Origin of the sequence: Tumebacillus avium, assembly GCF_002162355.1 — a bacterium.
Classification (GTDB): domain Bacteria; phylum Bacillota; class Bacilli; order Tumebacillales; family Tumebacillaceae; genus Tumebacillus_A; species Tumebacillus_A avium.
Map to the genome: position 1 here is coordinate 1,231,983 of NZ_CP021434.1, position 57,671 is coordinate 1,289,653.

General features: G+C 56.2%; 49 protein-coding genes and 5 pseudogenes (2 of these 54 cut by a window edge). 23 read left to right on the forward strand and 31 right to left on the reverse strand.

What is annotated here, in order from left to right:
* From CBW65_RS05625 to CBW65_RS05655, 7 genes are all read right to left on the reverse strand, one after another.
* Positions 1-41: the 5' end (the start) of a MutS-related protein gene (locus CBW65_RS05625; RefSeq protein WP_087456010.1), read on the reverse strand. The gene continues 1,678 nt to the left of window position 1, outside the view; the window shows 41 of its 1,719 coding nt (coding positions 1-41); it begins with the start codon at positions 39-41; its stop codon lies beyond the left edge, outside the window.
* Between the two features lie 6 nt (positions 42-47).
* Positions 48-1,076 carry a lysine 5,6-aminomutase reactivase subunit KamB gene (gene kamB / locus CBW65_RS05630; protein ID WP_087456011.1) on the reverse strand — a complete coding sequence of 343 codons (1,029 nt, stop codon included), beginning with the start codon at positions 1,074-1,076 and terminating at the stop codon, positions 48-50.
* A 4-nt stretch (positions 1,077-1,080) separates the two neighbouring features.
* A complete protein-coding gene (gene kamA, locus CBW65_RS05635; RefSeq protein ID WP_087456012.1) occupies positions 1,081-2,421 on the reverse strand; it encodes a lysine 2,3-aminomutase in 1,341 nt (446 codons plus the stop codon).
* A gap of 16 nt (positions 2,422-2,437) precedes the next feature.
* Positions 2,438-3,478: an L-erythro-3,5-diaminohexanoate dehydrogenase gene (gene kdd / locus CBW65_RS05640; protein WP_087456013.1), complete on the reverse strand. Its 1,041-nt coding sequence runs from the start codon at positions 3,476-3,478 to the stop codon at positions 2,438-2,440.
* Between the two features lie 162 nt (positions 3,479-3,640).
* Complete coding sequence (locus CBW65_RS05645; RefSeq protein ID WP_232463448.1) at positions 3,641-5,065, reverse strand: sigma-54 interaction domain-containing protein; 1,425 nt, start codon at positions 5,063-5,065, stop codon at positions 3,641-3,643.
* Between the two features lie 97 nt (positions 5,066-5,162).
* Positions 5,163-5,615, reverse strand: a complete 453-nt coding sequence (locus CBW65_RS05650) for a GNAT family N-acetyltransferase (RefSeq protein WP_087456014.1) — start codon at positions 5,613-5,615, stop codon at positions 5,163-5,165.
* Positions 5,616-5,661: 46 nt separating this feature from the next.
* Entirely contained in the window at positions 5,662-5,892 is a 231-nt protein-coding gene (locus CBW65_RS05655; RefSeq protein ID WP_157721795.1) for a small, acid-soluble spore protein, alpha/beta type, read from the reverse strand.
* A gap of 420 nt (positions 5,893-6,312) precedes the next feature.
* On the opposite strand from CBW65_RS05655, the gene CBW65_RS05660 reads away from it, so the two are divergent.
* From CBW65_RS05660 to CBW65_RS05685, 6 genes are all read left to right on the forward strand, one after another.
* A complete protein-coding gene (locus CBW65_RS05660; RefSeq protein WP_087456016.1) occupies positions 6,313-7,851 on the forward strand; it encodes a M4 family metallopeptidase in 1,539 nt (512 codons plus the stop codon).
* Between the two features lie 184 nt (positions 7,852-8,035).
* The gene (locus CBW65_RS05665) at positions 8,036-9,571 is read left to right on the forward strand and encodes a M4 family metallopeptidase (protein WP_087456017.1); all 1,536 of its coding nucleotides are present in this window, start codon (positions 8,036-8,038) and stop codon (positions 9,569-9,571) included.
* 27 nt (positions 9,572-9,598) lie between these two features.
* The gene (locus tag CBW65_RS05670; RefSeq protein ID WP_087456018.1) at positions 9,599-11,191 is read left to right on the forward strand and encodes a M4 family metallopeptidase; all 1,593 of its coding nucleotides are present in this window, start codon (positions 9,599-9,601) and stop codon (positions 11,189-11,191) included.
* Positions 11,192-11,388: 197 nt separating this feature from the next.
* Positions 11,389-12,927 (forward strand): M4 family metallopeptidase, encoded by a 1,539-nt coding sequence (locus CBW65_RS05675; RefSeq protein ID WP_087456019.1) that lies wholly within the window; start codon positions 11,389-11,391, stop codon positions 12,925-12,927.
* A 146-nt stretch (positions 12,928-13,073) separates the two neighbouring features.
* Entirely contained in the window at positions 13,074-14,603 is a 1,530-nt protein-coding gene (locus CBW65_RS05680; protein WP_087456020.1) for a M4 family metallopeptidase, read from the forward strand.
* An 86-nt stretch (positions 14,604-14,689) separates the two neighbouring features.
* Positions 14,690-16,249, forward strand: coding sequence for a M4 family metallopeptidase (locus CBW65_RS05685; protein WP_087456021.1), 1,560 nt, complete (start codon positions 14,690-14,692; stop codon positions 16,247-16,249).
* A gap of 174 nt (positions 16,250-16,423) precedes the next feature.
* On the opposite strand, the gene CBW65_RS05690 is transcribed toward CBW65_RS05685, so the two are convergent.
* Positions 16,424-17,116, reverse strand: a complete 693-nt coding sequence (locus CBW65_RS05690) for a hypothetical protein (RefSeq protein WP_087456022.1) — start codon at positions 17,114-17,116, stop codon at positions 16,424-16,426.
* 400 nt (positions 17,117-17,516) lie between these two features.
* On the opposite strand from CBW65_RS05690, the gene CBW65_RS05695 reads away from it, so the two are divergent.
* The 8 genes from CBW65_RS05695 (at position 17,517) to CBW65_RS05725 (ending at position 29,852) form a co-directional block, all read left to right on the forward strand.
* Positions 17,517-24,689, forward strand: a complete 7,173-nt coding sequence (locus CBW65_RS05695; RefSeq protein ID WP_198299760.1) for a polymorphic toxin-type HINT domain-containing protein — start codon at positions 17,517-17,519, stop codon at positions 24,687-24,689.
* A gap of 4 nt (positions 24,690-24,693) precedes the next feature.
* Positions 24,694-25,215 carry a hypothetical protein gene (locus CBW65_RS05700; RefSeq protein WP_087456024.1) on the forward strand — a complete coding sequence of 174 codons (522 nt, stop codon included), beginning with the start codon at positions 24,694-24,696 and terminating at the stop codon, positions 25,213-25,215.
* 234 nt (positions 25,216-25,449) lie between these two features.
* Complete coding sequence (locus CBW65_RS05705) at positions 25,450-25,767, forward strand: RHS repeat-associated core domain-containing protein (protein ID WP_157721796.1); 318 nt, start codon at positions 25,450-25,452, stop codon at positions 25,765-25,767.
* Positions 25,768-26,005: 238 nt separating this feature from the next.
* On the forward strand, positions 26,006-27,190 hold the full coding sequence (locus CBW65_RS05710; RefSeq protein ID WP_087456026.1) for a helix-turn-helix transcriptional regulator: 1,185 nt from the start codon (positions 26,006-26,008) through the stop codon (positions 27,188-27,190).
* Positions 27,190-27,315 (forward strand): hypothetical protein, encoded by a 126-nt coding sequence (locus tag CBW65_RS25035; RefSeq protein ID WP_269768006.1) that lies wholly within the window; start codon positions 27,190-27,192, stop codon positions 27,313-27,315. The genes CBW65_RS05710 and CBW65_RS25035 overlap by 1 nt, the downstream gene beginning before the upstream one ends.
* 192 nt (positions 27,316-27,507) lie before the next feature.
* Entirely contained in the window at positions 27,508-28,170 is a 663-nt protein-coding gene (locus CBW65_RS05715) for a hypothetical protein (RefSeq protein WP_087456027.1), read from the forward strand.
* 180 nt (positions 28,171-28,350) lie between these two features.
* Entirely contained in the window at positions 28,351-29,403 is a 1,053-nt protein-coding gene (locus CBW65_RS05720) for an ATP-binding protein (RefSeq protein WP_087456028.1), read from the forward strand.
* A complete protein-coding gene (locus CBW65_RS05725; RefSeq protein ID WP_087456029.1) occupies positions 29,403-29,852 on the forward strand; it encodes a hypothetical protein in 450 nt (149 codons plus the stop codon). The genes CBW65_RS05720 and CBW65_RS05725 overlap by 1 nt, the downstream gene beginning before the upstream one ends.
* Before the next feature lie 102 nt (positions 29,853-29,954).
* Here CBW65_RS05725 and CBW65_RS05730 read toward each other — a convergent pair whose 3' ends face one another.
* The 6 genes from CBW65_RS05730 to speE all read right to left on the reverse strand — a co-directional run bounded on the left by CBW65_RS05730 (position 29,955) and on the right by speE (position 34,232).
* Entirely contained in the window at positions 29,955-30,215 is a 261-nt protein-coding gene (locus tag CBW65_RS05730; RefSeq protein ID WP_087456030.1) for a metal-sensitive transcriptional regulator, read from the reverse strand.
* Between the two features lie 164 nt (positions 30,216-30,379).
* A complete protein-coding gene (locus CBW65_RS24745; protein WP_232463512.1) occupies positions 30,380-31,726 on the reverse strand; it encodes a redoxin domain-containing protein in 1,347 nt (448 codons plus the stop codon).
* A gap of 88 nt (positions 31,727-31,814) precedes the next feature.
* The gene (locus CBW65_RS05745; RefSeq protein WP_408646529.1) at positions 31,815-31,976 is read right to left on the reverse strand and encodes a XapX domain-containing protein; all 162 of its coding nucleotides are present in this window, start codon (positions 31,974-31,976) and stop codon (positions 31,815-31,817) included.
* A 34-nt stretch (positions 31,977-32,010) separates the two neighbouring features.
* Positions 32,011-32,439, reverse strand: coding sequence for a YwiB family protein (locus tag CBW65_RS05750; RefSeq protein WP_157721797.1), 429 nt, complete (start codon positions 32,437-32,439; stop codon positions 32,011-32,013).
* Positions 32,440-32,508: 69 nt separating this feature from the next.
* The gene (gene speB, locus CBW65_RS05755; RefSeq protein ID WP_087459133.1) at positions 32,509-33,387 is read right to left on the reverse strand and encodes an agmatinase; all 879 of its coding nucleotides are present in this window, start codon (positions 33,385-33,387) and stop codon (positions 32,509-32,511) included.
* A 14-nt stretch (positions 33,388-33,401) separates the two neighbouring features.
* Positions 33,402-34,232 carry a polyamine aminopropyltransferase gene (gene speE / locus CBW65_RS05760; RefSeq protein ID WP_087456032.1) on the reverse strand — a complete coding sequence of 277 codons (831 nt, stop codon included), beginning with the start codon at positions 34,230-34,232 and terminating at the stop codon, positions 33,402-33,404.
* A gap of 169 nt (positions 34,233-34,401) precedes the next feature.
* On the opposite strand from speE, the gene CBW65_RS05765 reads away from it, so the two are divergent.
* Together CBW65_RS05765 and CBW65_RS05770 are read left to right on the forward strand one after the other, a co-directional pair.
* Positions 34,402-36,510, forward strand: a complete 2,109-nt coding sequence (locus tag CBW65_RS05765) for a transglycosylase domain-containing protein (protein WP_087456033.1) — start codon at positions 34,402-34,404, stop codon at positions 36,508-36,510.
* A 122-nt stretch (positions 36,511-36,632) separates the two neighbouring features.
* Positions 36,633-37,820 (forward strand): pyridoxal phosphate-dependent aminotransferase, encoded by a 1,188-nt coding sequence (locus CBW65_RS05770; protein WP_087456034.1) that lies wholly within the window; start codon positions 36,633-36,635, stop codon positions 37,818-37,820.
* A gap of 38 nt (positions 37,821-37,858) precedes the next feature.
* Here the strand turns inward: CBW65_RS05770 and CBW65_RS05775 are convergent, their stop codons facing one another.
* Positions 37,859-38,104, reverse strand: coding sequence for a hypothetical protein (locus CBW65_RS05775; RefSeq protein WP_087456035.1), 246 nt, complete (start codon positions 38,102-38,104; stop codon positions 37,859-37,861).
* 125 nt (positions 38,105-38,229) lie between these two features.
* Here CBW65_RS05775 and CBW65_RS05780 point away from each other — a divergent pair, with 125 nt between their 5' ends.
* Entirely contained in the window at positions 38,230-38,817 is a 588-nt protein-coding gene (locus CBW65_RS05780; RefSeq protein WP_087456036.1) for a hypothetical protein, read from the forward strand.
* Positions 38,818-38,883: 66 nt separating this feature from the next.
* Here CBW65_RS05780 and CBW65_RS05785 read toward each other — a convergent pair whose 3' ends face one another.
* Both CBW65_RS05785 and CBW65_RS05790 read right to left on the reverse strand, forming a co-directional pair.
* A complete protein-coding gene (locus tag CBW65_RS05785; RefSeq protein ID WP_157721798.1) occupies positions 38,884-39,282 on the reverse strand; it encodes a hypothetical protein in 399 nt (132 codons plus the stop codon).
* 96 nt (positions 39,283-39,378) lie between these two features.
* Entirely contained in the window at positions 39,379-41,403 is a 2,025-nt protein-coding gene (locus CBW65_RS05790; RefSeq protein ID WP_087456038.1) for a methyl-accepting chemotaxis protein, read from the reverse strand.
* 141 nt (positions 41,404-41,544) lie between these two features.
* On the opposite strand from CBW65_RS05790, the gene CBW65_RS05795 reads away from it, so the two are divergent.
* The gene (locus CBW65_RS05795) at positions 41,545-41,751 is read left to right on the forward strand and encodes a hypothetical protein (RefSeq protein WP_087456039.1); all 207 of its coding nucleotides are present in this window, start codon (positions 41,545-41,547) and stop codon (positions 41,749-41,751) included.
* Positions 41,752-41,786: 35 nt separating this feature from the next.
* Here the strand turns inward: CBW65_RS05795 and CBW65_RS05800 are convergent, their stop codons facing one another.
* From CBW65_RS05800 to CBW65_RS05855, 11 genes and pseudogenes are all read right to left on the reverse strand, one after another.
* Positions 41,787-43,181, reverse strand: coding sequence for a GerAB/ArcD/ProY family transporter (locus tag CBW65_RS05800; RefSeq protein ID WP_087456040.1), 1,395 nt, complete (start codon positions 43,179-43,181; stop codon positions 41,787-41,789).
* A gap of 15 nt (positions 43,182-43,196) precedes the next feature.
* The gene (locus CBW65_RS05805) at positions 43,197-43,454 is read right to left on the reverse strand and encodes a hypothetical protein (RefSeq protein ID WP_087456041.1); all 258 of its coding nucleotides are present in this window, start codon (positions 43,452-43,454) and stop codon (positions 43,197-43,199) included.
* Between the two features lie 4 nt (positions 43,455-43,458).
* On the reverse strand, positions 43,459-44,628 hold the full coding sequence (locus CBW65_RS05810; RefSeq protein WP_087456042.1) for a Ger(x)C family spore germination protein: 1,170 nt from the start codon (positions 44,626-44,628) through the stop codon (positions 43,459-43,461).
* Positions 44,625-46,187, reverse strand: a pseudogene (locus CBW65_RS05815) (spore germination protein); the annotation flags it as partial. The gene CBW65_RS05810 and the pseudogene CBW65_RS05815, both read right to left, overlap by 4 nt.
* A gap of 29 nt (positions 46,188-46,216) precedes the next feature.
* A pseudogene (locus tag CBW65_RS25325) lies at positions 46,217-46,489 on the reverse strand (pentapeptide repeat-containing protein); the annotation flags it as partial.
* 281 nt (positions 46,490-46,770) lie between these two features.
* Complete coding sequence (locus tag CBW65_RS05830) at positions 46,771-47,148, reverse strand: DUF423 domain-containing protein (protein ID WP_087459134.1); 378 nt, start codon at positions 47,146-47,148, stop codon at positions 46,771-46,773.
* Between the two features lie 29 nt (positions 47,149-47,177).
* Positions 47,178-47,525, reverse strand: a complete 348-nt coding sequence (locus CBW65_RS05835; protein WP_087456046.1) for a toprim domain-containing protein — start codon at positions 47,523-47,525, stop codon at positions 47,178-47,180.
* A 6-nt stretch (positions 47,526-47,531) separates the two neighbouring features.
* Positions 47,532-48,377 carry a sulfurtransferase gene (locus CBW65_RS05840; RefSeq protein ID WP_087459135.1) on the reverse strand — a complete coding sequence of 282 codons (846 nt, stop codon included), beginning with the start codon at positions 48,375-48,377 and terminating at the stop codon, positions 47,532-47,534.
* Positions 48,378-48,479: 102 nt separating this feature from the next.
* Entirely contained in the window at positions 48,480-49,322 is an 843-nt protein-coding gene (locus CBW65_RS05845) for a ComEA family DNA-binding protein (RefSeq protein ID WP_087456047.1), read from the reverse strand.
* A 122-nt stretch (positions 49,323-49,444) separates the two neighbouring features.
* Entirely contained in the window at positions 49,445-51,190 is a 1,746-nt protein-coding gene (locus tag CBW65_RS05850; RefSeq protein ID WP_087456048.1) for an ABC transporter ATP-binding protein, read from the reverse strand.
* Complete coding sequence (locus tag CBW65_RS05855) at positions 51,147-52,946, reverse strand: ABC transporter transmembrane domain-containing protein (RefSeq protein ID WP_087456049.1); 1,800 nt, start codon at positions 52,944-52,946, stop codon at positions 51,147-51,149. The genes CBW65_RS05850 and CBW65_RS05855 overlap by 44 nt, the downstream gene beginning before the upstream one ends.
* A 412-nt stretch (positions 52,947-53,358) precedes the next feature.
* Between CBW65_RS05855 and CBW65_RS05860 the strand changes: the two genes are divergently transcribed.
* Positions 53,359-53,976, forward strand: a complete 618-nt coding sequence (locus CBW65_RS05860; protein WP_087456050.1) for a GNAT family N-acetyltransferase — start codon at positions 53,359-53,361, stop codon at positions 53,974-53,976.
* A 16-nt stretch (positions 53,977-53,992) separates the two neighbouring features.
* Positions 53,993-54,868, forward strand: coding sequence for a carbon-nitrogen hydrolase family protein (locus tag CBW65_RS05865; protein WP_157721800.1), 876 nt, complete (start codon positions 53,993-53,995; stop codon positions 54,866-54,868).
* Between the two features lie 24 nt (positions 54,869-54,892).
* On the opposite strand, the gene CBW65_RS24540 is transcribed toward CBW65_RS05865, so the two are convergent.
* The 3 genes and pseudogenes from CBW65_RS24540 to CBW65_RS24545 all read right to left on the reverse strand — a co-directional run.
* Positions 54,893-55,171 carry an aldo/keto reductase gene (locus tag CBW65_RS24540; protein WP_198299864.1) on the reverse strand — a complete coding sequence of 93 codons (279 nt, stop codon included), beginning with the start codon at positions 55,169-55,171 and terminating at the stop codon, positions 54,893-54,895.
* Positions 55,162-55,416, reverse strand: coding sequence for an aldo/keto reductase (locus CBW65_RS24755; protein WP_232463513.1), 255 nt, complete (start codon positions 55,414-55,416; stop codon positions 55,162-55,164). The genes CBW65_RS24540 and CBW65_RS24755 overlap by 10 nt, the downstream gene beginning before the upstream one ends.
* A gap of 51 nt (positions 55,417-55,467) precedes the next feature.
* Positions 55,468-55,935 (reverse strand): annotated as a pseudogene (locus CBW65_RS24545) (MFS transporter); the annotation flags it as partial.
* Positions 55,936-56,042: 107 nt separating this feature from the next.
* Here CBW65_RS24545 and CBW65_RS05875 point away from each other — a divergent pair.
* The 3 genes and pseudogenes from CBW65_RS05875 to CBW65_RS05885 form a co-directional block, all read left to right on the forward strand.
* Positions 56,043-56,291, forward strand: a pseudogene (locus CBW65_RS05875) (winged helix-turn-helix transcriptional regulator); the annotation flags it as partial.
* A gap of 115 nt (positions 56,292-56,406) precedes the next feature.
* Positions 56,407-56,967 (forward strand): annotated as a pseudogene (locus tag CBW65_RS05880) (DsbA family oxidoreductase); the annotation flags it as partial.
* Positions 56,964-57,671, forward strand: partial view of an MFS transporter gene (locus CBW65_RS05885; RefSeq protein WP_232463449.1) — the 5' portion only. 477 nt of this gene lie beyond the right edge of the window; the window shows 708 of its 1,185 coding nt (coding positions 1-708); the start codon lies at positions 56,964-56,966; its stop codon lies beyond the right edge, outside the window. The pseudogene CBW65_RS05880 and the gene CBW65_RS05885, both read left to right, overlap by 4 nt.

Sequence of the window (57,671 nt, forward strand, 5' to 3'; positions counted from 1 at the left end):
GTCGTGTCATCCCAAAATGCCATTCCTGCCTGCGAGGTCACCTTGACTCACTCCTTCACATCAAAAACGGCAACATCGCCTGCCACCGCTCGCACTGCTTCTACCAATTCACGCCCCGGCAGCCGATACCCTTCCACCGAGTACGGATTGACCGCCACGCCGAGCACATTCACCGCCCGGCGCACGACGATCCGATGCCCGCGCCGCAAAAACTTCCGCCACACCGCGCTGCTCACAAAAAAGTGCGTCGCATCTGACAACACCAGCGCAAACCCGCGCGGCATCCCTTCCAGCATCTGCACCAGCCGGTCGGTCACCGCGCCGGTCACCGCCAGCGCCTTGACTTCTTCCTGCCCTGGCCAATGCGGGTCATTCTGCGGGTTCGCCGTAAACGAAGAAGTCTGCTGCAGCACCACAGGTTCCAGCCGTTCACCGCGAAGCACGCCCGCAGCCAACGCCCCTTTTGCCTCGGCAGCGTCATACAGCCCGGCCAGCTCCGCATCCGCTTGCGGCAGCCCAAACCGTTGCAGGAAAAACAGGCTCTTCTGCGCCACATCCCCCACCGTCTTCGCCACCACAGCGCCGGTCGCCAGCACCACGCCGTCTGTCAACAGCGGATGGGCGGCCATCATCCGGTCGAATGCGCCATCGACCAGACACAGCTCCGCCCCCAGCCGTTCCATCCGCGTCAAAACTTGGCTCACCTGCTCCTGATAGCGGACGCCGGCCAGCACCACCGTGCCCGGTTCCTGCACTTCCGCCACATACACAGCGCCAAGCGTCGAAGCAATCCCGGTCGACTCCACGATGCGCAGCGATGCCGTGCCAACATTCAGCACATCGCCCGCAGACGCCACGAGGGCGCCCGCCGGGACTCGCACCTCTGGCTTGGGCACCCCCATGATCGCATCGTTTCGCTCTCCGTCTACGCCGATCGAGAGCAGGCCAAGCTTCCGCCCGAGAGCGGAAGCCTGCCCGATCAGTTCATTCAAAACGGTGGTCTTGCCGGCGTGCTTGGCGATGCCGACCAGCGCGAGGCGGCGGACATTGCCCAAGTCCACGTTTTCCAAGCTCATCGAACTAGTCTGCCATCGGCAGGTCGATCTTGGTGTCCGGCTGTTCGATCTGCTCTTTCGGACGGCGGCGCTTCAGCGTCTTCGGCTCCAGAGAGAGCTGCTTGTCGTTCAAGAGACGCGCCAGCCCGATCTCATTGTCGGTGCTGTGGTCATGCTTGCAGGTCGGCGGGCACCCTTGGTCGTGGTAGGTCGGCTCGTGGTACACCGAGATCACGCCTTCGAAGTTGCGCAGGATCACTTTGCCGTGGCCTTGCGAAAGGACGTAGTTCGGCATGACCGGGATCTTGCCGCCGCCGCCCGGCGCGTCGACGACAAACGTCGGCACCGCATAGCCTGAAGTGTGGCCGCGCAACTGTTCCATGATCTCCAAACCTTTGGAGACGGTGGTGCGGAAATGCTGGATGCCTTCCGACAGGTCGCACTGGTAGATGTAGTACGGACGCACGCGGTTGTAAACGAGCTGGTGCATCAGGTCTTTCATCACGTGTGCGCAGTCGTTGACGCCGCGCATCAGCACAGTCTGGTTGCCCAGCGGAATGCCTGCATCGGCGATCTTGTGGCAAGCTGCTTTTGCTTCTTCGGTCAGCTCATCCGGATGGTTGAAGTGCGTGTTGATCCAGATCGGGTGGTATTTCTTCAGCATATTCACCAGGTTGTCGGTGATGCGCTGCGGGAAGACGACCGGCGCGCGGGTGCCGATGCGGATGATTTCCACATGCGGGATCTTGCGCAGGTTGGAGATGACGTACTCGAGAATCTTGTCGTTGACGAGCAGACCGTCGCCGCCGGAGAGCAGCACGTCGCGGATCTGCGGGGTGCGGGCGATATAGTCGATCGCCGCATCGAGCTGCTGGCGCGGCACCGATTGCCCGACCTGGCCGGAGAAGCGGCGGCGCGTGCAGTGGCGGCAGTACATCGAGCACTGGTTGGTGATCAGGAACAGGACGCGATCCGGGTAGCGATGGGTCAGGCCCGGCGCCGGCGCATCTTCATCTTCGTGCAGCGGGTCGGCCATGTCCCACGGGGAGCGCTGCATTTCATCAGACATCGGCACCGCCTGCAGGCGCACCGGGCAGAGCGGATCGTCCGGGTCCATCATCATCGCGTAGTACGGCGTGATGCGCAGCGGGATCGACATTTTCACGTTCAGGATGCCGACGCGCTCCTCCTCGATCAGGTTGACGACGCCTTCCAGCGTCTCCAGATCGTTGATCGTGTGGGTCAGTTGCCACATCCAGTCATCCCATTGCTCGTTGGTGACGTCTTTCCAGATCTCCACGTCACGGAAGTGACGTTTTTGCTTGCCGTACAGGTGGCGTTCCAAGCGTTCTTGTTGTTGTTCCATATTGAAAATCCTCCTCTTAGAGTCCGTATTTGGTTTCAAACAGCCCGCGAAGCTCTGCCGACTCGCGCACCAGTTGCAGCGAGAGGTCGGCATGCCCTTTCGTATAGCCGTTGCCGATGATCATGTTCACATCTTTGCCGACACCTTCTGCGCCAAGCGCCGCTGCCGTAAAGGAGGTCGCCATCGAGAAAAAGTAGACCGTGCCATCATCCTTCGTGGAGAGGATCGAAGTCATCTCCGTGCCCGGGATGTTCACGCAGTTGACCGTGAAATCGGCAAATTTCCCTGCGGTCGCCTTCTCGACCGCCTCCAGGACTTCCACCGGCTTGGTGCAGTCGAGGTTGAGCACCACGTCCGCCCAGCCGAGCTTGCGCAGCATCTCGCAGCCAGCCTCGCCGTATTCGACGGCGATGATCTTGCCCGTCGGGCCGGCCGACTTGCGGGCTTGGTACAGCACCATCGTGCCGCTTTTGCCGCCTGCGCCAAGCACGACGACCGTGTCGCCCGTTTTGACCAGCTTGGCGGTTTGCGCCGGAGCGCCGCAGACGTCGAGCACGGCGAGCGCGACCCGGTCGGGGAGGTCGGACGGGAGTTTCGCATACAGGCCCGATTCAAACAGAATCGCCTGGCCAGCGATGCCAACCTGCCCGGTTTTGATATCCAAGTCGGTGATCTTGTTGATCGTGAGCGGGGTGAGGGACAGCGAGACGAGGGTCGCGATGCGGTCGCTTTCCTGCAGGTCGATCTGCCCTTGCAGGCGCTCGCCGATCTGGCGCACAGTGCCGATCAGCATCCCGCCGGAGCCGGTCACCGGATTGTGATGTTTGCCGCGCTCCTGCACGATGCGCTGCATGTGCTCGCCAACTTTGACGGGGTCGCCCCCCTCCGCTTCTTTGATCTGTACAAAAGAAGCAGAGTCGATGTTCAGCGTCTCCACATCGATCAAAATCTCGTTATCATACAGCTCCATGCTGTTGTCGATCTTCCATGCCGGCTGCGGCATCGTGCCAATGGGATCCAATACGCGGTGCAAACCGTAGCGATGTCCCGGTCTCATGGTGCTACCCCTCCTTACAAACATTCCTGGTTCTGTTGTTGCTCACTAGGTAATGCAAGAACTGTGCCAACTTTTAAAAAATCAGTCTCGCGCCCCATTGCACAAAGGTTCTGCCAATTTTCGCAATCACTGACAAAAGAAAAAGTGCCGAAAATTCGGCACTCATGATTTCTTATCCACTTTGGTGAGCCGGTATTGCAACGTCTGCCGCGGCACTTTCAGCAGTTTGGCCGCCTGCTGGATATTCCCGCCGGTCTCGCGCATCGCCTGCTCGATCAAGGCGCTCTCGACCTGATCGAGCACCTCACGCAGCGGCCTGACGCCGTGTGGAAGCGAGATGCCGCCTTCCGCCTTTCCTGCAAAATTCCCTTCGCGGATATGCCACGGCACCTGCTCCATCCGCAGGTACGGCCCGTCGGCGAGGTTCATCGCCCCTTCCACGGCGTGCTCCAGCTCGCGCACGTTGCCCGGCCACTCATAGGAATGGAAGCGGTCAAACACTTCCGGCGTCACGTCGATCACCTGCAGCCCGAACTTGCGGTTAAACTTCTCAATAAAATGCCGCACCAAAAGCCGGATATCATTCGGACGCTCCGACAGCCGGGGCAGATGCAAAGATACGACATTCAGGCGGTAATACAAGTCGGAGCGCAGATGCCCCTGCTCGATCGCCAGAATCGGGTTCTGGTTGGTCGCCGCCAGCACCCGCACATCAACCTCGATCACTTTCGTATCGCCGACCCGGCGCACGATGCCTTCCTGCAGCACGCGCAGCAGCTTCGCCTGCAGCTCCAGCGGCATCGAGTTGATCTCATCGAGGAACAGCGTCCCGCCGTCGGCCAGCTCAAACAGCCCCGGCCGGTTCTCCGCGCCTGTAAACGATCCTTTCACCGTCCCAAACAGCAGGCCTTCGAGCAGTGACGCCGGCAGCGCCGCACAGTTTTGCGCGATAAACGGCTTGCTCCGCCTTGGCGACGCATTGTGGATCGACTGCACAAACAGCTCTTTCCCCGTCCCCGTCTCGCCAAACACCAGCACTGGCGAAGACGTCGTCGCCGCCCGCGCCCCCAGCTCCTTGAGCAGCAGCATCGATTTGTCCTGCGTCAAGATCTGCTCAAACGTCCACCGCGCCTCGATCGGGCTTTTCTTCTTTCCGAGGGCCTTTTTTTCCACGCCGACCACCTGCGCCTGCAGGTCGATCAGCTTCTCGTTCAGCTCCTTCAGCCGCGTGAGATCCTTCGCCACCTCCAGCGCCCCGACCAGCTTGCCGCCGGAGACGATCGGCAGCGTCGTGTTCACCGTGTGCACTTTGTTCCCTCGGTAGTTCGTATACATCTGCGGCAGATCGGGAATCCGCTCGCCCGTCTCGATCACTTTGAGCAGCGTTGACGTTCCGTTGTCGAGCGACGGAAACACCTCTAAGATGTGCTTCCCGATCACTTCCTGCGGGTCCAGCCCGTCCAGCCTGGCCACCGCATCATTGTAGTAGATCGTGATGCCATCCCGGTCGACAGCGTGAATCCCTTCATCGATCGACGCCAGAATCGCCCGCAGCATCTCGACCATTTCCCGCGCCTCGCGCTCCATCCCCGCGCTCCTCCTTCCCTTGCCCGCACCACCGCCGAAAATCCAGCACAAAACACGCCGAATTTCCGGCATCTTGGCCGAAAAAAAGTTCCGCCAGTTACAGCGGACGCTTAAAAATGATGAGATCGCGGCACGGAATGCCGTTTTCTACAATCGTATCTTCATAAGTTCTTGTAAAGTAATCAAACTCAATCCCCGACATCCGAAAACCAAGCTTCTGATAAAAAGCCAAGTTGCCGATGCTCGAATTGCCGGTGCGCACGACCACTTCCCGGTATTCCCGTTCCTTCAGGTTGCGCAGCACCGCTTGCACCAGTTGTTTGCCAAAGCCTTGGCCCTGGTAGCCTTCGCGAACCGCCATGTTTTTGATCTCGACACCGCCCGGTTCAATCTCCAGCAGGTGCAGCACGCCGATCGTCTCTTCTTCTTCGGAGCGCCATGCGTACAGCTCTCCCTCCGGCAGGTAGCTGCGCACCATCGCTTCGGACGGGTCGGCTAACAACAGCAGCGGCAAATAAGCATCACGATTTCTTTCAATGAGATGAAGCATGGGGTCCCCTCCATTCCTACACACATTCCCTACGCAACAGAATACCTTATTTCCTCTTTTTACGCACATTCTTTTGTTTCGTTCGCCGCTCCAACAGGACGGGCAAACGCTTTTTTAACTGTGAACCGATCTTCCCAAGCTCTTTGGAAGCGTAATTCCCCCAATACCCGTCGAGCGGAATCTGCATGCCATATTCGCGGGCCAATTCCATTTTCATGCCCTCGACCATCTGCCGCACTTCTGGATCGTCCACATCCCATTGTTTATTTTTAGGCACCCTGCACTTACCCCGTTTCCGTTTTCATTTATCTATTAACTTCTTCCCAGCAGGAAATTTCTTTAAACTCCCGTTAAGGTCGCTTACAAAAATCGAATCATGTCGAAAAGGATGAAAGATATACGCACGCCACGGTTTCTATTTTTGCCGAGAAACGCCGAAAACAGACCGATCCCCCCAAAACATTTCTTGTCGAAAAAAATCACACCTTGCGAGCAGCCAAAAGAGGGAGAAAGTCTGACCTGTGTGGATTTTTATCAAAAAGGCGCTATTTATCCAAATAAATCATTAAAATTATAGTATAAATTGGTTAAAACATTTTCTTAAATAAATATTGACATCCCCTTTGCATTTACTATAAGATTATGACACGGGCGACAGAATAGTCCGAATATAAACACATAATGGAGGTCACTAAAAATGAACAAAAAGCTGGTGGCAACACTCGTATTGTCTTCTGTAGCAGCATCCGTGTTTGCAGTAAACGCAGGCGCAGCTTCGGACAAGCAAGTTCTGAAAGACGACAAAGGCGCAGTCCACAACGTTGTGGGCAAACTGGGCAAAGTAACAGGCGCAACCGTTGAAGAGCGCGCATTCAACGCTCTCGACAAAGTAAAAGGCGACCTGGGCTTCACCAACGCGAAAGACAACTTCAAGTTCAAGAAGTCCCATAAAGATGAAAACGGCACCACCCACACCAAGCTGGCGCAAACCATCAACGGCATTCCGGTGTACGCTTCCGAAGTGATCGTTCACGAAGCGAATGGTGATGTTGTCGGCGTAACCGGCGGCTTCCAAACCCTGTCTGCTGATGCAACCGCAGCTTCCGTCTCCGATGCAGCAGCTGTCAAAGCAGCAGTAGCAGAAACCGGCTACACCGGCGACCTGTCCCGCCCGTCCAAAGCTGAACTGATGTTCCTCCCGCAAGGCGACAAAGCAGCTCTGGCTTACAAAGTCAACGTCAACTACATCGCTGAAGCTCCGGGCAACTGGACCGTCTTCGTAAGCGCAGTAGACGGCTCGATCCTCGAAGCGACCAACCATGTGCATGCTGGCACCGGTACCGGCGTTCTGGGCGACGTCAAAACCATCCAAACGACCCTGACTTCCGGCCAATACTACCTGGAAGACCGTTCCAAGTACATGTACACCCAAAAAGGCTCCACCATCAAAACTTACACCTTCAACGGCGGCACTTCTTCCCAGTACTACATGACCGACGCTGACAACAACTACAACGCGTCCAACCAGCGTGCAGGCGTTGACGCTCACTACTACGCGGGCAAAGTGTACGACTACTACTACAGCTCCCTCGGCCGCAACTCCTACGACGGCGCTGGCAAGACGATCATCTCCGGCGTCAACTACAGCTCCCGTTACAACAACGCATTCTGGGAAGGCACGCAAATGGTATACGGAGATGGCGACGGCTCCACCTTCATCGCTCTGTCCGGCGCTTACGACGTAGTTGCACACGAACTGACCCACGCTGTAACCGAATACGAATCCGGCCTGATCTACCAAAACCAATCCGGCGCACTGAACGAGTCCTGGTCGGATGCAATGGCATCGGTAATGGATTCCGGCGACTGGCTGATCGGTGAAGACGTGTACACTCCGGGCGTTTCCGGCGACGCACTGCGCTCCATGTCCAACCCGGCTGCTTACGGCCAACCGGCGCACATGAACAGCTACGTTAACACCTCCAGCGACAACGGCGGCGTTCACACCAACTCCGGTATCCCGAACAAAGCGTTCTACAACTTCGCAACTGCTATCGGTTCCCGCACCATCGCAGGTAAGATCTGGTACACTGCGAACCGTGACTACATGACTTCCAGCACCAACTTCGCTGGCGCTCGCGCAGCAACCCTGCAAGCAACTGCAGCTCTGTACGGCTCCACTTCTTCCTACTACACCGCTCTGAAAACCGCTTGGAGCAACGTAGGCGTAAACTAATACGCAACCTTCAAAAACCCCTGACAAACGTCGGGGGTTTTTTACATATTGTAAAAGTTGTCGAATAGTATTTAACGTAGAACTTGTAAAATTCATTGACGCCATCTTTCAAAGTCGATACACTACAACCAAGAACTTTTACAAAGTTCTAAATATTCTTATATTAGAGAGGGGTCATTCAACAATGAACAAAAAGCTGATCGCAACTATGGTGATGACATCGATGCTGGCGTCCGCATTTGCCATGTCCTCGGCAGGTGCAGCCAATGACAAGCAAGTCTTGAAAGATGAGCAAGGCCAGGTCCACAACGTTGTCGGCAAGCTCGGCAAAGTTGAAGGCGCTACCCCGGAAGCGCGCGCTCTGAACGCGCTCGACAAAGCAAAAGACGTGTATGGCTTTGACAAAGCTCAAGGCAAGTTCAAAGCAAAACAATCCCATAAAGACGAAAACGGCACCACCCACACCAAGCTCGACCGCGTCATCGGCGACATCCCGGTCTTTGCTTCCGAGGTGATCGTCCACGAAGCGGACGGCGATGTGCAAGGCATCACCGGTTCCTACCAAGACCTGACGCCGAAAACATCCAAAGCATCCGTTAAAGAAAAAGATGCGATCGAAAAAGCGATCGCGCACACCGGCTACACCGGCGAGCTGTCCGAAGCGGCAAAATCGGAGCTGGTCTATGTCGCACAAGGCAGCGATGCGGTGCTGACCTACAAAGTCAGCGTCAACTACCTTGGCAAAGCGCCTGGCCGCTGGTCGGTGTTTGTTGATGCGGCAACCGGCGAGATCATCAACTCGATCAACCAGATCGAGCATGTAGCAGGCACCGGCACCGGCGTCCTCGGCGACACCAAAACGATTCAGACCACGCTGAAGTCTGGCACCTACTACCTCGAAGACCGCAGCAAATCGGCGATGACCGGTCTGATCCAGACCAAGACGTACAAAAACGGCTGGTTCTTCACCTACAACATGACCGATGCCGACAACGTCTGGACCGCGTCCAACCAGCGCGCCGGCGTTGACGCCCACTACTATGCGGGCTTCGTGTACGACTACTACTACAACATGCTCGGCCGCAACTCGTATGACGGCACCGGCAAAACCCTGCTCTCCTACGTCAACTATGACTCCGGCTACAACAACGCCTACTGGAACGGTTCCTCGATGACCTACGGGGACGGCGACGGCGTGAACTTCCGCGCCTTCTCCGGCGCGCTCGACGTCATCGCGCACGAACTGACCCACGGCGTGACCGAATACACCTCCGGCCTCGTCTACCAAAACCAGTCCGGCGCGCTCAACGAATCCTGGTCGGATGCGCTCGGCTCTGTCATCGAAGGCCGCAACTGGCTGATGGGTGAAGACATCGTCCTGCCGGGCTTCGGCGCAGCAGCATTCCGCTCCATGTCCGATCCGGGCGCATACGGCGATCCGGCGCACATGAGCCAATACGTCAACACCTCTTCTGACAACGGCGGCGTGCACACCAACTCCGGCATCCCGAACAAAGCGTTCTACAACTTCGCGACGGCGATCGGCTCCCGTGACATCGCGGGCAAGATCTGGTACACCGCGTCCCGCGACTACATGACGTCGAACACCAACTTCTCCGGCGCGCGCGCTGCGACCCTGCAAGCGACGGCGGCGCTGTACGGCACAGGCTCCTCCTACTACTCCGCGCTGCAAAACGCGTGGACTGCTGTCGGCATCTAATTTTCTCAACCAAAGGAGGATTTCCAAATGAATAAAAAACTCACGGCCACTCTGGTCATGACTTCGCTGCTCGCTTCCGTTTTCACCCTGCAAGCGGGTGCAGCGAACGACAAGCAAGTGCTGAAAGACGAAAAAGGCTCCGTCCACACCGTGACCGGCTCGCTTGGCAAAGTTGGCGGCGGCTCGGCAGAAGCCCGCGCGTTTGCGGCGCTCGACAAAGTCAAAGCTGACTTCGGCTTCGACAGCGCTGCTGCCAATTTTAAAATCAAGAAATCGCACAAAGACGAAAACGGCACCGCGCACACCAAACTCGACCGCGTCATCGACGGCATCCCCGTCTTCGGCGAACAGCTGATCGTGCATGAACTGGACGGCGACGTGCAGGGCGTGACCGGCACGTTTGAAAAATTGAGCAAAGGCGCATCGAAAGCATCCGTGAAGGAAAAAGACGCGGTGCAAGGCGCGATCGCACACACCGGCTTCACCGGCGAACTGTCCGAAGCTCCGACGACCACGCTCGTCTACTACCCGCAAAACGGCAAAGCGGTGCTGTCCTACCAGGTGGACGTCCGCTACAACGCGCCGGACGCGGCCGGCAACTGGCAGATCTTCATCGACGCCGTATCGGGTAACGTCGTTGACGCGATCAACAAGATCGACTTCGCCAAGCCGGGCGGCGGCGGTGGCGGCGGTGGTGGCGGTACAGGTGCGACCGGCACCGGCACGGGCGTCAACGGCGACCGCAAATCGATCAACACCTCGCTGGTGAACGGCTCTTACGTGCTGGAAGACACCACCAAGCACATGTTCCAAACCAACGGGTCGAAGATCGTCACCCTCGACTACCGCAACGGCACGTCGACGCAATATGCGGTCACCGATGCCGACAACGTCTTTGATGCCTCCACGCAGCGCGCAGCAGTCGACGCGCACTACTATGCAGGCGCGACGTATGACTACTACTACAACCAGCTCGGCCGCAACTCGATCAACGGCAGCGGCTCCGAGATCAAATCTGGCGTCCGCTACTACAGCGGGTACAACAACGCCTTCTGGGACGGCCGTCAAATGACCTACGGAGACGGCGACGGCGTCAACTTCAAAGCGTTCTCCGGCGCACTCGATGTCGTGGCGCACGAGTTGACCCACGGCGTGACCGACTACACCTCCGGCCTCGTCTACCGCGACCAGTCCGGCGCACTGAACGAGTCCTGGTCGGATGCGTTTGGCGCGGTGCTCGACTCCGGCGACTGGCTGCTCGGCGAAGACATCACCCTGCCTGGCTACGGCGCGAAAGCATTCCGCTCCATGTCCGACCCGAACACGTACGGCGACCCGGATCACATGAACGAGTACGTGAACACCTCCAGCGACAACGGCGGCGTGCACACCAACTCCGGCATCCCGAACAAAGCGTTCTACAACTTCGCGACCGCGATCGGCTCCCGCTCCATCGCGGGCAAGGTCTGGTACACCGCGTCCCGCGACTACATGACGTCGCGCACCAACTTCTCCGGCGCGCGCGCCGCCACCCTGCAGGCGACGGCCGCGCTCTACGGCTCCAACTCCTCCACCTACACCGCGCTGCAAAGCGCTTGGAGCGCAGTCGGCGTCAACTAAACAAATCGCAAAAGCCCCTTGCCATCACGGCAGGGGGCTCTTTCGTTAACACTCTTATTTAGTAATATATTTTTATAAAACAAAAATTTTTACTAAAAAATCTATTGACTGAATCTTCCCGCTTGCCTTATCATGTGATTAGGGTTACTGGTCACTTTGTAATCCAAAAATAAACTAGACACGGGGGTCACTTGAAAATGAACAAAAAGCTGATCGCAACTTTGGTGCTGTCTTCTGTTGCAGCATCCGTCTTCGCAGTGAACGCAGGCGCGTCCGCTGAGAAAAACGTCATGAAAGATGAAACTGGTAAAGTCCACACTGTTGCCGGCAAGCTCGGCAAAGTGTCTGGCGCTACCGCTGAAGAGCGCGCACTGAACGCACTCGACAAAGTCAAAGGCGACTATGGCTTTGGCAAAGCAAACGGCAACTTCAAGTACATGAACGCGCACAAAGACGAAAACGGCACCACCCACACCAAGCTGAACCAAACGATCAACGGCATCGAAGTCTTCGGCCTGCAAATGATCGTTCATGAAGCAAACGGCGACGTGGAAGGCGTAACTGGCGACTTCAAAGCGCTGAAGGCTGACGCTGCCACCGCTTCCATCTCCGATGCAGCAGCTGTAAAAGCAGCAGTAGCGAAGACCGGCTTCACCGGCGACCTGTCCCGCCCGTCCCAAGCGGAACTGATGTACTTCCCGCAAGGCGACAAGGCAGCTCTGGCTTACAAAGTGAACGTGAACTACATCGCTGAAGCTCCGGGCAACTGGACCGTCTTCGTAAGCGCGGTAGACGGCTCGATCCTCGAAGCGGTCAACCATGTTCATTCCGCGACCGGCGTCGGCGTACGCGGCGACACCAAGTCGATCAACACCACCTACAAAAACGGCACCTACTATATGGAAGACCGTACCAAATACATGTACTCCCAAAAAGGCTCCACCATCAACACCTACACCTTCAACAACGGCACGTCCTCGCAGTACTACATGACCGACGCAGACAACACCTGGAACGCTTCGACCCAGCGTGCTGCTGTTGACGCTCACTACTATGCGGGCAAAGTGTACGACTACTACTACAACTCGCTCGGCCGCAACTCCTATGACGGCAACGGCCACGCGATCATCTCCGGCGTTCGCTACAGCTCCCGTTACAACAACGCGTTCTGGGAAGGCACGCAAATGGTATACGGAGATGGCGACGGCTCCACCTTCATCGCTCTGTCCGGCGCGTATGATGTTGTTGCACACGAATTGACCCATGCTGTAACCGAGTACACCTCCGGCCTGGTCTACTCCTACCAGTCCGGCGCACTGAACGAATCCTGGTCGGATGCGATGGCTTCCGTCATGGATTCCAATGACTGGCTGATCGGCGAAGACGTGTACACCCCGGGCATCTCCGGCGACGCGCTGCGTTCGATGTCCAACCCGGCTGCTGAAGGCCAACCGGCACACATGAACCAATACGTGAACACCTCCAGCGACAACGGCGGCGTACACACCAACTCCGGCATCCCGAACAAAGCGTTCTACAACTTCGCGACGTCGATCGGCTCCCGTTCCATCGCGGGCAAGATCTGGTACACCGCGTCCCGCGACTACATGACCAGCTCCACCAACTTCTCCGGCGCACGCGCAGCGACGCTGTCCGCTTGTGCAGCACTGTACGGCTCCGGTTCCTCCTACTACACCTCGCTGAAAAACGCTTGGAGCGCAGTAGGCGTCTACTAATCTCACGGCCCCCTTTTATAAGGGGGCTTTTATTTGACACAAATCTGACAAAACATATTGACAGACTATTCACGGTTGTCGTATTATTAAGCCAGCAAGACGAGCAACATAAACAAATACAAACAGATCACGGGGGGTCACTAAAAATGAACAAGAAGATGATCGCAACACTGGTACTGACTTCTGTAGTCGCAACTGCTTTCACCATGAACGCAGGCGCAGCAAACGACAAGCAAGTCCTGAAAGACGAGAAAGGCGCAGTTCACAACGTTGTCGGCAAGCTCGGCAAAGTTGCAGGCGCAACCGCTGAAGAGCGCGCATTCAACGCTCTTGAGAAAGTAAAAGGCGACTTCGGCTTCGCATCCGCGAAAGACAGCTTCAAACTGAAGCAGTCCCACAAAGACGAAAGCGGCACCACCCACACCAAGCTTGATCAAACGATCGCTGGTATCCCGGTATTCGCTTCCCAAGTCATCGTTCACGAAGCTGACGGCGATGTAGCAGGCGTATCCGGCTCCTTCAAGAAGCTCAAAGCGAACACCAAGAAAGCTGCTCTCACTGAAGTTGCAGCGATCGACAAAGCTGTAGCATTCACCGGCTTCACCGGCGAACTGTCCGAAGCTGCTGCTGCTGAACTGGTATTCCTGCCGGTTGGCGACCAAGCAGTTCTGACCTACAAAGTTGGCGTTACCTACCTCAGCGACGCTCCGGGCAACTGGACGGTCTTCGTAAACGCGGTTGACGGTTCCATCGTGAACTCCTTCAACGCAGTTGAAGGCGCTACCGGCACCGGCGTTGGTACCCTGGGCGACACCAAGTCCTTCGGCACCACCCTCAGCGGCGGCACCTACTACCTGGAAGATCCGACGAAGATGACCGGTCTCATCCGCACCCGCGACATGAAGAACCGCACCTCTTCCATCTACCCGATGACCGATAGCGACAACGTTTGGAACACTTCCTACCAAGCTGCTGCAGTAGACGCTCACTACTATGCAACCTACGTGTTCGACTACTACAAAAACAACTACAACCGCATCTCCGTTGACAACAAGGGCAAAGCTCTCGAGTCCCTCGTTCACTACGGCCGCAACTATAACAACGCGTTCTGGAACGGCACCTACATGGTATATGGCGATGGCGACGGCGTAAACTTCCGCTCCTTCTCCGCTGGCCTTGACGTAATCGCACACGAACTGACCCACGGCGTGACCGAGTTCACTTCCGGCTTGGTATACCAAGATCAGTCCGGCGCTCTGAACGAGTCCTGGTCCGATGCAATGGGCGCTGCAATCGAAGGCAACAACTGGCTGATGGGCGAAGACCTCACCCTGCCGGCATACGGCTACGTCGGTTTCCGCTCCATGTCTGACCCGAACTCTTACGGCGACCCGGCTCACATGAGCCAATACGTGAACACCACTAACGACAATGGCGGCGTTCACACCAACTCCGGTATCCCGAACAAAGCATTCTACAACTTCGCAACTGCAATCGGTTCCCGTTCCATCGCGGCTAAGATCTGGTACACCGCTTCCCGCGACTACATGACGGCGAACACCAACTTCTCCGGCGCACGCGCTGCAACCCTGCAAGCTGCTGCAGCTCTGTACGGCTCCGGCTCCTCCACCTACTCTGCACTGGCTAACGCTTGGTCCGCAGTAGGCGTATACTAGAATCTCTCAAGCCCTTGCAACTTCGGTTGCAAGGGCTTTTTACTTTGTATTAAAATGTAAATATAACAGAAAGGGAGGTCATAAATTTGCAGAAAAAACTGACAACCTTAGTGATGTGCTCGGTAGCCGCATCCTTGTTTGCGGTCACCGTCAGCGGCGCGTCCGGCACGCAAACTGCCGTCCAGGACGAGCATGGCAACACGCACACCGTGCTCGGCGGGCTGGGCAAAGTCGCCGGCAAGACGGCCGAGGAGCGGGCCCTGCAGGCGCTGGAAAAAGTGAAAACCACCTATGGTTTCACCCAGGCACAAGGCAGCTTCAAACTTCACAGCACCACGCCAGACAACCTTGGCAACACGCACACCAAGTTCGACCAGTCCTTCCACGGCATTCCCGTCTACGGCGCCCAGATGATCGTCCACGAAACGAATGGCGTCGTGCAGAGCATCACCGGCGAGTACAAGCAACTCCAGCCCGATCACAGCACCGCGTCGATCACCACAGAAACGGCCATCGAAAAAGCACAGACGCACACCGGCTACCAGGGAGCGCTGAGCCGTCCGGCGACAGCAGAACTCATCTACTTCCCGCAAGGAAAAAAAGCCGTCCTCTCCTACCTCGTCAACATCGCTTACCTCGATCCAACCGGAGAAGCGGGCAATTGGAAGATTTTCATCTCGACGGCAGACGGGTCGGTCGTGCAGGCGAACAACGAGCTGCATTTCCTGACCTGTTCAGCCGGAACGCCAGCCACCGGCACCGGGGTCGGCGTGCTCGGCGACACCAAGTCTTTGAACACCACGTACCGCAACCTCACCTACTACCTTGAAGACCGCACCAAAGCGATGTACGCTGCGACCTGCGGCATGATCTCCACCTACGATTTCCGCAACAGCACCTCTACTCTGTATTACGCCACCGATACGGACAACATCTGGAACGCCAGCACGCAACGTGCGGCGGTAGACGCGCACTACTATATGGGCAAAGTGTATGACTACTACTACTCGACTTTTAACCGCAACTCCCTCGACGGCATGGGCACCGGCTACTACGGCGCGGTGCGCTATTCCTCCCGTTACAACAACGCCTTCTGGGACGGCACGCGCATGGTTTACGGCGACGGCGACGGCACCATTTTCATCGCGATGTCCGGCTCCTATGATGTCACCGCGCATGAGTTGACGCACGGCGTCTATGACGCGATGCTGAACCCGACCTATGGGATCAACAAGCAGTCTGATGCCCTGCGCGAATCGGTGTCTGACGTGTATGCCACCGTGATGGATAGCAACGACTGGCTGATCGGCGAGGATATCTACACGCCTGCGATCTCCGGGGATTACATCCGCAACCTCGCCAACCCCGACGCCGGCCACATGAGCCAATTTGATCCCAACACCCCAGACAACTACTACAACTCCGGCATCCCCAGCAAAGCGTTCTACAACTTCGCCACCTCGATCGGTTCGCGCTCCATCGCCGGGAAAGTCTGGTACTTTGCGATCAACAACTACCTGACCTCCACGCCGACCTTCTCCATGATGCGCATGGCGACGATCGAAGCGACCAAAGCGCTGTACGGCTCCAGCTCCACCTACGTCACCCACATCACGAACGCCTGGAACAACGTTGGCGTGTACTAACCCATCCCGACACCAAAAACCCCTGTCCGACTCGACAGGGGTCTTCTTTATCCACAAACACTCTCATTGATCTTCGTGAACCTCTCGCTTATCCGCAGTCCCATTTCCCTCTGCGAACCGCTCGCTTATTCGCAGTCCCATTTCCCTTTGCGAAACGCTCGCTTGTTCGCTGTCCTATTTCTCTTCGCGAAGGCCGTCTTTGGTGTAGAAGAATTTCTTCGTCACACCGCCTTCGTACTTGGCGATGAACAGATCATCCTCCATCTGGAACACGACTTCCTTCGCCCCGGTGGCTTGGTTGATGTCGGCGACTTCGAACTGGCCGCCAGGCGTTTCCTTATAGATCTTGCTCATGCCGCGCAGCCCCAGCGTCGTGACGATCTCCTTCTTGCCGTCACGATCAAGATCTGACTCCACGGCGTGCCCATTGACGCGCACAAACGGCTTCACCATATCCCCTTCCAATACGTAAAAATTGGACTGGGGCGCTTTGGCCGCATACACGCCGTCGATGCGGAGCAAGGTGCGCCCGTTAAACTCGTGCGTGTGGATAAACGCTTCCTCCGCAAACGGCAGCGTCCCGACCGCTCCGAGGTCGTAGAGCTTGCCCCCTTTTTCCCAGGCGGCATACAGATAATCATCCTGCTCATTCGGCCGCGAAAACAGCACGACCTGCCCCGCGTCCAGCTTTTGCTTGTGATAGACCTGCTTGACCTGCTCCCGGCCGATCTCCAGCACTTCCTGCCGGTTGATCAGCGCCCGGTACGACACCGGGATTACCTCTTGCCCCTTCGTCTCTGCAGCCAGCGCCACGCTGCCGCTGACCAGCAGCGCTGCGGCCAGCCCGGCCAGCCACCACTTTTTCACGGTCAACACCTCGCTTTTGGCTAGTGTGGCACAAGGCATTATTTTGGATACTCATTTTAGAAAGACCTGGTGTTACAGCGGATGGAAAAATGAGCACGAGTCGACGCTATGGCCTGTCCAAAAAATTGACGGATATAATGCCACGTACACATTCAAAAATGGAAAAAGACGTCTCAGGTGCCACTGCGCCAACAGTCGCACCTGAGTCTCCCGCCAAAAATCAACACTGTCGCGGGTGTTCGCCTGCTTGCCCTACAAAGAGCCAACTCCTGCGTGTGAATGCGAGTGTTGCTCTTTTTTAAATTTGGCTAATTTTATAGTAGGACTTTGTCACCCTATGACGAAAAAGATAGTAGGCATTATTACCTATCTATACCTAATCATGGGAGGGACAAAAGGAATGGGTAAACGACTCAAACGGCAGGCGCTATCGGTCTTTTTGATCATAACGCTTGTCGTGACATCCCTGCTCCAGGGCTTTGCCACACCGGCCAGTGCTGCGGCAACGGGTGGTGAGTGGGACCCGCTGCTCGATTGGCTGCCGGAAAACGGCCAGACTTTCGACCCGGCCGGAGAGATCATGAGCTCCGCCGTCAGCGGACAAAACCACACCACCGGCGGCACGGGCAACACGCCGATCGTCGATGTGGCAGATCCTGCGCCGGTGACGCCGCAGGAGCCAGTCAACATCGCCACCGGGGCGTTGGTGCTGACCGAATCTGATTTTTCCTATACGTCGTACGGGCCGAAGCTGGAAATCGCCCGCTCGTACACCAGTGACAAGACGGACAACGAGACGATGTTTGGCCACGGCTGGTCGATTCCGCAGGAACGCCGGCTGCAGATCTTCGCTGATTTTGCGATGGCCGACCTGCAAGCGAACGGCACGACCGAATCGTACGTCTACACGAAAAACGATCCCGACATGATCGTCGAGACATACGACGGCGATGATACGATCTGGTATCCGCTGCACCTCGGCAGCTATGCGGCACAAGACGCCTCCAACAAAAAGGAGCTGGTCCGCCGCGGGCCGACCGACTATCTGCTCCGCGAACCGCTGGGCGGCACGAACTACGCGTTCCACGGCTACTACGCCAAGTGGCGTACCGACGCGCCGAAGACGGCAGGCAAACTGCTGCGCTATGCGGACAATGTAACCGGTCTGACCATGTTCATCGACTATGATGAGCAGGGCCGGATGAAGAAACTGCAAGGCAACACCCGCCCCTATCTGGCGTTTGGCTACCAGGGCGCTTCGTCCCTCGTCTATAGCGTCACAGACCTCGGCGGATTGGTTTACTATTATGGCTATGACTCCAATGAAAACTTAACGAAAGTCACCCGTCCGGACGGCTCGAAGGTGGAATACACCTACGATGGCAGCCACCGCATCACCTCGCGTGCGGAAAACGGCGTGGCGACCTATTTCGAATACAGCGGCGGCAAAGTTTCCGCGATCAAAGATGCGAAAAAACGCACGATCTACGCTTACGCCTATGCGGGCAACCAAGTGACCCGCACCGATTTTGACGGACATCGCACCCTCTACACAATTGGCGCGAACAAGAAAATCGCGCAAAAAGTCGATCCCGACGGCACGACCACGTCCTACGCGTACAACGCGGACGGCAAAGTCACGTCGCTGACGACGCCCAAAGGCACCACGACGATGGAATACGATGCGAAAGGCAACATGACCCGCCGCGTCGAGCCGATGGGCCGCGAAACGCGCATCCAGTACCACGCGGTGTTCGACAAGCCGACCCGCGTCGAACAGCCGGGCGGCGGGGTGTGGGAATACACCTACACCGACCGCGGCGCTGTGCAGTCGGTCAAAGAGCCGAGCGGCAAAGTCACGACCAACGAAGTGTCGTGGTTCTGGCAGGTTGTCTTGTCCCGCACAGACAACGCCTCCCGCGTGTCGACATTTGACTACAACGACTATGCCGAACTGTCCGACATGACCGACCCCAAAGGGCAGGTCACCACTTTCCTGTACGACAACTCCAACCGTCTGAAGGAAGTGAACTACCCGGGCGGCAATAGCTTAACCATGGAGTATCAAGGCGGCAACCTCAAGCCTTCCGTCACCACCGGCCCGATGGGGCTGAAGACGCGGGCCGAGTATGACAAAGGCCGTCTGGTGCGTGAGTACGATGAGCAAAACAACGCTACCGAGTACGAATACAACGACTTGGGTCAACTGGCGAGAAAAATCGAACCGGGCGACCGCACCACTTCTTACACCTACACGCCGCTGGGGCAATTGGCTTCGGCCACCTATCCGGGCGGACGCACCGTCACCTACAAATGGGATGAAAACGGCCGCCTGGAAAGCAAATCCGGCACCGGCGTCATCGCCACCACTTACGAGTACGACATCTACGGCAACGTTGCCGCGCTCACCACGCCCAAAGGCACCACACGCTACGAGCGTGACGCGCTGGGCCGCGTGACCAAAGAGATCAACCCGCTGCAGCAGGAGACGAAATACGCCTACAACGCGGCAGGTCTCGTGGAGACGGTCACTGATGCCAAGAACCAAAGTGTTTCCTTCACCTATGACGCCGACGGCCAGGTGCTGACTAAGAAAGACCAGGCCGGCCGCACCGAGACCTACACCTACGACGACCTCGGCAACCCGCTGACCGTCACCGATGCCGAAGGGCGTGTGACCAGCTACAAATACAACGTCATCGGGCAGCTGGAGTCGGTCACCGATCCGCTGAACCGCACCACGACATACACGTATGATGTGACGGGGAACAAGACCTCCGAGACATTTGGCGGCTTAACCACCCGTTACGAATACGACGAAGCCGGCCGGATGAACAAGCAGATCAACCAAGCCGGCGGCGAGACCGAGTATGTCTATGACAAAAAAGGGCAGCTGCTCTCGACCAAAGACCCGCGCGGGAAGACGACGACCTACACGTACAACCCGTCCGGGCAGATTCTCACGCAAAAAGATCCGCTGGGCAACGTCTACACCTTTACCTATGACGATGCCGGGCGTCTCTCCGGCGTGGAAGATCCGAAAGGGCACAAGGTCACCTACAACTACGACCTGACCGCCCGCACTACCGAAGTGGTCAAAGACGAAAACCTGAAAGTGCGCTACCAATACGATGCAGCGGGCAATCTGGTGTCGTTTACCAACTCCCGCAATCATGTGACGCGCTATGAATACGACGCAGCCAACCGCCTGACCAAAACGCTCACGCCGGACGGCGAGATCGCGTTTGCTTACGACGCGCTTGGTCAGCTCACCTCGGAAACCGACCTCCTCAAACACACCACGCGCTACACGTATGATGCGCTGGGCCGTGTTTTGACGGTGACCGACAAAGCAAACGGCGTCACCACTTACACGTATGATCCGCAAGGCCGCTTTACCGAAGTTCGCCTGCCCAACGGCGCGACCGAACGCACTGAGTACAATGTGGTGGGTCAAGTCATGCTGCAGAAAGATGCGGGCGGCGGCGAGACAAAGTTTGAATATGACACGCTGGGCCGCCTGACCAAAAAGACCAACCCGCGCGGCCATTTTGCCGAGTACCAGTACGATGCGTTGGGCCGTTTGACCGAAGTGACCGATCCGAAAGGCTACAAGACGGCGCTGACGTATGACAAGAATGGCAACCTGCTCACCCGCAGCAACGAGTTGGAGCAGACGTGGAGCTACGTCTATGACGATGCCAACCGTCTGACCGCGGTGAAAAATCCGCTCAACCAGCAGACGACGTATGAATACGACAAAAACAGCAACCTCACCCGCATCGTCGACGTGATGAACCGCGAGACGAAGCTGGCGTATGACAAGCTGAACCGCCTCACCGCAACGACCGACACGGGCGGCTTTACCACCAGCTACGAGTACGATGGGGAAAACAACCTGCTGCGCGAGATCGACCATGACGGGGTGGCCAAAGAGTACACCTACGATGCGTCCAACCGCGAAGTGGCAGTGAAAGACCGCGAAGGCAAGGTCACCACCACCTCCTATGACGCCATGGGCAACGTGACAGGCATGGTCGATGCCAACGGCGTGGCAACGTCCTACGCGTATGACGCGCTGGGCCGCCTGACCGCCGTCACCGATGCGAAAAAAGGCGTCACCGCCTACCGCTACGACGCGATGGGCAACCAGACCGAGCAGATCGACCCGCTCGGCCAGACCACCGTCTGGACGTACGATGCGATGTCGAACGTCATGTCTGAAAAAGACGGCGAAAACGGCATCACCCGTTTTGAGTATGACAAAATGGGCAACCAGACCGCTCGCATCGACGCGCTCGGCAAACGTACCGAGTATGTGTACGATGAGCGCCAACTGCTGACCCAGATTCAAAACCAGGGCGAGACCCCGTCCGTCTTCGAATACGACGAGATCGGCCGCCTGACCCGCGCGAAAAACGGCGCGCTGGAAGAAGTTTACGCGTATGACCAGCTCAACCGCATCACCGCAGTCACCAACCCGCAACTGAGCAAAACGGTTGCCTACGAGTACGACGCAGTTGGCAACCGCACGAAGCTCACCGACCCGGAAGGCCGCGTCATCGCTTACACCTACGATTCGCGCAGCCAGATCCAGTCGATGACCGACCCGGAAGGCCTGGTCACCTCGTATACGTACGATCCGTACGGCCAAGTGACGGAGATCAAAGGCGGCGACCAGACGGTCACCTCCTACACCTACGACCACAACCGCCGTCCGACCAAGATCCACACGAAGACGACGACCGGCGTGCTGTCGACGTTTAACTACACCTACGACGGTCTCGGCAACATCCTGACCCAGACCGAAGAAGACGGCGCGGTGACCCAGTTCACCTATGACGAGCTGCACCGCGTAGTCGAAGCGCTTTACCCGATCGAAAAAATCAAAACCATCCGCAACACCTACTACACCCCGCCGCTGAGCAAGCTCTTCCCGGACGGCGCAGACGGTTCCGGCGATGTCGACACCGCAGCCCCAACCGTCCCGCAAGCAGCCAAAGGCGGCAACAACGCTGGCAACGGTGAAGTGAAAACCCCCGGCGGAGGCAACGGCAACGGTGGCGGAAACGGCAATTCCGGCGGCAAACCCGACACGACGGGCAATGGCAACAACGGCAACGGCGGCGACAAAAATCCGAACAGCAACGGCAATGGCCATGCGTACGGCAAAAACAAGCGCACCGGCACCGACATCAGCGATTACTCGCCGCAGATCCTGCAGGAGCTGGGCTATCCGGCCAACTACGTCCCGGAAGACCCGGACTTCTTCCTGAACCCGGTCGAGCGCGTCACCTACACCTACGACGCAGCGGGCAACCGCACCAGCATGACCGACGACTACGGCCTTGTCACCTACAGCTACGACAAAGCCAACCGCCTGACCGACGTCGACGGTGACAGCTACACCTACGACACCAACGGCAACCTGACCTCGAAAATGACCGCGTACGGCCAGGTCAGCTACAAGTACAACGCGGACAACCTGCTCACCGAAGTCAACTACCCGGATCAGACGTACGTCCACTACGACTACGACGCATTCGGCCGCAAAGTGTCCCGCGATGAGCAGTACTACGACCTGAACGGCCCCGGCGCCTCAATGGGCCAAGGCGGTACAGGCACGGCTGCAGGCGGAGCTGGCAACAACGGCAACGCCTACGGACATGACAAAAACCCCAACCCGGGTAACGGCAAAGGCAACGCCAACGGCCGTGGCAACGGAAATGGGAACAACGGCAACAGCAGCGGAAATGGCAGCGGCAGCACCGCAGGCAAAGGCGGTGTGATCAAAAACTACCACCTCAAGCAAGAGCTGACCAATTACCTCTACGACGGTAACAACCTGCTCAGCGAGTACAACGGTGCGACCGGGGAGACATTTGCCCAGTACTACCGTGGTGCGGATGACCAAGTCGTCTCCCGCATGATGTTTGGCTTCCAAGGCCGCAAAGAGCAAGGCTACCTCGGCAACCTGCGCGACCGCGGGCACCACCTGTTCTACCACTATGACGGCATGGGCAACGTCACCGACCTGACCGACTACCTCGGCAGCGAAGTGCTGAAGTACCGCTACGATGCGTTCGGCGGCGTGTTCACTCAATTGTGGACGCCGTACAACCAAGTCGGTCTAACCGGCAAAAGCTACGACATCAAAGCCAGCCTGATGGACTACAGCGCCCGCTGGTACAGCCCGTCTGTCGGACGTTTCACGACGCAAGACAGCTGGACAGGTCTCGGGGATCTCCCGCAGACGCTGAACCGTTATGCGTACGCCCTAAACAACCCGATCAACATCACCGACCCGAGCGGCCATGCGCCGTGCTACGAAGACGACAACGGCGACCTCCGCTGCGGCTACTCCCCCAACCCCGACGACTGGGGCAACCGCGGAGGCGGCGGTGGTGCAGGCAGCAACGACGACGGCTGGTATCCTCCAGACCCGCTCCCGCCGCCCAACCCGGACGAAGTAGAACCGCCGCCGCTCCCGCCGTGGATGAACAAAGACGGTCGTATCGCGTCTCTGCTCGAGAAGGCAGGAATATCACCACAACAGATGTCGATCATTCTCCAACTGCTATCAGCAGGTGTAGATTCGATCCCAGTCTTAGGCAACATCAAGTCTGCCATCGAAGCGATCACCGGCTACGACATCATCACAGGTGAAAAGCTCGGCTTCTGGGAACGCGCCGCCTCCGGCGTCACAGCCCTCATCCCAGGCGGAGGAGCCTTAAAGAACGCGCTCTCAGCCGGCATGAAGTCAGCCAAAGCGCTCGACAAAGCGGTGAGTCTGGAGAGGAAACTAGACGACGTCCCCATGGGCTGCGGCAACTGTTTCACCGCCGGTACCCTGATCGAGACGGAGAACGGGCAAAAGCCGATCGAAGAGATCGACGTCGGCGACAAAGTCCTATCCAAAGACGATGCCACCGGAGCGATCGCCTACAAAGAAGTCAACGGCACCTTCCAAAGAGATGCCGAAGAGATATATACTATCCAAGTAGGCACAGAAACGCTGACCACCACCGGCGAGCACCCCTTCTACGTCCACAACCACGGCTGGGTGCGCACCAAGAACCTCAAGGTCGGTGACCAGCTTGATACAGCTTCGGGCATGACAATTGAAGTCCAAGGTATCCAGGTGAAGCAGGAAACCACTCGGGTATATAACTTCAGTGTGACAGACTACCATTCGTATTTCGTGTCTGGTCTGAAGATCTGGACACATAATACAAGTGAATGTAAAATCGTTTATCCAAGCAAACCCCATACAAATAAAACTCCGGGGCATTGGGAAGCGATGGTAGACAAGGCCGAGGAGCTTGCACAAACAGGGGATTATAAAGAAATCTACTTGAACAAAGGTCTGAGCAATGTTGTTGAGTTGAACGGGAACTCGAATAGACGACCTGACGTAATGGCAGTAAGAAATAATGGGAAGGTTGATCAATACGAGGTACCGAGTAAGACTGACAACGAGGATGACTTGATCAAGAGAATGATAGATAATAAAAGAATACTCGGTGACAAAGCTGGTGGTATAGAAATACTGTATCCTAAAGTCATGAGGTGATAGTTTGAACGAAACATACAGAACATCTATAGTGTTATATGGAGAAATTGATCTAGAGGGTAATGCATGGCTATCATGGCTTGAATACTGCAAAGATTTAGCTGAAAAACTGGGGTTTCCACCAAATTATCTAGGTGTAACTGGGGAGGCCTTCAAGTCAGGTAAAATACTATCTTTAAGTAGGACGCAAAATCGGCTAAAAAAATCAATAGTGGCGAACGAAGAATTTGAGTCAGTCGCGGTGTATTCTCTGCCATCTGATTTTAACACTGCCATTTTTGATTACGATCTTTACTTTGTTAGGACTAGATTGTACGAACCCTCACATCTTATGGTTTCTATGTCTAGTGAAGTATTCGAGAAAATAGAAGTGAATGAATTGCTTTCAGAACTTAAAAAGCATATTAGTTTCGTTTCCGGAGAGATTTTTATGCTGTCTAAGGAGCAGTCTTCAGGTCTTTATGCTGCAAAAGTTAACCCCCCCGCTTCCTTTAGGTCTCTCAGAGTTATTGAGGAGTTAAGATGAGGTTAGAAGCCATAGGATGTAATCATCCTATGGCTTTTTTTTTACTAAGAGGAGAAATGGATAAAGTGCCAATTTGTCCGAAACGCATCCGGCGTGAAGTGCTCCAGTCTAACCATGGTACTTAATGAGCAAGCGCTATGTTTAATCAAAAACAGCCAAATTGATCAACATCACCGACCTGACCGACTACCTCGGCAGCGAAGTGCTGAAGTACCGCTACGATGCGTTCGCTGCGTGTTCACCCAGCTCTGGACGCCGTACAACCAAGTCGGTCTTACCGGCAAAAGCTACGACATCAAAGCAAGCCTCATGGACTACAGTGCCCGCTGGTACAGCCCCTCTGTCGGACGTTTCACGACGCAAGACAGCTGGACGGGACTTGGAGATCTCCCGCAGACGCTGAACCGTTATGCGTACGCCCTGAACAACCCGATCAACATCACCGACCCAAGCGGTCATGCGCCGTGCTACGAAGACGACAACGGCGACCTCCGCTGCGGCTACTCCTTCAACCCCGACGAAATCGAGCGGCCCCGCTCCCGCCGTGAATGAACAAAGACGGCCGAATTGCGACCCCGCTCGAGAAGGCAGGTATGTCACCGGCGGAGATAACAACCATGTTCCAACTGATTGCGATGGGCGTCGACTCCATCCCAGTCTTGGGTCACATCAAGTCGGCGGTAGAGGCGATCACCAGCATTGGCTTTAACACTCTATGTTAGAAATGAAATTGATGATATAATAATATATACATAATTAAACGAGTCCGTTACACAGGAGGAGATGGAAGATGCCTACAAATTCGGTGAGTACTGATGCAATAGACTGTCCTTATCGGATTTCGCTTGGCAGAAGGATCAAAGAAATTCTGCTAGAGCGAAAAATCACACCGAACTCTTTTTATAGCAAAGTCGGCATGGGCCGAGGCACTTTCTATGACTGTCTAGACGGGAAGCGTCGTATAGCTCCATCTGAACTAACCATCATCGCTGATAAACTCAATCTATCTTTAGCCCGAATTAAGCAAGAGGATACGATGGAGGCTGCCGCTGAATTACGTTCCTTGATAAGTAAACGTATTGCTTCAAAAAAGGCGATTCAGTTAGGACAGGCTAATCTGGACATTGCCCTAGGCATCACTGAAAAGTTTGATGCACTGAAAGATCTGGGAGGCGCCTATTTCCTTCTCCATCAGTATGATGAGGCGTTTAACCTATGGTTAAAGGCTATGCCATATGCAAAAGAAATCTATGAGAGATACGGTGATCAAGAACGGCTTTTTCAAATAACCAAAAATCTAATTCTCTCCCTAACCATTCGTAAAGATTTCCTTGAGCTGCAGCGGGTTTTAGACAGCCTATCTCCCTCTTTCGAAAGGTCTAAGCCAGAGTATGCCGGTGCATTATTTTATTCGAAAGGGATCGTAGCCTTCCATATCGGCAATCTAGAAGAGTCGAGAACTAAAATGTATGAATCGCTCGAACAATATCGACTAACGGACAATACAAAGGACATTGGTACCTCTCTTCACAATGTTGCCTACTCGGAATATAATCTCGGCAATTACTTACAATCAAAGAAACTCTTTGAGGAATCCTTACTCTATTTAGAAAGCCATCCGGAAGAAAAGTACTACAGTTATAAAGATTATGCCAAAACTCTAATCGCGTTAGGCTTACATAATGAGGCTAGTCAGATTATTAAGCAGTCTTTAGACAAAATGATCTTTGAAAATTTCGATTCCCCTGAACTAGTTGCCAAGTTCCTCTTATTGCTAGCCCATTCATCAAAAGATATTGAGCCTGCAAAATCAGTACTGACAATGAAGCAATTAGACCGCAGTCTCGTTGTGACGGCCTGCCAGATTCTGATGAATCATTACAGTGCTGAAAGTGATAGTGCGGAACTTATGAAGTATTATAAGATTATGGGGCAGTTTACACTGTCCTCATCAGCGTATTGGAGGGGATTGTAATGAAGAAGATTGCATTTGGAGCAGTAGCGATTGCATTGCTTATTTCCATTTCTTTTGCCCACGCGGAGACTGAAATAGCCGAGTTTCGGCCACCAGGCCCTTCGATTGCTTCGACGGTTGAATAGCTCCGAAAGACTCTCATATTTTGAGAGTCTTTTTTGTGCCTTGCGATATTATAAGCATTTCGAGCTACATACTAGAAATTGGTTTTTCGGAATAAAATCACTGATTCCGAGAATCCTTAATCAAGATGTATTTTTGTGCAATATAAAATTTATACTATCTTTGTTAAACCAAAAGCAAAGGAGGTCATTTCGATGATGACTCTGTTTTTCCGCAAGGTTAGTCCTTCTGCCTGTCGTTTCTTCGTTCTTGCTCTCGTCATCATCCTGATCGTTGGTTGTGGAAAAGCTAGCGAGTCTTCTCTCCCTAACGGACAGCAAGAGCAACCAGGGGCAGTCTCCGCTCCACCTTCCAATCCAACCTCCCCCACCACACCGGCCACAGCAGCGCCGACTGGCATGAAGATGGGTGCCGACGGTCAATTGTATCTGTCAAAAAACGGCCTGCAAATCCTCACAACGCCGCCTGAAAGCGGCCCTGAAGAAGTTGCTTGGCGATTTTTCAAGTTGCGCGGTGAACAGAAGTACGATGAAGCGGTCGAACTGTTAGGCGGCTACTTATATCCAAATTATAAGAACGAACCAAGTCGTAACGTTCTAATGGAAGTAACCGCCAGCAAATTCGTACGAGCAGCAGACATCACCAAGATCGCTCCTGTCGAAGGAGAGACGGACGGTGCCTTCGCGAGAAAAGTGATTTACTTAGAAATGAACTTTAAGCTGCGCGGCATTATGTCACCGGAAAGTACCGACATGCGAGACGGATTGAACCACTATGCCGTCCATCTGATCCAAGAGAAGGAAGGCGACCCTTGGAAAATCGTACTGCTCGGTGGCTGCCCTTGGCTGGAAAAATAAATAGACCTTAAAACGACGTTCTCGCCACCCCTGGCCAGAACGTCGTTTTCTTTCTATCATCCCCATTATATGAGAAGGGAAACCTACCCCGCTGTGGAATGAGGTTATATCGGTGTAAAAATGGAAACAACGATCATATACTTTGAGTAGTAGAAACCTTCGAGCGAGGAGATTGCTGCAATGAAGATCAAATACATCTACACAGATCAGGTAGGGCCCTTGTCTGACGATTGGTCTGTTGACTTGACCGATGATTGGAGTGGGGATGTCCACCGTAACATCCTATTATCCGGCCCCAATGGTTCGGGAAAGTCTACGGTATTGCGTTTAATATCCCAATTTTGGAAAATAACAGGGAGTACTATCCTTAATACCAGCAGAGAGAAAGTAATAGGAACCGGCTGGCTTAGTAAATGGAACGGATCTGCCATAATTTTTGAAAATCTGTTTCCTAGTGCGCCACCACTCGTCGGTTTCATACATGGCAGTCAGTTATTGTACGAAAAATTACAAGATCTGCATCCAGATGTAGTCTGGATGGGAGGGGTTTCAATTAAGAAAACAAACACTGGCAATGAATTGACAATCCTTAGACCGCAAGGAAATTGGTTTTCGAAATGGCGTGACGCCCAAAAAAAACTCCTTCTTGTGCCCGGTGAACCTGCTCAGACCCCTAACATGATTTACCTGAACGCAGAAGATCGTCGTTGGCGTGCTCCAAAAAAGAGAATAGGCGCTCCTATACCTGATGACTATAACAATCGCTGGTTAACCACTTTTCAGGTCTCGGATGATTGGCAGGGCTCTATTGAGTCATCTCTGGTCAATTTGAAAATCGTGAATCAAAAGAAATACGAACAGATTATTCACGATCTGAACCGTTACCTTGTTAACAAGCAGATTGATCCTGTTATTCATGAAGAGGACAATAATCGTTTAAGAGTGATCCTGTCGCGGGCAAACTCCTGGCACACCTTAGACGATTTAAGTTCCGGGGAACATCAGGTATTGATTCTTCTCTATTTGGTAAGTCGTTGGATGGAACCCGGCGGCATCGTGTTGATCGATGAGCCTGACTTGCATTTACATCCGTCGCTAATTAACGGGATGTTAGGGCAACTAGAGAACATTGTGAAAGAGCGAGACGGACAATTGATCATCACTTCCCACAACCCGGATATTTGGGAACGCTACGACACCATCGGGAAACGTGTCATGCTCGGAGGCTCATGATGTCTAAATACACAAACAAAATCCGCAGACATATTCGCGAGACTTATTTGGCAAACCGTGAGAAAAAAGTATTGCTCGTTGAGGGAGATGGTGACGTTTCATCCTATCAGAATTTATTTCGTAAGCAACTCGGGGAAACCTGGGAAGAACATTGGCATGTTGAACCTGTCTCGGGTAAAAGAAATGTGCTCGCAATTCTTGATAGTGAACCTGAATGGTTTGGAATCGTTGATAAAGATGCGTGGCAAGAAGATGAGATCGCCAATCAAGCCTCTGAAAGCGACCAGATCACACAATGGGTGCACGGAAAGCAATTCTTTACGAACCGTGTTCACACCGTTTTAACCCGCTACTTGGGCCAAACACAGGAAAAGAAACTCAAAGATCAGCTCTGGCAAACGCTGCCCATACCTGCGGATTGGGCGCCGCTTTGGGTTCATATCAATTAACAAAAAAGACGACGCTCTGCCTCCTAGGCATGAACGTCGTCTTCTTGATTTCACTTGTCCCTTCGTCTCCGCTGCCAGCGCCGCCAGAGCCTGCCTTTCCGCTTATCTGCTTTTCACCAGCAGTTCAACCGCTTCTTTAATCACCTGCTCCGGCGAGTTGCCCTTTTCCAGCTCCTCCCGGATGCACGCTTCCATATTGCCTGCGACGATCAGCCCGATCGTGCGGTCGACAGCGGAACGCACCGCCGACAGCTGTGTGACCACATCGCGGCAGTCCTTGTCCTGTTCCATCATCGACAGCACACCGCGAATCTGCCCTTCGATGCGCTTCAATCGGTTTTTCATCCCATCGGTGTATTCCATTGCCGTTCCACCCCCACATTCTGCTTCTTATGATACCCTCGTGCCTTGAAAACGTGCAACTAGAGAAACAGATTGGGCGGCGTCGACAACCAGCGCCACCTTGTCAACACCCGAAAAAACCCTGCCATCAGGTTGCATACTGATTGGCAGGGTTTTACGATCACTTATGATTTCGATTCAGCGCTGTTTACAATACGCTTCATCTCTTGCAGGAGATCGGTGTTTTTGGACATGTCCTCACGCAGGTCGATCATCTCTTGACTGACTCGTGCCTGTTTGTGCTGAACACCGGCCAGACTGTCCTGCACAGCATGCTGATTGGCCGAGATCGCGGCGATCTGCGTTTGCAGACCGGTCACCGACTCGGCTGTGCTGCGAATCCCCTCCGAGATCTGCAGCACTTCCTCTGTGGCAGTGGCCACCTTGCCGTTCACCTGGTGCACGGTCGCTTCAAACTGTTCATAGGACGAGAAACTCTGCTGGATGGTCGCTTCAATTCCCGTCAGCTGCGCCGTAATTTTATCGGACGCCTGGTCGGTGGCGTTGGCGAGATTGGTTACCTCTTGGGCTACGACCGCAAAACCTTTGCCATGTTCTCCGGCGCGGGCGGCTTCGATCGAGGCGTTTAAGGCGAGGATTTTGGTCTGTGCCGAAATGCGGGTGATCTCGGCGCTCATCTCGGAAACGACTTTGGTCATCTGGAGCAGTTCGTTCATCAAGGCAAGCGTAGACTGCACATTTTGCGAGAGCTGTTCGTTGCTTACCTGAATCTCTTGAAAACCGCCGGTCAGACTGGTCAGGCGTGCGCTGTACTGGCCGATGTGCGTTTTCGACTCCTGAATTCTGGCCGAGAAAGCGTTCAACTGTTCGGCATTGCTTCCCACCGTCTGCTTAAGCGCATCGATGCCGGTGGAATTGGATGACAGAAACTGCATGACATTGTCGGTCGCATCGCTGACATACTGCATCAACTGATCCATCGTTTCGATAAATACGGGCAGCTTGTCGGATGCCACCTGTGTTTCCGGCCGCACCGGGGCGGCCACCGTCAGTGCGCGGAACAGATCTTCCACAGCCGGACGGTCAAACTGCGACTCCCCGATATAAGAATAGCGAATGACATGCTGAGCATCCAGCAGATAGGTGCTCGGAATGGCGATCCGGAACGAGTCCCATTTGATCGGCGTAAAGACCTCATAAGCTTTGATCATCTCGCGAGTTGGATCGGAGAGCAGCGGAATGCGAATCTTTTCGCTTTCCGCAAACTGTGCCAGCGATTCCACTTTCTGCCCGGCGATGGCCAGCAATTGGACGCCGCGCTTTACAAACTCATCGTAATATTGATTCAGCTCACCGAGCTGACGACGGCAATTCGGTCAGAAGGTTCCCCGAAAAAAGATCAGCATCACGGGCTGATTCTGATAATCGGACAAGGATACATCCCGTCCGCCTGCGGAAGGAAGCGTAAACGGCACCGCTTGCTTCCCAATCGACAATCCTTTTTTTCCCATGGAAACACCTCCTGTCTGAGAGATTCTAGATCGCAAGAAGACGCTCCTGCCTCCCCAGGCAAGAGCGTCTTCTTTTTGTTGGGTTTCGTTATTTAAAAAACTGCACAATCTGGGCTCCCAGCCAGATCCCGACGATGCCGAGAATCCCCGACAGGACGGGTGGGGCAGGGAGGGGGAGGCGCATCAGCGTGAACAGCACGCCAACGACGATCCCGGTGATCAGCGAGAGAATCAAAACTTTCAGGTCCATAGACGGACACCGCCTTTCCCAATGTCAAAACTGATTAGGCCGGCACCAGCGGGGTCACGTTGACCACCAGCTCCATGCGGCTCTTCTCTCCGGCGAGTCGGAGGTTGTAGACGGCTTCGATGCGGCCGCCTTGTTCGTTTACATTCAGCACCAGCTTGGAAGTGCGGGTGACCAGCTCAAACGGGCCGTAGGGCGTGTTGTAGGAGCCGCGCTGCTCTTGGCCTTTGACCAGCACTTGGCGCATCGTCGTCTCGCCCTGGCGGATCAAGGTCATCTCCTGACCCTGCACGCGCATCGTCGTCAAGGTCGAGCCAAGCCCGGCCTCGTCGCTTTCCCGGTACGAGATGTAGATCGACTCGCCTTTTACATACAGCTTGCCTTCCGCCTCCGTTTGAAACGTCTGGCGCTCTCCGTTCTTCTGCCGCTGGCGGGACCAGACGGTGACGCGAACCGCCCCTTCCATCTTCCCATCTCTCCTTAGGTGGACAAAAGCAACTCCCGCACAGCTCGGAGTTGCTTTTCCCCTGAACATTTATTTTGTATTCGGAACCAAGCCGAGCAAGACTTCGCGGACAATCTTCGAAGCCAAAATTTGCGTCTTTTCGGACGGATCGTAGACCGGAGCGATCTCCACGAGGTCAAACGCCACGATGTTCAGACCGGCGTCGCGCATCAGGTACAAGGCTTTGAACAGCTCGCGTGCCGTGATGCCGCCCGCATCGAGCGTGCCGGTGCCCGGCGCTTCCGCCGGGTCGACGACGTCGATGTCGATCGTCAGGTAGATCGGACGGCCCTTGAGCTCGTCGATCACGCCTTGCAGCGGTTCCAGCACGTCGAACGGGTAGAAGTTGGTGTTCGCGCGGCCGTATTGGAACTCTTCACGGGTGCCGGAGCGGATGCCGAACTGGTACACATTTTGCGGACCCACCACATCGCATGCTTTGCGCAGGACGGTCGCGTGCGAGTAAGGCTCGCCTTCATAGTCTTCGCGCAGGTCAGCATGCGCGTCGAACTGCACGACGACCAGATCGTCGTACTTTTCTTTGACGGCGCGGATCGGGCCCCAGGAGACGAGATGCTCGCCGCCCAGGCCAATCGGGAACTTGCCGTCGGCGACCAGCTGCTTCACGTAATCGTACAGCTGCTCCACAGAGCGCGCCGGATTGCCAAACGCCAGCGGCACGTCGCCGCCGTCGAAGTACGCCACTTCTTCCAGATGCTTGTCCAGGTACGGGGAGTACTCTTCCAGCAGGATCGAGACTTCACGCACGCGCTGCGGCCCAAGGCGGGTGCCTGCGCGGAAGGAGACCGTCCAGTCCATCGGCATGCCGTAGATGACAGCGGTTGCTTCGTCATAGTTCTGCGTGGCGCCGATAAACTCGCGGCCGGAATATGCCGGGTCGTTTTTCATGCGATGGTTTTCCATTATTTCAACAGCTCCATCACGAACTTCGGCACGTTAAAGACCGACTTGTGCATGCCTTTGTGGTAGTACTTGGTGCCTTCCGGTTCGATCAGCTTGCTGTTTTCCACTTCCAGCGGATCGTGCTTCTTGGAACCCATGGTGAAGGACCACAGGCCGGACGGATAGGTCGGGATCGACGCGGTGTAGTAACGGGTCACCGGGAACAAGGACGAGATGTCTTTGAACACGCGGGTGATCAGGTCGGCGTTGAAGAACGGGGACTCCGTTTGCGCGACCATGATGCCGTCTTCTTTCAGCGCGTCGTAGATGCCTTCGTAGAAGCTCTTCGCGAACAGGCCGACAGCCGGACCAACCGGTTCGGTGGAGTCGACGAGGATCACGTCAAACGAGTTCTTGTTGTCGTGGATGTACTTGATGCCGTCGACCACTTGCACGTCAACGCGCGGGTCGTCGAGCTTGCCTGCGATCTCCGGCAGGTACTCGCGGGAGACTTCGATGACGCGGCCGTCGATTTCAGCCAGCACGGCCGTTTCGATCGACGGGTACTTGAGGATCTCGCGGATCGCGCCGCCGTCGCCGCCGCCGACAACCAGTGCGCGCTTCGGGTTCGGGTGCGTGTTCATCGCCAGGTGGGTGATCATTTCATGGTAGACAAATTCGTCCTTGTCGGTGGTCATGACCATGCCGTCGAGCACGAGCATTTTGCCCCACTGTTCGGTTTCGATCATTGCCAGGTCTTGAAATTCGGTCTGCTCAGTGTGCAGGGTCTTGCTGATCTTCGCGGTGATGCCATAGTTTTCGGTTTGCTTTTCGGTGTACCAGAGTTCCATATCTCCAGAACCTCCTCCATATATGTAAGAAAAACGCTCTTGCTTGTTCGCATGCATAACGCTAGGTATTATACCAAACATAATGGAAAAATAAACTGTTTTTCTGTATGTTTTTTCTTCACGAGGTTCATAATGGTCAGGTACAATCACTGAAAAGTGAGGGATTCCAATGAAATCATCCCATTTTGAACCTGGAACGGACGGGGAAACGGAACTGATTCCGGCCCGCCGTCCCCAGGAAAAACCGCAGAAAAAGCGGCTCTGGCTCTGGAGAGCCGCCTCGATCTTCCTGATGTCTACGATTGCCTTTGGCGCCTTTTTCTATCTCTATCTGCGCTATGCCGACCTGCCCCCGAACGACATCGCCAACACGTCCAAACTGGTGGCAGCTGACAATACGGTGCTCACCGATCTCGTCGACGGGGGAGAGAACCGCCTGAAAGTCTCGCTGCATGACATTCCCCGGTCGGTAGTCGACGCGACGATCTCGGTGGAAGACCAGCAGTTCTACAACCACGGCGGCTTCAACCCGGCCGGCATCGCCCGCGCCTTGTGGGTCGACATCAAATCGGGCCAGGCGCTGGAAGGCGGCTCGACGATCACGCAGCAGCTCGCCAAGAATCTCTACCTGACCCAGGACAAGACGATCCAGCGCAAACTGCAGGAAGCCTTGCACACCTTGCAGCTCGAGATGAACTACACGAAAGAGGAAATTCTCGAGCAGTACCTCAACGTCATCTACTACGGGCAAGGCGCATACGGCATCGAGATGGCCGCCCAGACCTATTTTGACAAGCCGAGCAAAGACCTCACGCTCGCCGAGGCTGCGCTGCTCGCCGGCATTCCGAAAGGTCCCAACATCTACAACCCGTTCTTCCACTTCGACGCCGCCAAAGAGCGCCAGCGCATCGTGCTGAACCTGATGGCGCAGGAAGGGAAGATCACGCAGGAAGAAGCGGATCAGGCCTTCCAAGAAGAGCTGAAGTTCGCCGCTCTGAAAACTCCAAAAGGCCGCGCGCCGTACTTCACCGACTATGTCTCCTACCAGCTCAAGCAGGTCTATGGCGTGGCGGAGGAAGACCTCTACCGGGGCGGGCTGAAGATCCAGACCACGTTAGACCCAAGCATGCAAAAAGCGGCCGAAGACGCGGTCGCCGCACACTTGAAGAACCATCCGGACGTTCAGGTCTCCCTGATCTCGATCGACCCGAACACAGGCGAGATCAAAGCGATGGTCGGCGGGCAGAACTACGCGGAGAGCTCCTACAACCGCACGCTCGCCAAACGCCAGCCCGGCTCGGCGTTTAAGCCGTTTGTCTACCTCGCCGCGCTGAACAATAACTACACGCCGTCGACCCGCATCAAGTCGGAGAAAACGACGTTCACCTACGACGACGACAAAGGCGAGCCGAAAGAGTATGAAGTGCACAACTTCAACAACATCTACGCCGAAGACTATCTGTCCTTCCGCGATGCGATCGCCCGCTCCGACAATGTGTTTGCGGTGACGACGAACATGGATGTCGGCCCGGAGCGAGTCATCACCACCGCCAAGGCGCTGGGCATCTCCTCGCCGATGAAGCCATACCCGTCGCTGGCGCTGGGCGTGTTCCCGGCCTCGCCTTTGGAGATGGTGCGCGCCTATGCACCGCTCGCCAACGGCGGGCACAAGATCGAGCCGTACGCGATTCGCTCGATCGAAGACACCTATCTGGAAGAGGTCAAAACGTTCCAGCCGCAAAAAGAGCAGGTGATCGACCCCGGCGCCGCTTTCATCCTGACCGACATGATGAAATCGGTGCTGACCGACCCGTACGGGACCGGCTACCGCATCCACGACGGGTTCAGCCGCCCGGCGGCCGGGAAGACCGGCACGACCGACACCGACGCCTGGATGATCGGATACACGCCGCAGCTGCTCACCGCCGTCTGGATCGGCTATGACAAAGACCGGCTCTTGTCGGCGACCGAGTCGCATCTGGCCGCACCGATCTGGGCCGATTTTATGAACGAAGCGCACAAGAACCTGCCGGAGAAAAATTTCGCCGCGCCGTCCAACGTGGTCGAGTCGTTTATCGACCCGACGACCGGACAGCTGGCGACCGAGAACTGCCCGGTCAAACGCCGCGAATATTACCTCGTCGGCACCGAACCGACCGACTGGTGTGAAGAGCATCCTTCGATGAACAAAAACCCGGTCGACAAGTTGGAACAAGAAGCAAAAACAGGCGGCCGCACGTTCTGGGATTGGCTCACGGGACGCGGAAAAGGCGAATAGGGTATAGGGACGAACATGACGGGTCAGGTACAACGGCCCGTCATTTGCTTGCCATGCTTGACGGTGGGCGAAAATTGCCTGTATTGTAAGAACTATCAAGGTAATGGAGGGACTGTTCAATCATGGCATGGGGACTTTCTGACCGAGTCAAAAACATCGCGCCTTCGCCGACGCTTTCGATCGACGCGAAGACCAAACAGATGATCGCCGACGGTGTTGACGTGGTCAACCTGAGCGTTGGGGAACCTGACTTCGGGACGCCGGATGTGGCTTGTTCGGCAGGCAAGGTTGCAATCGATGAACAATTTACCAAATACACGGCCGTACCGGGCATCGTGGAATTGCGCAAGAAGATCGCGGCGTTTTTGAAAGACCACGCCGGCCTCGACTACACGGCGGACGACATTCTCGTCTCGTCGGGCGCGAAGCATTCCCTGTACAACGCATTTATGGCGCTTTGCAACCCGGGCGATGAAGTGATTTTGCCCGCACCGTATTGGGTGTCCTACCCGGAGATGATCCGTCTGGCGCAAGCAGAGCCGGTGGTGATCCAAACCGATGAATCGACCGGTTTCAAGATCACGCCGGAGCAGCTCGAACGTGCTGTCACGCCGAAGACCAAGGTGCTCCTGCTCAACTCCCCGAGCAACCCGACCGGCGCTGTCTATACGAAAGCAGAGCTGCAAGCCCTGGCCGAAGTGATCAAGAAGCATCAGTTCTACGTGATCTCCGACGAGATCTATGACCAGTTGGTCTATGATGTCGAGCAGGTCTCGATCGCCTCGTTTGGCGAAGAGCTGAAACAGCGCACGCTGCTGATCAACGGCTTCTCCAAAGCGTACTCGATGACCGGCTGGCGCGTCGGGTACATGGCAGGGGAGCGGTCCCTGATCAAAGCGATGACGTCCTTCCAGAGCCATACCACGGCCAATCCTGCCTCCATTTCGCAGCGCGCAGCACTCGCGGCGCTCGACCATCGCGATGAAACGATGGTGCCTGAGTTCCGCTGGCGCCGCGACTATGTGCTGGAGCGCATCCGCAAGATGCCGCACCTGACCTGTGACACGCCAAGCGGCGCGTTTTATGTATTCCCGAACTGTTCGGCCACGTACGGCAAGAGCTACCGGGAGCATGCCATCAAGGACTCTGACGATTTTGCATCGCTCCTGCTGGAGCAGGCGAAAATCGCGCTGGTCCCCGGCTCCAGCTTCTCTGCTCCGAACAACTTCCGCATCTCCTACGCCACGTCCCGCGAGAACCTCGCGAAGGCGATGGACCGTCTGGAAGCGTTTTTGAACGAAGTGAAATAGCGCAACAAAAAACCTCCACAGCTGTGGAGGTTTTTCTTTTACTTCTCGCCGTCGTAGCAGCCTTCCGTGCCGTGGAGGTTGCCGTAAGGGTCGGAGAAGACGCCGTCGTTTTGAATTTGGATCATGCCGGCGCTGTTCAGCTCGTCGAGGACTTCGAACAGGCTCTCGCGGCGGTCTTCCGGCAGGTTTTTCACGAAGTTGTTAATCTCTTCGGGCGACGCTTTTTGGGTAAAATGCACCCCGCCGTGGCGGGCGTAACGTTCCTGGCTGTTGTTTTGTGCCACGCTCGAATCCCTCCCCAATGTCGTAGGTCAGGCTTAGTATCTCTTGCGCCCATTCTCCATATCCGCCCACACGATACGTTCAGCTTTTCCATATGTTGATAAGGAAAACGGAGGTGTCGATCACTGTGGCTGACAAATCCAAACAACACAGCGCACTGAAAAAGCGCGTACGCAAACTCGAGGCGGAACTGACTGCCTTACAAGCCGGCCATCCCTCGTATACACATAAAAAACAATTGATTGAGCGCGAAATCCAGCTCGTCAAAGCGGAACTGAAACCCCGGCGCGGCAAAAAAGGCGGACGGAGCGTCAAAGCCAGCCCGGCAGCGGCACCCGTCGGCAAAAAACCGCCTTTGCCCGGCGGCGCATCGTTTCCCAGCTTTCAACTGCCCAGCCCGAAAAGTCCGACGTTCGTCGAGGACTCGATCAAGTCGATCGGCCAGCTGCGCAATCTCTGCAAACAGTGCATGAACTATATGCAGCGCGCCGACCAGATCTTCGACGGGCTGCACGGTGTAGGCTCGCACCTGCACTCGTCCGGCGTTTTGCCCAAGCTGATGCAAGGCAACGTCAAGGAACTGACCACCGGCGAGTGGGCGGCGATCCTGATGGCCCTGCTCAACTCGCCGCTGTCCGGCGCCTTGCTTGGCGGAGGCGACGGAGGGGGCGGGGGAGAAGGGGAGCAGAAAGCGGAGGACGGGGAGGCGAAATAGCGCCGCCCCGTTTTTTTTCATCAAAAAAAGAACTGCCCGCGTGAGGCAGTTCTTTTTTGCGCATGCTTAGTCTTTCGGCTTGATAAATTTCTTCATCTCTTTGACCGTCGCATCGTCAATTTTGCCATTGCCGTATTTTTTGACAAGATCTTCGACGTTAGCGTTTGGAGTGCCGCCTTTCGTCGCGTCTTTGTAAGCTTTCATGAACTGATTGAGGCGTTCCTCGTTCACCGGAATCTTCAGCTGCTCCGCAAATTTTTTCGCCATGTTTTTGACGCTTTCCGGGTTCTGCCATTGATCCGGGGTCGTTTTCTGCACCTCGCCCAGCATGCCGAGCAGGCCGCCTTTGTTCACCGACTTGAGTTTATCCTTCAGTTGGTCACCGAGACTCGGAGTCGTCTTTTGCGGCTGATTGGCAGCAGGCTTTTGACCGTCGCTGCGAGATTTCTTCCCTTTTTTAGCCAAGTTGTTCACCCTCCGTTCTCTTGTCGAATCAATACCATAGTATGGTTCGACCCGCGAAGAGGAGACGCTTGGATGCGCCCAATTTTGCGAAAGGGTTTACAGCTTGAAGCGGGTGACGAGGCGCTGCAGCTTCTCCGACATCTCGCTCAGCGCTTCGGCCGACGCGTGGATCTCTTCCATCGACGCCGTCTGCTCCTCGACCGCCGCGTTGACTTCCTGCGACTGCGAAGAGAACTGCTCGGCGATCTCGACGACGCGATCGACGCCGGAGAGCATCTGCTGGCTGCCTGCCGCCATCTGCTCCGTTGCGGCGGAGACGTTTTGCACCTGCTGGGTGATCGACTGCACATCGTCGATGATGTGTGTGAACAGACGCCCGGCCTGCTGGAACACCTCGTGGCCGTGCTGCATGCCTTTGACGCCTTGCTCAACCTGCTCGACGACCGTCTCGGTCACCGTCTGCATCTCGTGGATGCGCAAGGTGATCTGCTGCGCAGCCGTCGTCGTCTGCTCGGCCAGCTTACGCACTTCTCCGGCCACCACCGCAAAGCCGCGTCCCGCTTCACCCGCTCGTGCCGCTTCGATCGCGGCGTTTAAAGCGAGCAGGTTGGTCTGTCCGGCGATCTGCGTGATCATCTCGACGATCTGCCCGATCTCCTGGGACTGGTCGCCAAGCGTCGCGACCGAACCGGCCGTGTTTTGCACCGCGAGGAACACATCGTTCATCGTCTGCACCGCGCTGTCCATAAAGGCCCGGCCATCCTGCGCCTGTTGGGCCGAAGTGACGGCGCGCGCCGAGACATCCTGCACGTTGCCTGTGATCACGCGCACGCCGGTCGACAGCTCGCCGATCGTTTCTGACGTCTCGGCGATGCGCTGGCTCTGTTCCTGTGAGCCGATCGTGATGCTTTCCACGGAGCGGGCGATATGCTCGCTCGCCTGTGCCGTTTGGTCGCTGCTCGCCATCAGCTCCTGGGCCGAAGCGGCGAGTTGCAGAGACGATTCGGTCACTTCGGCGAGCAGGCTGCGAATCCCGGTCAGCATCTCGTTGTAGGAATGCCCGACTTGCCCGATCTCATCGCGGGTCAGGTCGCGCCCGGCGACAAATGCGGTCAAGTCGCCTGCTTCCGCCCGCTTCATGCTGTCCTTCAGGCGCAGGAGCGGACGGGAGATCGAGACGGCGATATACACGGCGATCGCGATCGCCCCGGCCAGACAGAGCAGGCCGACCCAGAGCGTCGCCTGCTGCACTTCTGCGACCATGCCAGCCACTTCATCGCGATATAACGTGCCCATCAAGCGCCAGTTGGTCTGCTCCAGCACCTTGTAGACCACCACTTTTTCCCGGCCTTGCAATTCATAGAAAATCGTATCTGTTGGCGGTGCGCCAGGCTCATACTGCTGCTTGATCGACGGAATGTCAAACAGCGAGCTCCCGAGACGTTTTTCGTCCGGGTAGACCACCGCGTTCCCTTGCGAGTCTGCGATGATCGGATAGCCTTCTGCACCGATTTTAATTTTGCCTACGGTTGCCTGCAGATCTTGCAGCGACAGGTCAAGACCCATCACGCCCACCACTTGGCCCGACCCGTCGGTTACCGCCCGGGTCAGCGTGATCACAAGCTCTTTCTTTTGCTCCGCCGCCGTCACATACGGGTCGGTCCACCGTGCGTTCTCTTTGTTTTGCACGGCAGCATCATACCACGGACGCTTACGCGGGTCGAAATCTTTCGGCAATTCTTGCGGCGGATAGGCGTAAAACTTCCCGTCCGCCGTGCCCATGTAGGCGACCAGCGTGTCCGGATGGGTGTCGATGTAGCGCTTGAGCCCGGCGTTGATCGCCGCGAGTTCTCCCGGAGTCTTGTCGTGCTGGAAGACCGGATCGGTGCTGAGCATCGCGATCGAACCTTCCTGACTGGCCATAAACGACGTCAGCGTCCCCTGCAGCTCTTCCACCGAATGCTCGGCCGTCTGCAGGAGCTGGCGGTCGAGCAGCTCCGACATTTTGGCGTTGACTACCAGTGACAAGATCGCCAATGGCAGCAGGATCAACAGCGAAAAGTACAGGACCAGCCGCGTGCGGATCGCCAAATCTTTGAGCTTGAGTGCTCCTCTCTTCATGATGCATCCCCCTTGGATCGTTAAGAAAAGTTCTCAGGTGTATAGTTTCGCTAAGTACAAATGATAAACCTCCTTCAACACCGGCATAAAGAATGGAAAAGTTCCGCTTGGACACTCTAAGGAAACAGGGAGGTGTGGCAGATGATGAGTGGTATTTTGGCTTTTGTCGAGCGCATGAACCTGCTGCTGTGGCTCGCCGTGATCTTCTTGTTCCACCTGATCCTCTACCTGACGCTGGGCACCGATGACTGGCTGGTCGCAACGGTGATGGCGACAGGAACGTATGCGCTGGTGTTTGTGCTTCTGAAAGCGTTTGTGCGAAATAACAAAAAGAGGGGCGTTCGCTAAGAACGTCCCTTTTTTGCGTCCGTACGGCTTACGTCTCATCCCGTTTCGGCCATTTCTTTTTTCTGCTTCTTGCGTGCGGCTGCGATGTTCATTTGGCGCATCTCCAGGTAGGAACTGACAAAGCCAGTGAACAGCGCTAGCAGGTAGCCAAGCCCGGTGAGGGCGCCGACATATTTGCTGTATTGCCCCAATCCCCCGCCGATCAGCAGACTCGCCCCCATCACCGCGATGCACAGGTGTGTGGTGCGCCGCCACGTTTTCTCCGTTTTGCCTCCCGCCCAGCGCAAGAAGCGGTTGTTCTGCTTTTTTTTGCGGGGCAGTGTTTCCGATTCGTCATGCTCTTCCACTTGTACCTTCCGCTTCCGTCCGGTCAGATAAAGCGCGATGTAGACGAAAATGTGCGGGATCGTCAACAGCACGGCGCCGTAATTGGCGAAATTAAAGACTTCAGTCACGCTTTGGAAAGCAAAAGCCCAGAAGAAGAGGGCAAACCACGCATACTGCTTGTTGTATAGGCTGTAATTCCAGCGCTTGGTGAAGGTGCTGATCAGCGTCAGCGTGGCGATGAAGAGAAACGAAACTTTCAGGATGAAGATCGGCAACCAGATCGAAAACATGATCAGTTCGACCCGGTCGAGGTAATCGGTGATGTGGATCTGCTCGACGAGCGAGTAGTTCGGATACATCAACCGGGCGGACACCTCGGTGCCGAGCACGGCGATGATGAAAAACAGCACCACCGACATCAGCAGGCCGGTGCACATCACGCCGTGGCGCAGGGCAGCGTGGAGTTTTTTGCTGTGCCCGACCATGCCCATGAAAGCGCCGACGCTGAGAATGTCGCCATACCAGGCCCCGGCGATGATATTGCCGGACGTCAGCGGCCCGTATCCCATACCGAGGATCGGTTCGGTGCGCTGAAAGGAGAACTCATTGCTGAGCATCAGCGGCACCAGCAGCAGCATGAGGAAAAACAGCGGGTACATGAGATCATTGACCCGCGCCGGCACTTCCACACTGCTTTTGCTGAAGTAGATCAGCAGCAAGAGCAGCACCAGCACGATGATCTCGCCCGGCGTCCGGATCAGCAGCGTCGTGTTCATGAAGTCGCTAAACACGCCGAGGTTGCGGATCAGGATGCTGATGAAGTGCACCAGATAGAGCAGATTGCAGAGGCCTCCACCCCATTTTCCGAGCAGTTCAAACGTGATCTCAAAGATGTTCTTCCCCGGAAAGCGCCGCGCCAGAAAATAGAACATCGCGGCGATGCCAAAGCCGTAGAGAATTCCGAGGAACTGGGACAGCCACGCATCCGCTTTGGCCAGTCCGATGATCGTTTTTGGCGTGGTCAAGAATCCGCTGGCGGTGAGGATGACCGTCACCATCCAGGCGATCTGCCGGTGGTTGATTTTAAATCGTTTCTCGAGCATAGTCCGGCCGCCCTCCTAAGTGGTTAGTACACCATGCAGCCAGTCCGACCAGGTATAGACGACCCAGCGGTACGGCAGCACCACATTGATTTGCAGCAGACTGCACATGTAGAGCCCAAATACTGCGATGGCCATCGTGTAATAAACCGCCTTTTCCCGACCCGTCGCTTTGCGGAGCTTCGGGAGGTCGAGGAGCAACGTCGTCACATAACACACAGCCATGATCAGCAGAAAAATGTTGCTCATGTTGTTGATCGTGTTCGTACTCATCATCTGCTCATTCCACCTCCGCCCGCTTTGCAAGATTCTCCGAGGTCAGCCCGATGCGGGAGATGTTCACGACCGTCGTCACGTGAAACTTGGTTTTTTCCAGTTCCTCGTACCAGTTGTCATTGTAAGTGCTGCGCCATTCTTTCGGAAAATTGCGCGCGACCACCAGGCCGAGACCGGCGACGTCCACCTTGTGCTCATGGATCTCATCTACCGCCGCATAGACCGTTTGCGTGATATGTTCTTCCAGCCGGCGGTTGATCTTCTGCACGTTTTCAGGCACGCTCAAGTCTCCCCCGCCGACGTTTTCCAGCACGTAGGCGGTCACGCGATTGTGGACCTCAAATTCAAAATGGTCTTTCACGCGGCGCGGCTTGACTTTGGCGTTTCCTTTGTAAATATTAACCAGAAGCGTCTCGCCATTCTCGCTGGTCAGCGTCACCGTATACGGCTTGACCTGCTGTTTAAGCCAGCGGATGCCTTCCGATCCGTCCTGGTCCATCACGGCGACCATCTTGTCATCGTGGAACAAGGCGTAGCTGGCAAACTGGAGCTCTTCGTTTTTGTCTTTGGTGCCTTCTGTCGATTTCACTTTCACCAGCGGGATCATCGCGTCGCTGCCTTCCAGACTCAGGTGTTGCGCGGCATCTTTGAGCGACGTGTTAAAGACCGACTCGTCGTTGACGATCTCCCGAATCCCTTCGCTGGAAAAGCGCTCAAAGCGTGGCTGTCTGCTCAGCAGATCATACCCGTTGCCTTTGGCGATGACGATCGACGCGGTCAGGCGGTTCTCCGGAATCCTGGCGGCGGCATCGAAGACGGGCCGAATCCCTTTCTTCGCCAGCTCTTCGCCGATCACGAGGATGCGGCGGTGGGCATAAAACAGCTGGCGGGGCATGCGCTGCTGCACTTTCTGGGAGGCATCGCGGATCGACACGCCGGTCGAGGAGTCAACGTAGAAGCTTTTCGAACCCGATGTGCCGCCGCCGCCGCCCGATTTGCCGCCCAGCTGACCGGGCAGCGGAACCTGTACCGCCAGACGGTATTTGCCGTCTTTGTCGACGTCGTACGCGGTGGCGAGGACGATGGCGATGTCGTTGACTTCGGTGCGGTCCCAGCAGCCGGTCAGCATCACCGCCATCAGCAAGGTCACGAGCAGCATTCTCCATCCTCTCATGTCTGTCCCTCCTCACTGCTTCCGTGCTTGATGTCCTTGCCTTTTTGCCCGCCTTGGGAGAGGATCTCGCTTTGCATGTCTTCGCCGATGCGGTTGCGGTCTTCGGTCGACAGGAACTCGGGACGCTTTTTCATCGCAAACCACGGAGCGCGGATGATCACGTCCTTGAGATCGTCGGCCGACAGCGGACCGGTCGGGGAGAGATACGGCACGCCAAACGAGCGCAGGTTGGCCAGATGGCCGAGGATAAACATGCCGCCGACAACGATGCCGTAGATGCCAAACAAAGCTGCGGCGATCATCAGCGGGAAGCGCAGCATGCGAAAGGCGATCGACGCGTTGTAGCGCGGGATGGTGAACGACGCGATCCCGGTCAGCGACACGATGATGACCATCGGTGCGGAGACGATGCCCGCTTCGACCGCCGCCTGGCCGACGACCAGCGCGCCAAGGATCGAGACGGCCTGTCCGACCATCTTTGGCAGCCGGATGCCCGCTTCCCGCAGCGCTTCAAAGGCGATCTCCATGATGAAAGCTTCGACGACCGCCGGAAAGGGGATCGCTTCCCGGGCCGCCGCGATGCTGAGCAAAAGCGGGGTCGGCAGCATCGCCTGATGGAACGTGGTCACCGCAATGTATAAGGACGGCGTGAACAGCGAAATGAGCAGAAACGCGTAGCGCAGCCAGCGGATCAGCGTGGCGATCTGGTAGCGTTCGTAGTAGTCCTCGCTGGCCTGCATCAGCTGCCAGAACGTCGTCGGCACGATCAGCACAAACGGCGTTCCGTCGATGAAGATGGCGACGCGACCTTCGAGCAGTGAGGCGGCGACCGCGTCGGGGCGCTCGGTGTATTGCACCTGCGGGAACGGCGAGTTGGTGCTGTCCTGAATCAGCTCTTCGATATAGCCCGATTCGAGGATGGCATCGATCTCGATCTTCTTCAGGCGGCCGACCACTTCTTCGACGACGTTCGGGTCGGCGATGCCTTCGATGTAAGAGATGACAAGGTTGGTGTTGCTTTCGTTGCCGGCGACCATCGGTTTCATCTTCAGTCGCGGCGTGCGCAGTTTGCGGCGCAGGAGCGCGGTGTTGGTGCGCAGGCTCTCCACAAAGCCTTCGCGGGGGCCGCGCACGACCTTTTCCGTCTCCGGTTCAGCGACCGAGCGCACTTCCCCGCCGCGCAGGCCCATGACGAGGCCTTTGTCGTTGCCTTCGATCAGCAGGGCGGTGTCCCCGGCGAGGATGGAGCGGACGAGATCGCGGAAGTTGTCGACCTCGGTGATCTGCGAAGACGGCAAGGTGGACATGGAGATCTGGTTGGTGCCGCCGACGTTGCCTTCGTCGATCATCAGCGCTTTGAGCATCATGTTGACCTGCGCGGTGTCGACGAGGCCGTCTACAAAGATGCAGAGGGCTTTCCTCGATTTTTCAATTTCAAGTTCCCGAATGACAAAGTCGGAGCTGTCCTTGAACAGCTCTTCCAGAAATTCTTGGTTCTCCTGCAAGCGTGAATGAAGCGGAACAGAGTCCTCTTCCTGAGAAGCACGGCTGTCAGCTTCGTCCCGGTCATGCTTGCCCGGCTCATGTTTGTCTGACTCATGTTTGTCTGACTCATGTTTGTCTGACTCATGTTTGTCTGGCTTATGCTTGCCTGGCTTATGTTTGCCTGGCTTATGTTTGTCTGACTCATGTTTGTCTGACTCATGTTTGTCTGACTCATGTTTGTCTGACTCATGTTTGTCTTGCTCTTGTTCGTCCTGCTCTTGTTCGTCTTGCTCTTGTTCGTTTTGCTCTTGTTCGTCTTGCTCTTGTTCGTCTTGCTCTTGCTTGCCTTGCTCTTGCTTGTCTTGCTCTTGTTCATCTTTGTCTTTCTTCAAGACTTTTCGTTTTTGCTTTTTATGCTTTTTCGGCTCTTCTTGCGCTTCTTGATCTTTCTGCTCAGAGTCCGTGTCCTCGTGTTTGAGATTGTGTCCTTCGAGCTCTTCCTGCCTTTTGCTTCTGGAGCCTTTTTTCCCGCGGCGAATCATCGACAGCACCTCCTCCTCCTTTTGCTGCTTACAGTGGCAAATTTAGTATGCGTGAAACGGGCATAAAAATACCGCCCCCGTAACGCCGGGAGCGGTATGTGTACTACGCCTCTATTTATTTGGTTCGCTTGCCTGCCGCATACGCGAGCAGAGCCCAGCCGCTCAGGAAGCAGACCCCGCCAAGCGGCGTGATCGCGCCAAGCACCCCGATGCCGGTCAGAGCCAGCACATACAGGCTGCCGGCGAACAGGATGATGCCCGCTTGGAACAGGTAGCCTGCCGCCTTGACCGCTTTCGGCGCGCCGCCCAAAAACTGCGACAAGAGCGCCACCAGCAACATCCCCGTGCCATGCAGCATGTGATACTGCACGCCGGTCTTCCAAATCTCTAAATAATGATCGGTGATCTTCCCTTCCAATCCGTGCGCGCCAAACGCGCCCAGCGCCACGGCGAGGAACAGGTTGATCGCGCCGAGCCTGACAAATGTAGACAGCATGGGTCGTTCCCTCGTTTCTATGTCTGTTAGAGCAAATAGTCCGTTTTGATTTCAAAATGTGCCTTGGCCAGCACCTCGATCAGATAATCGACGGGCGTTGTCGCCACTTCCCGATACATCCGCCGCGTGTACAGATGGCGTGCATTGGGCAGCTCCCGTTTGAGCTGAGAGCGCATCTTGTTGCCGGCGTCATCCGCGTCGACCAGGATATAGACGTCTTCTTCCACTTGCAAGGGCACGATCATGTCTTCGATCTTCGCTTCGGACAGCGTGCCGTAGGTGCAGATGACTTCCACAGGTTCTGCGAGCAGCTCCAGGAGCCGCCGTTTGTCTGTTTTCCCTTCGACGATGATCACTTTACGGGCAACATTCATCCTCTTTTACCCTTCTTCCTTCGAAGTGGCGATCGGGTTCTCCGGATACGAGCACCAGTCGCTCCACGAGCCGAGGTACAGTTTGACATTGCGATGCCCCGCTTCGTGCAGCGCCAGAATGTTCGGCGTGGCGGTGACGCCGGAACCGCAGTAGACGATCACTTCCTGATCCGGAGCGATGTCTGCAAAACGCTCCCGCTGCTCGTCCGCCGATTTCCACGTGCCGTCTTCCTTCAGCGAGTCCTTCCAGAAGTGGTTGACCGCGCCCGGAATGTGTCCGGCCACCGGGTCGATCGGCTCTTGCAGCCCTTGGTAGCGCACCGTTTCCCGCGAGTCGATCAGCACCGTCCCCGGATCGCCAAGCTTCGTTCTTACCTCATTCATATGCACCAGAGAGTCAGTTTGGCTGTGCGCGGCAAACTCCGTCTTGGAAACGGGCGCAATCTCACCTGTCACCTCATGCCCGGCCGCTTTCCAGGCCGCATAGGAGCCGTTCACTACCGAGACCTTGGCATGCCCCATGTATTTCAACAGCCACCAGAAGCGCGACGCCATCGCCCCGCCCTGATCGTCATAGACAACGATGTGGTGCCCGTTGCCGATGCCGTGTTCCCCAAGCTTGGCGGCGAGCAGGTCCACGTCGGGCAGCGGGTGGCGTCCGCCGTGCGCCGCCTTCGGAGCGGACAGATCCCGTTCGAGGTCAAAATAGACCGCGCCCGGCAAGTGATCTTCCTGATACGCATTCACCCCTGCGTCCGGCTGCCCCAAGACAAAGCGGCAGTCAACCACGCGCACATCCGGGTCGTGCAGATGTTCCAGCAGCCATTCCATGCTGACCAAATTGGAAGCCATGATCAATTCACATCCCTTTTTATCAGATCTTGGTTCCATTGTCGCATACGCAAAAACCACCCGCAAGGCGGATGGCTCTGTGAAGTGTTGCGAGTTTCGGAACTATTCCAGCGGACGGATCACGATGAGTTCGCGCAGCAGCTCAGCGACATGCGGCTTCAAGCCCACCGCTTCGACAAACTGTTCGACCGAATCAAAGCCGCCCTGCGTCTCGCGGATCGAAACCGCCTTCATCGCCAGCACGATGCCGACCTTGGGGAGTGTGGCGAGGCGTTCCATGGTGTCATTGTTGATGTCGACCGGCCCTTCCGGTCCGGGCGGCGCTGCTGCTACCACCGGCTTGACCGACGGCCGGGTCTCTTCCGCCAGTTCGTCATCGGTGAACTCCTTCAGCCCGTCAACCATCTGCGGTGCGGAAGCTGCAAGCGATTCCGGCATGGCATCTGTCGTGTCTGCCGCTGCCGTTTCCGAAGCTGCTTGCGGCTTGTCGACGACCACGTTCTGCTTCCCGTTTTGCGATTCGACCGGCTTGACCCCCTTCTTCGGTTGGCCAACCGCGTCGATGTCGACGTCGTATTCCAGCTCGATCTGATTTTTCAGCGCTTCCGTGGAGCGGCCGTTCAGCTCCGAGAGCGCGACGATGCGCAGCAGGTATTCCTTGCGCACCATCCAGCCATGCAAGATCCCGACGACCCAAGTCAACAGGATCACCGGCAGCGACAGTTCCCCAAGCAGCGTCCCGTTGTGCTCCGGATCGATATACGCCAAGAAGAACACAAAGGCTGCAAAATAGACCAGCCCCCAAGCCGCCCACTTGTTTTGCTTCGCCCGGTATGCGATGTACAGAAACGAAATCCACGTCGTCATCCCGAACAGTAACAACCAGACCATCCACAGCGACTTGCCCCACTCCCAGGCGCTGCCCTTCGGTGTAATCGAAGCCATATCTGCTAACCCCTTTAACTCATAAGATTGTGTCTTCTATTTTCGCATAATTCTTAACGTCATAAAACCCCCAGCTGTTTACAAAAGCTGAGGGTTTTATCGCCACTGTATTTAAAAGAAAACTAAACCGCTGCTGTTTCGACCGCCCCTTGCTGGAGGAGGTACATCTTGTGGTAGAGGCCCTGCTCGGCGAGCAGTTCCTGGTGGGTGCCGCGCTCGATGATCTCGCCGCGGTGCAGGACGAGGATCAGGTCGGCATCCTGGATCGTGGACAGGCGATGCGCGATCGCGATCGTGGTGCGGCCGCGGCGCATTTTTTCCAAGGCGCTCTGGATCATCTCTTCGGTCTCCGTGTCCACGCTCGCCGTCGCTTCGTCGAGCACGAGGATCTTCGGGTTCAAAGCCATCGTGCGGGCGAAGCTCAAGAGCTGTCTCTGGCCGCTGGAGAACGTCGCGCCGCGCTCGCCGACCGGCTCGTCATAGCCGTGCGGGAGCTTTTGGATAAACGGGTCGGCCTGCACGAAACGAGCCGCCTCGATGATCTCTTCATCGGTGATCTCTGCGTTGTGCAGGCGGATGTTCTGCTTCACATCGCCGACAAACAGGAACGGGTCCTGCAGCACGAGGCCCAATTTCTTGCGCAGCTCCTCATCGGAAAACGCCCGCAGCGGCGCGCCGTCGATGGTGATCTCTCCCTCGCTGATGCTGTAAAAGCGCATCAAGAGGTTGATGATCGTGCTCTTGCCGCTCCCCGTATGCCCAACCAGCGCCACGGTCTGGCCCGGCTTGGCGGTGAAGGAGATGTTTTTCAGCACCGGATTGGCGCCGTCATAAGAGAAGGTGACATCTTTAAACTCGATCAGTCCTTCGCCCACCGTCGGGTCGGCTGTGCCCTCCTGCTGCGGCGCATAACGATCCTGGTCGAGCAGTTGGAACACACGCTCCGCCGCAACCAGCGCTTCCTGCAGCTGGGCCAGACGGAACATCATCTGGTTGACCGGCTCGAAGAAGCGGTCGAGGTAGTTCAGAAACGCATAGATGACGCCGACCGATACCGCTGTGGTCAACGAGTTAAAGCCAAAGTAGCCGAGAATCAGGATCAGCGCAAACATGTAGAGCAGGTCGACCATCGGCCGCAGGAGCAGACCGTTGATCTTCAACCGCTTCATGTTCGCCTGATAATGCTCGTCGTTGGTCCCGCCAAACTCTTCGCGCATCCGCTTCTCTTGATGGAAGGCCTGGATGATCGTCATGCCTTGGATCGATTCGTTCAGACGCGCGTTGAGCTGGCTCAGCTTCTCGCGGGAGAGGTGGAACACTTTCGCGCTCACCCGGCGGTAGAACCACATCAGGCCGGCGACCAGCGGCGCTACGATCAGGAACAGGCCGGCCAGCTTCGGGTCGAGGATGAACAGGCCGACGAGAATACCGATCATCAAGACGATGCTCTGCACAAACGCGGAGAGCACGGAGACAAAAAGCTCCTTGACCGCTTCCGTGTCATTGGTGATCCGCGAGACGAGCGAACCGCCCGGCGTGCGGTCGAAAAATTCCAAGCCCAGATGCTGCACTTTGCTGAACACGTCCATCCGCAGTTGGCGGACGATCCAGTGGGCGATTTTGTGGAAGGAAAGCAGTTGAAAATAGTTGATCGTCACACCTGCGATGTGCAGGATCAGATAGCCCGCACCAAGCAGGATCAGCATCTCGCGGTCAAACTGCCGCGGGGTGAGGTAATCGTCGATAAAAATTCGCACCAGCTGCGGTCCTGCCACATCGGCAGCCGTCGCCAGCGTCAGCATCGCAAAGGCGATGAGCAGCGCCTTACGATGCGGAATCAGATAACGAAGCAGTCTTCGCATCACCATGGCCGGGTCCACCTCCTTGTTCCACGAGCGATTCCAACTGCTGGTTGCGGTACATCATCGCATACCAGCCTTCTTCCTGCATCAGCTCGTCATGCGTGCCGCGTTCGGCGATCTTGCCGTCTTCGAGCACGAGTATTCCTTCCGCATGTTCGATCGCAGAGAGGCGATGTGCGGAGATCAATGTTGTTTTGTTCTGGCGGTACTCTTTCAGCGCGTCGAGAATCGCTTTTTCCGTCTTGGCGTCCACCGCCGACAAGGAGTCGTCGAGGATCAGCACTTCCGGGTTCATCAAGAGGGCGCGCGCGATAGAAATGCGCTGCTTCTGCCCGCCGGACAAGGTCACGCCGCGCTCGCCGACGACCGTTTTGTAGCCGTCTTCGAAGCGCAGGATGTCTTCATGGATGCAAGCGAGCTTCGCCGCCATGATCACGTCGTCCATCGTTGCGTCCGGCTTGCCAAACGCGATGTTTTCCGCGACCGTCGCCGAAAACAGGAAATGATCCTGCGGCACATAGCCGATCGCCGCGCGCAGCCAGCGCAGTTTGAAGTCGTAGATCGAAGTTCCGCCGATGCGAATGTCCCCTTCGGTCACGTCAAACTCGCGCAGGAGCAGCCGGAGCAGGGTCGATTTGCCCGCCCCCGTTTTGCCGACGATGCCAAGCGTGTGGCCTTGTTTCAGCTCCACGCGGATGTTCTGCAAGGCCGGGGTCGCTTTTTCCGGATAGGAGAAGATGTCGATATCATAAGCGATGTCGCCGCTCGGCACGTCCTTCACGGCGTCTTCTTTGTTCCAGACTTCCGACTTGATGTTGAGCAAAGCGTCAACGCGGTCATAGGAAGCGCGGCCGCGCTCGACGATGTTGAACAGCCAGCCAAAGGCCAGCATCGGCCAGATCAGGTGACCGAGCAGCATCGTGAACTGGGTGAGCTGCCCGAGGGTCAGTTTCCCTTGGACGACAAACCAGCCGCCAAACGATACGGCAAGGAAGAAGGCCAGCCCGACGACCAAAGAGATGGTCGGGTCGAACAAGGAGTCGATCTTCGCGACCTGGATGTTTTTCTGCGCGGTGTCCTTGGTGAGATTCTCAAACTCTTTTTTCTCAGCGTCTTCCTGCCCAAACGCTTTGACGACGCGCACGCCGGCGATGTTCTCCTGCACCTTGTCGTTGAGCGTGGAGAACGCCTCCTGCGCCTTGTGGAAGCGCTCGTGGAGCAGGTTGCCGTATTTGGCTTCCGCATAGACCATGATCGGCATCGGCAGCAAGGTGATCAGAGTCAGCTCCCAGGAGATCGTCGCCGCCATGGCGATGATCACGGCGCTCCCCATCGCCACCGAGTCGACCAGGGTCAACACGCCGTCGCCTGCGGTCAGCTCGATCGCCGAGATGTCGTTGGTCGCGTGCGCCATCAAGTCGCCGGTGCGGCGCTTGTGGTAGAACTGCGGCGACAGGTTGGTGAAATGTTTGTACAGACGGTTGCGCAAGAGGCGGCTCATGCGGAACGCCGCACCAAAGATGTAGATCCGCCACACGTAGCGCAGCACGTAGATGGTCACGCCGATCCCAAACAGCAGAATCAGCCATTTGGTCAGCTCCGCCCCGGTCAGCGTCCCGCCGTTGATGTCGTCGACGATCACGCCGATCACATAGGGCGGAATCAAGTTGAGGGCGGCGACGAACAGGAGGATGATCACTCCGGTCGCGTACGCCTTTTTCTCCATCTTGAAATACCATAGTAAGTCTCGAAAAATGCTCATGATTGCTGTCCCACTCCCCTCTTTCCCTAACAAAAAAAGAGTCACCGGCATAGAAAGATGCCTGTGACTCTTTGGGTATTCCAAAAATAGAAAACCACAGGCGCGCAGAACGCTCCTGTGGTGAGTATCACGAATGGATGTAAGCATACGATGAAGTATCGCCTACCGCACAAGTGCTCCCCGAACAGTCAGTTCCGCGTTGTTATGCAGTTGTTGATGCTGTAGCTTGCGCACTTTGGTGACCAAGAAGACTTTTTGCATAACACGAAACCTCCCTTCGGAATTTTTTGAATGTATAGAGTATACCTTGCGGACGGATTGGTTGTAAAGGTGGATTTTACAACTTTTTCTTATTGAGCGATCTGTGCTACAATCTTGTATTGTAACTTTGAGCTAGGAGGAGGATCTTCTCGTGACACTGAAAGTTCGTCCTTATACGCTTGCCGATTATGCAGGGTTGCTCGAGGTGCAGCGAGAAGCGTTTCCGCCTCCTTTTCCGGAAGAATTGTGGTGGCAGGAAGAGCAGATCGCAGCACACGTAAACACCTTTCCACAAGGGGCGATGGCAGCCGTTGTTGACGGTGTGATCGCCGGATCGGCGACGGCGCTTCTGATCAAGTATGACGGGAAGCCGCACACGTGGGCGGAAGTGTCGGACAACGGCTGGATTCAAGGCAGCCATCAACCGGACGGCGACAGTCTGTACGGCATCGACGTCTGCGTGCGCCCGTCGTTTCGCGGCCAAGGCGTGGCCAAAGCGTTGTATCAGGCCCGGCAGCAGTTGGTCGTCGAGCTTGGGCTGAAGCGCTTTTTGGCAGGCTGCCGCATTCCGAATTTTCATGAGCATGCGGATCGGATGAGCGCAGACGAGTATGTCGAGCGCGTCGTGCGCGGTGAGATCTACGACCTCGTGCTGTCGTTTATGCTGAAGCAGGGGCTGCGTCCCTTGCAGGTGCTGCATGACTACTTAGAAGATGAAGAGTCTTTACACAAAGCGGTTCTGGTCGAATGGCCGAATCCGAATCTATAAAGGGGGTGCAGGAGAGATGACAACTCCGCTCGTAGGTACCGTGACGTATGAACTCAAACCGCTGCAGTCGTATGAAGAATACTGGCAGACGGTGCAGATGCATGTGCAGTCGGCACAGCGTCAAAATGTAAGACTTTTGGTGTTCCCGGAGTATCAGACCGCGCAGTTGCTTGCGCTTCAGCCGGTGATGACGCACGCCGAAGCGGTGGCGTATCTGGATGGTTTTACCGAAGAGTATGTGACGCGTTTTTCGCAGTTGGCGCAGGAGAATGAACTGACGATCCTCGGCGGCACGCACATCGTCAAAGAAGGCGACGGCTACGTGAACAAAGCGTATCTGTTCTACCCGGACGGCCGCGTGGAAACGCAGAACAAAGTCCACACCACGCCGGAAGAGCGCAAGGTCTGGGATTTGAAGCCGGGCGAAGATTTTGCTGTTTTTGACACGGAGATCGGCAAAGTAGCGATCTTAACGTGCTATGACATCGAGTTCCCGGAAACGGCGCGCATCGTCGCGGACATGGGAGCGGAGATCATCCTCTGCCCGTCCTACACCGATGCCCCGGCCGGCTTCTACCGCGTGCGGTACTGTGCGCAGGCGCGTGCGGTGGAGAACCAGCTGTTCGTCGTGATGAGCGGCCTGGTCGGTTCCGTGCCGGGCGTGGAGCAGATCGACATGGCCTACTCGAAAGGCGCAGTCTTCGCGCCGTGCGACTACCCGTTCCCTCCGGACGGCATCCTCTCCGAAGGCATGCTCAACGCCAGCATGGTCACCACAGCGCCGATCGACCTCGTCCGCCTGAACGAGAACCGCACCATGGGCAACGTCTCCCCTTATTTTGACCGCAAACCGGAAGTTTACGCCAAGCAAAGCAAAAGCCTGCCTCTGTAATGAGGGCAGGCTTTTTTATTGTGCTTAAAAATTGAAATTGTCCGGGTCCGGGCCGACGCGTTTGTGCTGGTCGAGGGTGTTGATGGTGGTGATCTCTTCGTCGGTCAAGGTGAAATCGAACAGGTCGGCATTGGACTGGATGCGCTCGGGGCGGATCGATTTGGGGATCGTTGCCCAGCCGGTCTGGAACTGCCAGCGCAGGACGATCTGTGCCACCGACTTGTTGTGATGCTCGGCGATGGTCTGCAGCGCCTGCTCTTGCAAAATTTGGCCTTGTGCAAGCGGCGACCACGCTACTGGCAAGATGCCATGCTGGTCGAGATAGTCTTCAATTCAGCCTGCACGAGGCGCGGGTGGCGCTCCAATTGGTCAATTGCCGGCTTCACGGTTGCGACGGCAAGCAGTTGTTCCAGGTGGTGGATGTGGAAGTTGCTGACGCCAATCGCCCCGACGCGGCCGTCGTTGTAGAGTCCTTCGAGCGCTTTCCAGCTGTCGAGGAATTTGCCTTCGACCGGCCAGTGGATCAAGTACAGGTCGAGTTTTTCCAAACCGAGACGCTGCAGGCTTTCTTCATACGCCTCGACTTCCCGCCCGGCGCGGGAAATCGCAGCGGTGTCGATGTGGCGGTATCCTTGGGCGCTGGCGCTGGCTTTTTTCTCCGGAGCAACAAATTGCACCGCAATCGTCGAGCCGATTGGGAAAAACACGCCGTGCGAAAATGCGGTGATGCAGCGGGCGACGAGCAGCAGTTGAAACGCGTGTGACAGCGCCGCCACCGTGTTGCCGGCGATAAAGATCAGCATCAGCGTCATGAGCAGCGTTTTGCGGTTCATGCGGTTGGTCAAAGCGGTCATGATCGGAGCGCCAACTGCAACGTCGACCGCATATCCGGAGATCAGGAGGCCAGCCAGCGTGATCCCGATGTTCAGGTCATCGGCGATCGACGCGAGCAGTCCAACCGGGACGAATTCGGTCGTCCCGATCCCAAACGCGCTGATCGCCAGAGCCAGCAGCGCCAAGGTGCCTGTTCGTTGATTGTTAGCTGTTGTAACGGGTGTTGAATTCATTGGTTCCTCCTTTGTATGATGTGTGGCATGAGTGTTATTATGGAGGGGTTAGTTTCGAAAGTGAAGTACGCACTTTGGAGTGCCATAGGCACCCGCAGGTACTATAGATCAAAGGTGAAAAGCGCACCAGCGAGCTGAAAAAACTCATGCCCGACATCACGCAAAAAATGCTGACTCAGCAGCTGCGCGAACTGGAGACGGACGGCGTGGTCAGCCGCACCGTTTATGAGCAAGTGCCGCCGAAAGTCATCTATTCGCTCACCGAGTACGGCTGGTCACTCCGCCCGATTCTCGACGCGATGTGCGCGTGGGGCGAGAAACATATCGTGCAGGCCGGGCTTTCCTGCGACGCGTAAGTTCCCTTACTGCAAGAAGCGGGTCCGACAGGGTACGCTACAAGGAAAAGGAGGCGTTTGCGCCATGGTATTTGACATCAAAATTTTCTCCGACTACATCTGACCGTTTTGCTATGTCGGCAAGGGTCTTGTCGATCGTTTAAAAGAAGAGTTTGAGATTCGCGACGAGTGGGTCTACATCGAGATCCACCCTGACACGCCGCAAGCCGGGGTGCCTTTGACAGAAAAGTTCCCTGGGATGAGTCCCGAGCAGCTGTTTGCCGGTGTGCGCCGGGCAGGTGCCTTGTATGGGATTGAGTTTGGGAATGTGGAAAAGCTGGCCAATTCGCGCCAGGCGATTGAAGCGAGCGAATATGCGCGGGACCACGGGAAATTCGGGGAGTATCACGACCTCGTGCTGCATGCGTATTTCACCGAGAGTCGGGACATTGGAGATGTGAGCGTGCTGCTGGAACTGGCGCGCCAGGCGGGGCTGGATGCGGAAGAGCTGCAGCGGGCGCTGGACGATGGCCGTTATGCGGCGCGTTTGGAAGCGGCGCAGGAGCAGGCGTATCAGTACGGGGTATCCGGGACGCCGACGTTTATTGTGAACAACAAGTACCGGGTCGTTGGAGCCCAGCCTTTGGAGGCGTTCCGCAGTGCGCTGAAGCGCATCGAGGAGGAAGAAGCTGAGTGAGTGAGCAGCAACAGGCGGTAGAGCACAACCCGCCGCTGTGGACCAAAGACTTTTTTGCCACAGCGGTATCGAACTTGTTTTTATTTTTAGGCTTTCAGATGTTGATCCCGACCTTGCCCGTCTATGTCAGCGGCATGGGCGGCGATGATACGCAGGTCGGCTTGGTGATCGGGATGTTCACGATCTCCGCCCTGCTGATCCGCCCGTTCGCCGGGCGGTGGCTGGACACGGTCGGCCGGCGCAAGATCTTGCTCACGGGGCTGTTGATCTACATTTTATCGGTCATCGGGTACTACTTCACCGCTGCGGTCGTGCTGGTGCTGCTGTTGCGAGTCGTGCACGGCTTTGGCTGGGGCATGACGACCACTTCCTACGGCACGATCGTCGCCGACATCATCCCGCCGAAGCGGCGCGGAGAAGGCATGGGCTACTACGGGCTGTCGGCCAACTTGGCGATGGCGCTGGCTCCGTTGCTTGGGATCTGGCTGATGGAGGAGTACGGATTCGGCTGGGTGTTTGGGATCTCGACGGGGCTGGCCGTGTTGGCGCTGCTGTTGACGCAGTTGATCACGATCGCGCCGCCGGTGAAGCGGGACACGGCAGCGGGTGCTCCGGCGCAGAAAGAAGGGCTGTTTGAGAAGGAAGCCTTTTTCCCGTCGTTTCTGGTCTTGTTTCTGGCGATTTCCTACGGGGGGATCGTCAGC

Excerpts from the sequence above, each read along its gene's own strand:
- CBW65_RS05800 (WP_087456040.1), bottom strand. The coding sequence starts at position 43,181 with ATGCTCGAGAAACGATTTAAAATCAACCACCGGCAGATCGCCTGGATG.
- CBW65_RS05810 (WP_087456042.1), bottom strand. The coding sequence starts at position 44,628 with ATGAGAGGATGGAGAATGCTGCTCGTGACCTTGCTGATGGCGGTGATG.
- CBW65_RS05660 (WP_087456016.1), top strand. The coding sequence starts at position 6,313 with ATGAACAAAAAGCTGGTGGCAACACTCGTATTGTCTTCTGTAGCAGCA.
- CBW65_RS05665 (WP_087456017.1), top strand. The coding sequence starts at position 8,036 with ATGAACAAAAAGCTGATCGCAACTATGGTGATGACATCGATGCTGGCG.
- CBW65_RS05765 (WP_087456033.1), top strand. The coding sequence starts at position 34,402 with ATGAAATCATCCCATTTTGAACCTGGAACGGACGGGGAAACGGAACTG.
- CBW65_RS05715 (WP_087456027.1), top strand. The coding sequence starts at position 27,508 with ATGATGACTCTGTTTTTCCGCAAGGTTAGTCCTTCTGCCTGTCGTTTC.
- CBW65_RS05855 (WP_087456049.1), bottom strand. The coding sequence starts at position 52,946 with ATGAGCATTTTTCGAGACTTACTATGGTATTTCAAGATGGAGAAAAAG.
- CBW65_RS05835 (WP_087456046.1), bottom strand. The coding sequence starts at position 47,525 with ATGAATGTTGCCCGTAAAGTGATCATCGTCGAAGGGAAAACAGACAAA.
- CBW65_RS05725 (WP_087456029.1), top strand. The coding sequence starts at position 29,403 with ATGTCTAAATACACAAACAAAATCCGCAGACATATTCGCGAGACTTAT.
- speB (WP_087459133.1), bottom strand. The coding sequence starts at position 33,387 with ATGAAAAACGACCCGGCATATTCCGGCCGCGAGTTTATCGGCGCCACG.
- CBW65_RS05840 (WP_087459135.1), bottom strand. The coding sequence starts at position 48,377 with ATGGCTTCCAATTTGGTCAGCATGGAATGGCTGCTGGAACATCTGCAC.
- CBW65_RS05865 (WP_157721800.1), top strand. The coding sequence starts at position 53,993 with ATGACAACTCCGCTCGTAGGTACCGTGACGTATGAACTCAAACCGCTG.
- kamB (WP_087456011.1), bottom strand. The coding sequence starts at position 1,076 with ATGAGCTTGGAAAACGTGGACTTGGGCAATGTCCGCCGCCTCGCGCTG.
- kdd (WP_087456013.1), bottom strand. The coding sequence starts at position 3,478 with ATGAGACCGGGACATCGCTACGGTTTGCACCGCGTATTGGATCCCATT.
- CBW65_RS05770 (WP_087456034.1), top strand. The coding sequence starts at position 36,633 with ATGGCATGGGGACTTTCTGACCGAGTCAAAAACATCGCGCCTTCGCCG.
- CBW65_RS05695 (WP_198299760.1), top strand. The coding sequence starts at position 17,517 with ATGGGTAAACGACTCAAACGGCAGGCGCTATCGGTCTTTTTGATCATA.
- CBW65_RS05675 (WP_087456019.1), top strand. The coding sequence starts at position 11,389 with ATGAACAAAAAGCTGATCGCAACTTTGGTGCTGTCTTCTGTTGCAGCA.
- CBW65_RS05680 (WP_087456020.1), top strand. The coding sequence starts at position 13,074 with ATGAACAAGAAGATGATCGCAACACTGGTACTGACTTCTGTAGTCGCA.
- CBW65_RS05720 (WP_087456028.1), top strand. The coding sequence starts at position 28,351 with ATGAAGATCAAATACATCTACACAGATCAGGTAGGGCCCTTGTCTGAC.
- CBW65_RS05670 (WP_087456018.1), top strand. The coding sequence starts at position 9,599 with ATGAATAAAAAACTCACGGCCACTCTGGTCATGACTTCGCTGCTCGCT.
- CBW65_RS05805 (WP_087456041.1), bottom strand. The coding sequence starts at position 43,454 with ATGATGAGTACGAACACGATCAACAACATGAGCAACATTTTTCTGCTG.
- CBW65_RS05710 (WP_087456026.1), top strand. The coding sequence starts at position 26,006 with ATGCCTACAAATTCGGTGAGTACTGATGCAATAGACTGTCCTTATCGG.
- CBW65_RS05795 (WP_087456039.1), top strand. The coding sequence starts at position 41,545 with ATGATGAGTGGTATTTTGGCTTTTGTCGAGCGCATGAACCTGCTGCTG.
- CBW65_RS05645 (WP_232463448.1), bottom strand. The coding sequence starts at position 5,065 with ATGGAGCGCGAGGCGCGGGAAATGGTCGAGATGCTGCGGGCGATTCTG.
- CBW65_RS25035 (WP_269768006.1), top strand. The coding sequence starts at position 27,190 with ATGAAGAAGATTGCATTTGGAGCAGTAGCGATTGCATTGCTTATTTCC.
- CBW65_RS05750 (WP_157721797.1), bottom strand. The coding sequence starts at position 32,439 with ATGGAAGGGGCGGTTCGCGTCACCGTCTGGTCCCGCCAGCGGCAGAAG.
- CBW65_RS05730 (WP_087456030.1), bottom strand. The coding sequence starts at position 30,215 with ATGGAATACACCGATGGGATGAAAAACCGATTGAAGCGCATCGAAGGG.
- kamA (WP_087456012.1), bottom strand. The coding sequence starts at position 2,421 with ATGGAACAACAACAAGAACGCTTGGAACGCCACCTGTACGGCAAGCAA.
- CBW65_RS05650 (WP_087456014.1), bottom strand. The coding sequence starts at position 5,615 with ATGCTTCATCTCATTGAAAGAAATCGTGATGCTTATTTGCCGCTGCTG.
- CBW65_RS05790 (WP_087456038.1), bottom strand. The coding sequence starts at position 41,403 with ATGAAGAGAGGAGCACTCAAGCTCAAAGATTTGGCGATCCGCACGCGG.
- CBW65_RS05745 (WP_408646529.1), bottom strand. The coding sequence starts at position 31,976 with ATGGACCTGAAAGTTTTGATTCTCTCGCTGATCACCGGGATCGTCGTT.
- CBW65_RS05850 (WP_087456048.1), bottom strand. The coding sequence starts at position 51,190 with ATGGTGATGCGAAGACTGCTTCGTTATCTGATTCCGCATCGTAAGGCG.
- speE (WP_087456032.1), bottom strand. The coding sequence starts at position 34,232 with ATGGAACTCTGGTACACCGAAAAGCAAACCGAAAACTATGGCATCACC.
- CBW65_RS05845 (WP_087456047.1), bottom strand. The coding sequence starts at position 49,322 with ATGGCTTCGATTACACCGAAGGGCAGCGCCTGGGAGTGGGGCAAGTCG.